47 protein-coding genes and 2 tRNA genes (1 of these 49 running past the window's edge) are annotated in these 57,671 nt (G+C 64.4%); 27 read left to right on the top strand and 22 right to left on the bottom strand.

All coding sequences use genetic code 11. The features are described 5' to 3' along the window. The 4 genes in view from AC2TC0_RS01850 to AC2TC0_RS01835 are tightly spaced (at most 11 nt apart) and all read right to left on the bottom strand, a layout consistent with a single transcriptional unit that may run on beyond the window. Window positions 1-821, bottom strand: partial view of a GNAT family N-acetyltransferase gene (locus AC2TC0_RS01850; protein WP_484715786.1) — the 5' portion only. It extends 319 nt beyond the left edge of the window; the window shows 821 of its 1,140 coding nt (coding positions 1-821); its start codon is at window positions 819-821; its stop codon lies beyond the left edge, outside the window. A 6-nt stretch (window positions 822-827) separates the two neighbouring features. After that, a complete protein-coding gene (locus tag AC2TC0_RS01845; protein ID WP_484715785.1) occupies window positions 828-1,298 on the bottom strand; it encodes a RidA family protein in 471 nt (156 codons plus the stop codon). 11 nt (window positions 1,299-1,309) lie between these two features. Continuing rightward, window positions 1,310-1,951, bottom strand: a complete 642-nt coding sequence (locus tag AC2TC0_RS01840; protein ID WP_484715784.1) for an HAD family hydrolase — start codon at window positions 1,949-1,951, stop codon at window positions 1,310-1,312. Continuing rightward, window positions 1,951-2,232, bottom strand: a complete 282-nt coding sequence (locus AC2TC0_RS01835) for a DUF3572 family protein (protein WP_484715783.1) — start codon at window positions 2,230-2,232, stop codon at window positions 1,951-1,953. The genes AC2TC0_RS01840 and AC2TC0_RS01835 overlap by 1 nt, the downstream gene beginning before the upstream one ends. Window positions 2,233-2,288: 56 nt before the next feature. On the opposite strand from AC2TC0_RS01835, the gene AC2TC0_RS01830 reads away from it, so the two are divergent. After that, complete coding sequence (locus tag AC2TC0_RS01830) at window positions 2,289-2,651, top strand: response regulator (RefSeq protein ID WP_484715782.1); 363 nt, start codon at window positions 2,289-2,291, stop codon at window positions 2,649-2,651. Window positions 2,652-2,866: 215 nt separating this feature from the next. Here the strand turns inward: AC2TC0_RS01830 and rpmG are convergent, their stop codons facing one another. The 3 genes from rpmG to gltX form a co-directional block, all read right to left on the bottom strand. After that, a complete protein-coding gene (rpmG, locus tag AC2TC0_RS01825) occupies window positions 2,867-3,034 on the bottom strand; it encodes a 50S ribosomal protein L33 (RefSeq protein WP_484715781.1) in 168 nt (55 codons plus the stop codon). A gap of 178 nt (window positions 3,035-3,212) precedes the next feature. Next, window positions 3,213-3,926, bottom strand: coding sequence for an energy transducer TonB (locus AC2TC0_RS01820; RefSeq protein WP_484715780.1), 714 nt, complete (start codon window positions 3,924-3,926; stop codon window positions 3,213-3,215). Window positions 3,927-4,085: 159 nt separating this feature from the next. Next, the gene (gene gltX / locus AC2TC0_RS01815) at window positions 4,086-5,402 is read right to left on the bottom strand and encodes a glutamate--tRNA ligase (protein ID WP_484715779.1); all 1,317 of its coding nucleotides are present in this window, start codon (window positions 5,400-5,402) and stop codon (window positions 4,086-4,088) included. 130 nt (window positions 5,403-5,532) lie between these two features. On the opposite strand from gltX, the gene AC2TC0_RS01810 reads away from it, so the two are divergent. Then, a complete protein-coding gene (locus tag AC2TC0_RS01810) occupies window positions 5,533-6,672 on the top strand; it encodes a diguanylate cyclase domain-containing protein (protein WP_484715778.1) in 1,140 nt (379 codons plus the stop codon). 69 nt (window positions 6,673-6,741) lie between these two features. Here AC2TC0_RS01810 and AC2TC0_RS01805 read toward each other — a convergent pair whose 3' ends face one another. Beyond that, a complete protein-coding gene (locus AC2TC0_RS01805; protein ID WP_484715777.1) occupies window positions 6,742-8,418 on the bottom strand; it encodes an NAD+ synthase in 1,677 nt (558 codons plus the stop codon). Between the two features lie 541 nt (window positions 8,419-8,959). Here AC2TC0_RS01805 and AC2TC0_RS01800 point away from each other — a divergent pair. The 7 genes from AC2TC0_RS01800 (at window position 8,960) to amaB (ending at window position 16,866) form a co-directional block, all read left to right on the top strand. After that, window positions 8,960-9,502 carry a hypothetical protein gene (locus AC2TC0_RS01800; RefSeq protein WP_484715776.1) on the top strand — a complete coding sequence of 181 codons (543 nt, stop codon included), beginning with the start codon at window positions 8,960-8,962 and terminating at the stop codon, window positions 9,500-9,502. 2 nt (window positions 9,503-9,504) lie between these two features. After that, window positions 9,505-10,221 (top strand): sterol desaturase family protein, encoded by a 717-nt coding sequence (locus AC2TC0_RS01795; protein ID WP_484715775.1) that lies wholly within the window; start codon window positions 9,505-9,507, stop codon window positions 10,219-10,221. A gap of 40 nt (window positions 10,222-10,261) precedes the next feature. Continuing rightward, on the top strand, window positions 10,262-11,197 hold the full coding sequence (locus tag AC2TC0_RS01790; RefSeq protein WP_484715774.1) for a ribose-phosphate pyrophosphokinase: 936 nt from the start codon (window positions 10,262-10,264) through the stop codon (window positions 11,195-11,197). Window positions 11,198-11,327: 130 nt separating this feature from the next. After that, on the top strand, window positions 11,328-12,119 hold the full coding sequence (locus AC2TC0_RS01785) for an inositol monophosphatase family protein (RefSeq protein WP_484715773.1): 792 nt from the start codon (window positions 11,328-11,330) through the stop codon (window positions 12,117-12,119). A gap of 3 nt (window positions 12,120-12,122) precedes the next feature. Further along, window positions 12,123-14,321: a thiamine pyrophosphate-dependent enzyme gene (locus AC2TC0_RS01780; RefSeq protein ID WP_484715772.1), complete on the top strand. Its 2,199-nt coding sequence runs from the start codon at window positions 12,123-12,125 to the stop codon at window positions 14,319-14,321. Beyond that, window positions 14,318-15,358: an ACP S-malonyltransferase gene (locus AC2TC0_RS01775; RefSeq protein ID WP_484715771.1), complete on the top strand. Its 1,041-nt coding sequence runs from the start codon at window positions 14,318-14,320 to the stop codon at window positions 15,356-15,358. Before AC2TC0_RS01780 ends, AC2TC0_RS01775 begins: the two co-directional genes overlap by 4 nt. Next, complete coding sequence (gene amaB / locus AC2TC0_RS01770; protein WP_484715770.1) at window positions 15,355-16,866, top strand: L-piperidine-6-carboxylate dehydrogenase; 1,512 nt, start codon at window positions 15,355-15,357, stop codon at window positions 16,864-16,866. The genes AC2TC0_RS01775 and amaB overlap by 4 nt, the downstream gene beginning before the upstream one ends. Before the next feature lie 68 nt (window positions 16,867-16,934). Here the strand turns inward: amaB and AC2TC0_RS01765 are convergent, their stop codons facing one another. The 3 genes from AC2TC0_RS01765 to AC2TC0_RS01755 form a co-directional block, all read right to left on the bottom strand. Next, a complete protein-coding gene (locus AC2TC0_RS01765; protein WP_484715769.1) occupies window positions 16,935-17,579 on the bottom strand; it encodes a LuxR C-terminal-related transcriptional regulator in 645 nt (214 codons plus the stop codon). A gap of 86 nt (window positions 17,580-17,665) precedes the next feature. Continuing rightward, a tRNA-Gly gene (locus AC2TC0_RS01760) sits at window positions 17,666-17,739 on the bottom strand. A 38-nt stretch (window positions 17,740-17,777) separates the two neighbouring features. Beyond that, entirely contained in the window at window positions 17,778-18,734 is a 957-nt protein-coding gene (locus tag AC2TC0_RS01755; RefSeq protein WP_484715768.1) for a hypothetical protein, read from the bottom strand. 154 nt (window positions 18,735-18,888) lie between these two features. Between AC2TC0_RS01755 and AC2TC0_RS01750 the strand changes: the two genes are divergently transcribed. Both AC2TC0_RS01750 and putA read left to right on the top strand, forming a co-directional pair. Continuing rightward, entirely contained in the window at window positions 18,889-19,353 is a 465-nt protein-coding gene (locus AC2TC0_RS01750; RefSeq protein WP_484715767.1) for a DUF1203 domain-containing protein, read from the top strand. Between the two features lie 76 nt (window positions 19,354-19,429). Next, on the top strand, window positions 19,430-22,531 hold the full coding sequence (putA, locus tag AC2TC0_RS01745) for a bifunctional proline dehydrogenase/L-glutamate gamma-semialdehyde dehydrogenase PutA (protein ID WP_484715766.1): 3,102 nt from the start codon (window positions 19,430-19,432) through the stop codon (window positions 22,529-22,531). A gap of 81 nt (window positions 22,532-22,612) precedes the next feature. Here putA and AC2TC0_RS01740 read toward each other — a convergent pair whose 3' ends face one another. After that, a complete protein-coding gene (locus tag AC2TC0_RS01740; protein ID WP_484715765.1) occupies window positions 22,613-23,539 on the bottom strand; it encodes a tetratricopeptide repeat protein in 927 nt (308 codons plus the stop codon). A 167-nt stretch (window positions 23,540-23,706) separates the two neighbouring features. Between AC2TC0_RS01740 and gdhA the strand changes: the two genes are divergently transcribed. The 5 genes from gdhA (at window position 23,707) to AC2TC0_RS01715 (ending at window position 34,877) form a co-directional block, all read left to right on the top strand. After that, a complete protein-coding gene (gdhA, locus tag AC2TC0_RS01735; RefSeq protein ID WP_484715764.1) occupies window positions 23,707-25,062 on the top strand; it encodes an NADP-specific glutamate dehydrogenase in 1,356 nt (451 codons plus the stop codon). A gap of 51 nt (window positions 25,063-25,113) precedes the next feature. Continuing rightward, window positions 25,114-26,529: a multiheme c-type cytochrome gene (locus tag AC2TC0_RS01730; RefSeq protein WP_484716455.1), complete on the top strand. Its 1,416-nt coding sequence runs from the start codon at window positions 25,114-25,116 to the stop codon at window positions 26,527-26,529. A 28-nt stretch (window positions 26,530-26,557) separates the two neighbouring features. Further along, a complete protein-coding gene (locus AC2TC0_RS01725; protein WP_484715763.1) occupies window positions 26,558-28,501 on the top strand; it encodes a heme-binding protein in 1,944 nt (647 codons plus the stop codon). A 167-nt stretch (window positions 28,502-28,668) separates the two neighbouring features. After that, window positions 28,669-30,630 carry a hypothetical protein gene (locus tag AC2TC0_RS01720; RefSeq protein WP_484716454.1) on the top strand — a complete coding sequence of 654 codons (1,962 nt, stop codon included), beginning with the start codon at window positions 28,669-28,671 and terminating at the stop codon, window positions 30,628-30,630. A gap of 2 nt (window positions 30,631-30,632) precedes the next feature. Continuing rightward, window positions 30,633-34,877: a hypothetical protein gene (locus AC2TC0_RS01715; RefSeq protein ID WP_484715762.1), complete on the top strand. Its 4,245-nt coding sequence runs from the start codon at window positions 30,633-30,635 to the stop codon at window positions 34,875-34,877. Here AC2TC0_RS01715 and AC2TC0_RS01710 read toward each other — a convergent pair. Next, on the bottom strand, window positions 34,874-36,967 hold the full coding sequence (locus AC2TC0_RS01710) for a RelA/SpoT family protein (protein WP_484715761.1): 2,094 nt from the start codon (window positions 36,965-36,967) through the stop codon (window positions 34,874-34,876). The genes AC2TC0_RS01715 and AC2TC0_RS01710 overlap by 4 nt on opposite strands. Window positions 36,968-37,071: 104 nt before the next feature. Here AC2TC0_RS01710 and AC2TC0_RS01705 point away from each other — a divergent pair, with 104 nt between their 5' ends. From AC2TC0_RS01705 to AC2TC0_RS01690, 4 genes are read left to right on the top strand one after another with little or no spacing between them, the layout of a single operon-like run. Continuing rightward, window positions 37,072-37,947, top strand: a complete 876-nt coding sequence (locus AC2TC0_RS01705; RefSeq protein ID WP_484715760.1) for a glycosyltransferase family 2 protein — start codon at window positions 37,072-37,074, stop codon at window positions 37,945-37,947. Window positions 37,948-37,979: 32 nt separating this feature from the next. Next, the gene (locus AC2TC0_RS01700; protein WP_484715759.1) at window positions 37,980-38,483 is read left to right on the top strand and encodes a winged helix-turn-helix transcriptional regulator; all 504 of its coding nucleotides are present in this window, start codon (window positions 37,980-37,982) and stop codon (window positions 38,481-38,483) included. Window positions 38,484-38,529: 46 nt separating this feature from the next. After that, window positions 38,530-39,633 carry a sensor histidine kinase gene (locus AC2TC0_RS01695; RefSeq protein ID WP_484715758.1) on the top strand — a complete coding sequence of 368 codons (1,104 nt, stop codon included), beginning with the start codon at window positions 38,530-38,532 and terminating at the stop codon, window positions 39,631-39,633. A 32-nt stretch (window positions 39,634-39,665) separates the two neighbouring features. Then, entirely contained in the window at window positions 39,666-40,469 is an 804-nt protein-coding gene (locus AC2TC0_RS01690; RefSeq protein WP_484715757.1) for a LytR/AlgR family response regulator transcription factor, read from the top strand. Here AC2TC0_RS01690 and ribA read toward each other — a convergent pair. The 4 genes from ribA to AC2TC0_RS01670 all read right to left on the bottom strand — a co-directional run bounded on the left by ribA (window position 40,466) and on the right by AC2TC0_RS01670 (window position 45,582). Continuing rightward, window positions 40,466-41,509 carry a GTP cyclohydrolase II gene (ribA, locus tag AC2TC0_RS01685; RefSeq protein WP_484715756.1) on the bottom strand — a complete coding sequence of 348 codons (1,044 nt, stop codon included), beginning with the start codon at window positions 41,507-41,509 and terminating at the stop codon, window positions 40,466-40,468. The genes AC2TC0_RS01690 and ribA overlap by 4 nt on opposite strands. After that, complete coding sequence (locus AC2TC0_RS01680; RefSeq protein WP_484715755.1) at window positions 41,506-42,294, bottom strand: exodeoxyribonuclease III; 789 nt, start codon at window positions 42,292-42,294, stop codon at window positions 41,506-41,508. Before AC2TC0_RS01680 ends, ribA begins: the two co-directional genes overlap by 4 nt. A 290-nt stretch (window positions 42,295-42,584) precedes the next feature. After that, on the bottom strand, window positions 42,585-43,220 hold the full coding sequence (locus AC2TC0_RS01675) for a LolA family protein (protein WP_484715754.1): 636 nt from the start codon (window positions 43,218-43,220) through the stop codon (window positions 42,585-42,587). A gap of 49 nt (window positions 43,221-43,269) precedes the next feature. Beyond that, window positions 43,270-45,582, bottom strand: a complete 2,313-nt coding sequence (locus tag AC2TC0_RS01670) for an FtsK/SpoIIIE family DNA translocase (RefSeq protein WP_484715753.1) — start codon at window positions 45,580-45,582, stop codon at window positions 43,270-43,272. A gap of 128 nt (window positions 45,583-45,710) precedes the next feature. Between AC2TC0_RS01670 and AC2TC0_RS01665 the strand changes: the two genes are divergently transcribed. After that, window positions 45,711-46,940, top strand: coding sequence for an FAD-dependent monooxygenase (locus tag AC2TC0_RS01665; protein WP_484715752.1), 1,230 nt, complete (start codon window positions 45,711-45,713; stop codon window positions 46,938-46,940). A 5-nt stretch (window positions 46,941-46,945) separates the two neighbouring features. Here the strand turns inward: AC2TC0_RS01665 and AC2TC0_RS01660 are convergent, their stop codons facing one another. Further along, complete coding sequence (locus AC2TC0_RS01660; RefSeq protein ID WP_484715751.1) at window positions 46,946-47,575, bottom strand: LON peptidase substrate-binding domain-containing protein; 630 nt, start codon at window positions 47,573-47,575, stop codon at window positions 46,946-46,948. Further along, the gene (locus tag AC2TC0_RS01655; protein WP_484715750.1) at window positions 47,572-48,483 is read right to left on the bottom strand and encodes a tetratricopeptide repeat protein; all 912 of its coding nucleotides are present in this window, start codon (window positions 48,481-48,483) and stop codon (window positions 47,572-47,574) included. Before AC2TC0_RS01655 ends, AC2TC0_RS01660 begins: the two co-directional genes overlap by 4 nt. Before the next feature lie 207 nt (window positions 48,484-48,690). On the opposite strand from AC2TC0_RS01655, the gene AC2TC0_RS01650 reads away from it, so the two are divergent. The 6 genes from AC2TC0_RS01650 to AC2TC0_RS01625 all read left to right on the top strand — a co-directional run bounded on the left by AC2TC0_RS01650 (window position 48,691) and on the right by AC2TC0_RS01625 (window position 54,220). Beyond that, window positions 48,691-48,765: transfer RNA gene (locus AC2TC0_RS01650), tRNA-Gly, on the top strand. Window positions 48,766-48,938: 173 nt separating this feature from the next. Then, window positions 48,939-50,009 (top strand): retroviral-like aspartic protease family protein, encoded by a 1,071-nt coding sequence (locus AC2TC0_RS01645; RefSeq protein WP_484715749.1) that lies wholly within the window; start codon window positions 48,939-48,941, stop codon window positions 50,007-50,009. A 52-nt stretch (window positions 50,010-50,061) separates the two neighbouring features. Continuing rightward, window positions 50,062-51,558, top strand: coding sequence for a carotenoid oxygenase family protein (locus AC2TC0_RS01640; RefSeq protein ID WP_484715748.1), 1,497 nt, complete (start codon window positions 50,062-50,064; stop codon window positions 51,556-51,558). Next, entirely contained in the window at window positions 51,558-52,394 is an 837-nt protein-coding gene (locus AC2TC0_RS01635; protein ID WP_484715747.1) for a peptidyl-prolyl cis-trans isomerase, read from the top strand. The genes AC2TC0_RS01640 and AC2TC0_RS01635 overlap by 1 nt, the downstream gene beginning before the upstream one ends. After that, window positions 52,391-53,371, top strand: coding sequence for a HupE/UreJ family protein (locus tag AC2TC0_RS01630; protein ID WP_484715746.1), 981 nt, complete (start codon window positions 52,391-52,393; stop codon window positions 53,369-53,371). Before AC2TC0_RS01635 ends, AC2TC0_RS01630 begins: the two co-directional genes overlap by 4 nt. A gap of 60 nt (window positions 53,372-53,431) precedes the next feature. After that, a complete protein-coding gene (locus tag AC2TC0_RS01625) occupies window positions 53,432-54,220 on the top strand; it encodes an undecaprenyl-diphosphate phosphatase (protein ID WP_484715745.1) in 789 nt (262 codons plus the stop codon). Here the strand turns inward: AC2TC0_RS01625 and AC2TC0_RS01620 are convergent. The 3 genes from AC2TC0_RS01620 to AC2TC0_RS01610 form a co-directional block, all read right to left on the bottom strand. Continuing rightward, on the bottom strand, window positions 54,217-55,665 hold the full coding sequence (locus AC2TC0_RS01620; protein WP_484715744.1) for a S41 family peptidase: 1,449 nt from the start codon (window positions 55,663-55,665) through the stop codon (window positions 54,217-54,219). The genes AC2TC0_RS01625 and AC2TC0_RS01620 overlap by 4 nt on opposite strands. Before the next feature lie 83 nt (window positions 55,666-55,748). Continuing rightward, on the bottom strand, window positions 55,749-56,480 hold the full coding sequence (locus AC2TC0_RS01615) for an RlmE family RNA methyltransferase (RefSeq protein WP_484715743.1): 732 nt from the start codon (window positions 56,478-56,480) through the stop codon (window positions 55,749-55,751). Continuing rightward, complete coding sequence (locus tag AC2TC0_RS01610; RefSeq protein ID WP_484715742.1) at window positions 56,477-57,571, bottom strand: Ppx/GppA phosphatase family protein; 1,095 nt, start codon at window positions 57,569-57,571, stop codon at window positions 56,477-56,479. Before AC2TC0_RS01610 ends, AC2TC0_RS01615 begins: the two co-directional genes overlap by 4 nt. Window positions 57,572-57,671 lie beyond the last annotated feature (100 nt).

Below are 57,671 nucleotides of genomic sequence, written 5' to 3'. Positions count from 1 at the left end.
GCGCCTGCCACTGCCGCGGTGCCATCATAGGCCAACGACATAATGATGCGGTCCATCATCCGCTCGGCTAACAGGTCGAAGGCGGCGCGCGTCAGATAGGGCTGGCCCCATTTCCGCGCACCGGTATCCTGGTAAAAATACCACATGGCGTCCCAATCGGCGGGTGTCAGCTCCGCGCCACTGCGATTCTCCAGCGTCAATCCTGAGCTGGCCCGCGCACGCTCCTTCTTCAGTTGCTTGCGCCGCGCAGAGGTTAGCGTTTCGAGAAAATCATCAAAATCGCGGTAGCCGGGGTTGGTGAAATGAAATTGGATGTCGCGCCGCGGCAGCCAGCCGGCGCGTTCGAACAGCGGCATCTGGTCAGGCGCGACAAAGGTTGCGTGCGCCGATGACAGGCTGTTGCCCCGCACTACCGCTTCCGCCCCATGCACCAGTAGCGCAAGTGCATCGGCATCGCGCCCCAGCAAGCGTGGTCCGGGGACAGGGGTGAAGGGCACGGCAAGCTGCAGCTTGGGGTAATAATCACCGCCCGCGCGGTGCCAAGCGTCGGCCCAGCTGTGGTCGAACACATATTCGCCTTGGCTGTGCCCCTTCACATAGGCGGGCGCGGCGGCGAGCAACCTGCCCCCCGCATCCTCAACCATCAGCGGCGCGGCCTGCCACCCGGTGCCAGGGCCAACGCTGCCCGATTCTTCGAGCAAGGCTAGGAAAGCGTGGCTGACGAACGGATTGCTTCCATCGTGCAACGCGTCCCACGCGGCGGCCGGAACGTCGGCGACGCCGCTGCCGATTTTCAGGGTGAGGCGATCGGCCTCAGCCATGCTGCCTTACGCCGGGCGCACCGCAACGATGGCGTCAATCTCCACCGCTGCACCGCGCGGCAGCACAGCGACACCGACCGCGCTGCGGGCGTGCTTGCCGCTTGCGCCGAACACCGCCTCCATCAGCTCGGACGCTCCATTGGCGACCTGCGGCTGGTCCGTGAAATCGGGAGTGGAATTGACGAACACGCCCAGCTTGACAATGCGTTCAACCCTCGAAAAGTCGCCCCCCAGCGCCGCGCCAATCTGTGCAATCAGCATCACCCCGCAGCGCTTGGCTGCATGCTGCCCACCCGCCAGATCGACATCATCGCCAAGCCGCCCGGTGACGAAGCTGCCATCGTCCAGAAAGGGTAGCTGGCCCGAAATATGCAGCAGGCCGCCATACTCGACCGCCGGCACATAGGCAGCCACCGGCGCGGCAGGGGCGGGCAGGGTCAAGCCAAGCTCGGCAAAGCGGGCAGGAACATCGGTCATATGCGGTCCTTTCAGACGGTTTCGATGAGGGGGGCGGGCTGACCCGCGAGCAAAGTCGTGGCGATCCAGTCTCGCGCCTCTGCCCAATTGTCGATCCGCGCATGCGCATGGCGCGCGGGCTTGATCTTGTCGGCAATGGCGGGTTCGCCCACCATGTGCAGCCGCCACACGTCGGGGGCATGTTCGGCGACCGAACCATGATGCTGCGCCAGATCGTCGATGAATAGCGCGACCGTGGGCGCGCGCTCGGCAACTAGCGCCGCGACCGGTTCGCCCTTGCCGCCGCGACTGCCAATTACCGGAACACGCACGCCGTACCCGGCAAGCTGTTCCACCCGGCGCGCTTGATGCTCCGGCCCCACATTGGTCAAAATGACGATATCGGCAATCTCGGACAGCGCGGCCAAGGCCTCCAACGCCCCGGCAATCGGGGTCTGCGTCGGCATCTGGTGCGTGAAAAAGGCGTCGAGCAAGGGCCACACCTCGAGCGCCTCAAGCGGCGTGCCGCACTCCTTGCGCTTCAGCGCGCCCGCAAAACTCGCGTCCTCGATGCGAAATTCAATGCCATGTTCGGCGTCGACCCACTGCGCGAAAGGCACGACCATGTGCATCAGCACTTCGTCGCAATCGGTGATGATCAGCGGGCGGGTCATTAAAATCCGGTTCCATCGAGTCGGGCCGCCGCGGCAGCGAGTAAGGCGGGGTCGCTATCGATGGCCGCCGCGCAAGACACAAGGTCATTTTCGTGACCTGTCAGAAAGGTTAAGATTGCCGCCTGCGTCGCGCGGTCTTCCAATGCACCGCGCAAGGCATCGGGCGTCAGTCCCGTAAGCGCCAAAAACCGCTCCGCGCGCGCCTCGTCGCCCAAAATCCATGCCAAGGCGGTCAGCGCCAGCGCCGCATCGTCGGCATTGGGCGGGGGTGATTGTTTCATGCCCCCGCTTCGCCTAAACCCGCGCGCGACACAAGCCGCGAAAGTAGCGTGATATCATGGGCAAGACCGTATTGGTGGTCGAAGACAATGAGCTGAACCTGCGGCTGTTCTGCGACCTCTTGAACGCACACGGCTATACCGCCCACGCGGTGCGCGACGGCCGCGACTGTCTGGCGCGCGCGCGCGAGGTGCAGCCCGACCTCATCATCATGGACATTCAATTGCCGCACGTCAGTGGCATGGACCTGATCGTCCAACTGAAGGCCGATGCCCAGTTATCGTCGGTGCCCATCATGGCGGTGACCGCCTATGCCGGAAAAGGCGACGAAGACCGTATCCGCGCGGCCGGCGCCGAGGCCTATGTGTCGAAGCCGATCTCGGTAATCAAATTCATCGAGAGCGTGGGGGCGTTTGCGTGAGGGTTGTGATATTCCGCGTCACCCCGCACTTGATACGGGGTTAGACTTTCTGAGCCACAGCACAGGAAGCAGCCAAGCCGCGCATCAAGTGCGGGACGACGAACATGAACGAAAAAGGGCGGCACCATGGCCGCCCCGTTGGGTGCTGGACCCCGGATCAGGTCCGGGGTGACACATTTCCAAGGCCGCGCGCTTTCAGCGCACGGGGAAATGCGTCACTTAATCTTCGCTTCCTTGAACTCGACATGCTTGCGCACGACGGGATCGTACTTTTTCTGCACCATCTTGTCGGTCATGGTGCGCGGGTTCTTCTTGGTGACATAGAAGAAGCCCGTGTCGGCGGTGCTTACCAGCCGGATTTTGACGGTGGTCGGCTTGGCCATGACCCTTAATCCCTAAACAGTGCTGCGGGGCGGGACATTGCCCCGCGCCGCCGATGGTTGAAACGAAAAAGGGCGGCGCGCTGGCGCGCTGCCGCTCCGGTAGCGCGCGCCATTGGTCGATTCCCTCGGCAATGTCAAGGGGGCGGGGCGGTTCCGGGCTGGCCCCGCCCGCCGCAGATCAACCGCGATTCAGCTCGAAACGCACCGTCATGGTGACCCAGCTTTCCTCCGCAGTGCCGCCGCGCGTCGCGGGTTTGAACCGCCATTTGGCGAGCGCGCGGCGTTTGGTTTCGGTGAAGAAGCCAGGGCTGCTGCTCGACAGCTCGACGACCTCCTTCACCCGGCCATCGGCCCCGACCAACACGCGCACGCGGACGCTGCCTTCAATCTCGCTGCGCTGTTCATAGGCAGGATAATCGGGCTGGAAAGTGGATTTGTAACGCGGATCGAGCTTGGCCTCGATGAACTGGGGAACTGGCACCGGAATTGGCGGGTCAGCAACCGGCGGATCGGTGCCAATAGGGGGCAAGGGCGGTGGCAGCGGCCCGTCCATCGGCGGCTGCGCGACTGGAGGATCATAGACCGGCGGCAGCGGCGAGGGCGGTGCTGTTATCGGCGGCAGCGGCTGGTTGGGCGGCGGATCCTTCGCCTCGGGTGGCGGGGGCGGCGGCGGAGCCGGGAAATCAATGACAATCGGCCCACCGGGTTTGAACTTAATCGGCATTTCAAACGGCGACAGCGCCACCGCAACCACCAGCGCGACGGGCAATCCGACCGCGACCGCGCCGACAACCGGACGGTGGCCGCCGCCGGGATTGTAGCGTGCCGGACCGGCGGTTTCGGGGATCGCATGGGTCGCCGCGCGGCCCAGCAACAGGGGTATCAGGCTCATGGCATCTCTCCTTGCCAAAGGTCCGGTGCGCCGCCGCCAGCATGTCTTGTGCGCGGGTCGGCGAGGCACCGAAGCCAATCCCAAAACGGATTGACAGAGTGATAATATATCATCTTGGTCGTTACGGAAAGTTGACGCTCGCGGAAAGCAACGCGCGGCTTAGTTGGCCGCCACGCGCAGCCGCCGCACAGCTTCCTCCTGCCCGATCAGTGGCAGCAGCGCCGCCATATCCGGCCCATGGTCGCGCCCGGTCAGCGCGAGGCGCAGCGGCATGAACAGCGCGCGGCCCTTGCGCCCCGTCGCGTCCTTGAGCGCGCCGGTCAGCGTGTGCCAGGGGTCGGCGGCCCAGTTAAGGCCGGGCAACAGGTCAGCGGCAGCGCGCAGCAGGTCGGCATCGTCGGGAGCAGCGGCGGGCGGAGGGAATCCGGTCGCCAGCACGTCGGCCCACGCACCGGATTCCGCAACGGTCGCCAGATTGGGCCGGATTGCGTCCCATGCTGCCGCCGAAATCGCGCGTGGCAGCCGTTCGACGACAGTCGCATAGGGCAGCTGGTGGATGATTTTGGAGTTGAGCAACGCCAGTTCTTCCTCGTCAAAGCGCGCCGGGGCGCGTCCGAAGCGAGCAAAATCGATGCTGGCAATGAGCGGCGCTACTTCGGTCACCGGCTCGACCGGGTCGCTCGTCCCGAGCCGCGCCAGCAGCGCGAGCAGCGCGATGGGCTCGATACCGGTCTCGCGAAAATGGTCCATTCCCAGCGCGCCGAGGCGCTTGGACAGCTTGCCCTCGGTCCCCACCAGCAGCGCCTCGTGCGCAAATACCGGCGGCGCGGCGCCGAGCGCCGTGAACATCTGCACCTGCGCCGCGGTGTTCGACACATGGTCCTCGCCGCGCACGACATGGGTAATGCCCATATCGATATCGTCGATCACGCTGGGGAGGAGATAGAGCCAGCTGCCGTCGGCGCGGCGCACGACGGGGTCGGACAGCAATTTGGGGTCGAAATGCTGGGGGCCGCGCACCAGATCGTCCCAAACAATCGGCGCATCATGGTCGAGGTGGAAGCGCCAGTGCGGCGCGATGCCTGTTGGCACCGGCGCATCGGCGGGCTTGCGCTCGTAAACCGGGGGCAGACCGCGCGACAGCAATATCTTGCGGCGGATGTCGAGTTCTTCGGGTGTTTCGTAGCAGGCATAGACGCGTCCCGCCGCCTTTAGCCGTTCAAACGATTGCTCATAGAGGCTAAAACGGGCCGACTGCCGTTCCTCGCCGTCGGTGGTCAGGCCCAGCCAGGCCAGATCGGCGCGGATGCCTTCGACAAATTCCTCGCGCGACCGTTCGCCGTCGGTGTCGTCGATGCGCAGCAGAAAGCGGCCGCCGTGCTTCCTGGCCCACATCCAGTTGTGAATCGCGGTGCGGACGTTGCCGACATGCAAATGGCCGGTGGGTGAAGGAGCAAAACGGGTCACGACAGTCATGGGCAGCGCCTATAGCGGGTTTTTGGGGCAGCGCGAGGGCGACTGCCAATGTTTCATTCCAATGCGAATCCGTTAGCAAACGGGTCTTCGGTTTTACGCTTTGTTTTCCTTAACGGCCTATGCGAGCAGCATGGCTGGGCTGCAAACACTCCGGAACCAGATTTGGCCGCCGATTCCGGCGGAAATCCGCGATGAAGTGGCGTTGCTTCGCTATGAGCAACTGCAGCAGCGGCTGCCGACCGTCTACCTCACGATCATATTGGTCGTCTTTACAGCAATGCTGGCGGCCGATGCTTCCGCGCCCTGGCTGGTGCGGATCGGCATCCCCTGCTTTGTCATTGTCGGCGCGGGGCTGCGGCTGCTGTGGTGGCTGACGCAGCGCGGCAAGTGCATCGCTGCCGATGCAGCGCGGCGGCAGATTGTGCGCACGGCGCTGCTGTCCTGCGCCATCTGTGCGCTGTGTTCGTTTTGGTGCATCGCCAGCTGGCACTATGCCGCGCCGGAGCAGCAAAGCTATTTCCCCATGTTCATCGCCATGGGTTCGCTGACGACGGCGTTCAGTGTCGCCGCCATCCGCATGGTGTCCTATGCCAATCTTGCCGGCGGTATTACGCCGATCGCGACTGCGCTGATGCTGTTCGGCAGCGAGCTCGACCGCGTGGCCGGGGCCTTTGTTGCCATCGCCACGCTCTTTCTGGTGCGGATGATTGCAGACCAGCACCGCCAGCTGCTCGACCTGATGCTGCTCAAACACCGGCTGCGTGAACAGGCAAACACCGATCCGCTGACCGGGCTGTTCAACCGCCGCGCGCTGGTTGAACTCGCCGAAGATGCCTTTGCCGCGCCCGACGCGATGGTCGGCCTTGCGCTCATTGATCTCGACGGTTTCAAAGCCGTCAACGACCGTCACGGCCATGCGGCGGGCGATTCGCTGCTGGTGCAGATTGCCGCGCGGATGCAGCGCGCGGTGGGCGCGGACGCGATGCTCGCCCGGCTGGGCGGCGACGAATTTGCGCTTCTCGTGGCCGGACCCGAAGCCGCGTCGCTCGCCGCGCGCGTCCATCGCATGCTGACCGCGTTGGTCCCCACCTTTCATGTCGGCAGCGCGCAGATCACGCTGGGTGCCAGCGCCGGGATGGCGGTATCACCCAAGGACGGTCGCAACCTGACCGAGCTGTTCGCCGCCGCCGATGCGACACTCTATGCCGCAAAAGACAGCCGTGACCGCAAGGCGGGCACGACGCGTCGGGCCAACCGCGCGGCCGCCTGATTCCTGCTTCAGCGGCGGTGAAACGCCCGGCCGCGCGCGCGCGCCGCTTCCACGCCAGCGCAGCAAACATTAACCCGTGCGGAATCCATGGGTGATGGGATAGCGCCGGTCGCGGCCGAAATTGCGCGTGCCCAGCTTTACTCCTGGCGGGGCCTGCCGCCGTTTATATTCGGCAATCGCCAGCAGCCGTTCGATCCGCACCACCGCTGCCCGGTCAAAACCGTAGCGCGCCACGACGTCATCGACGCTCGCCTCTTCCTCCACCAGCATGTGCAGCATGCGGTCGAGGTCCGCGTATGGCGGCAGGCTGTCTTCGTCTTTCTGGTCGGGGCGCAATTCCGCACTGGGTGGCTTGGTGATGATGGTGTCGGGCATCACCGGCGCGACAGGATTGAGCGACAGGCGCGGCACATTGGCGTTGCGCCATTTCGCCAGCGCGAACACCGTGGTTTTATACGCATCCTTCAGCGGGTTATAACCGCCCGCCATATCGCCATAGATGGTCGCATAGCCGACGCTCATCTCGCTCTTGTTGCCGGTCGTCAGCAGCATGGGTCCAAATTTGTTGCTGAGCGCCATCAGCGTCACGCCGCGAATGCGCGACTGCACATTTTCTTCGGTGGTGTCATTGTCGCGGTCGGCAAAGCTGCCCTCGAGCATGGCGTCAAACGCCTCGACCGCCGGGACGATGGGGATGACGTCGTGGCGGGCACAGATCATCTGGGCGCAGGCGGCGGCGTCGTCGAGGCTCGACTGACTGGTAAAGCGGCTGGGCAGCATCACGCACCACACCCGCTCGGGTCCCAGCGCGTCGGCGGCGATGGCAGCGCAGATTGCGCTGTCGATCCCGCCCGACAGGCCCAAGACGATGCCCGGAAAGCGGTTGCGATCAACATAGTCGCGCAACGAGATGAGCATGGCGTGATAGATGTCGGCGGGGTGATCGTCCCATGGCGCGATGACGCCATCATCGCAGTGCCAACCATCATCGCCGCGCGTCCAGTGGGTGACGGCTTCGGCCTCTTCCCAATCGGGCAGGCGGTGGCGCATCGTCCCGTCGGCCCCCAGCACGAACGAGCAGCCGTCGAACACCAGCTCGTCCTGCCCGCCAACGCGGTTCAAAAAGATGAGCGGCAGCCCGGTTTCGGCAACGCGCCCCGCGAACACCTCGCTCAGGCGGCGTTCGTCCTTGTCGATTTCATAGGGGCTGCCGTTGACCGAGATAAGCAGTTCTGCCCCCTGCGCGGCGAGGTGCGCGCAGACGGGCGGATACCAGCCATCCTCGCAAATCGGCAGGCCAAGCTTGACGCCGCGCCATTCGACCACATCGGGCATCGGCCCGGCAGCGAAGACGCGCTTTTCGTCGAACGTGCCGTAATTGGGCAGGTCATGCTTGCGCCGCACCGCGTGCACGCGCCCATCATCGAGCAGCGCCACGATGTTATAGAGCTTGCCATCCGCATCGCGCTCGACGCTGCCGACGAGCATCGCGGGGCCGCCATCGCCGGTGGCGGCGGCGAGTTTGGCGAGCTCCTCGGCGGCGCGGGTCGCCAGTGCGGGTTTGAGCACCAGATCCTCGGGCGGATAGCCGATCAGCTGGAGCTCGGGATAAAGGATCAGGTCGGCGGACGGATGCCGCGCGCGGACGGCGATCATCGCGGCAGCATTGGCGGTGAGGTCGCCGACGGCCTGCGTCAGCTGGGCAATGACGATGGTCAGTTTACCGGGGGTGAGGGCGTCGGTCATACCCCTGTTCCGGCGCTCGATGGGCGCGCTGAAACCCCAGCATTTCTCAGAAAGTAGAAGCTATCCCCCCCCCTGGACACCGGGTGCATCAGGGCAGGCAGGACGGCGCGGAGACCGGGGGTTAAGGATACAAAAGACACGGCCATGCGTCCCTTAGGTGTTGCTTTTGTAGCTTTAGCGCCGGGAACGGGGGAAGCATTGGCGAGGGCGGGCGCGTGGACGAACATTCCCGAAGCTAAGACATAAGCGGAGGATGTAGGAAAGCGGAAAATGGGGGTGCGCGGCCTGAGCTTGGATCTTGGGCGGTTTGGAACTAGCAGCAGGTATCGAAGGCAGGGCGACGGGCTTTTCATTGGGGGTACAGGAAACGGCGGCAATGGCGGGGTCGGCTGCTGTTGCATGCACCGGGCCAACAGGCCATGTTTGTCGATAGGACAATATAGGGAGATATGGGGTGGCGGCCGCTGATGTGGCGTCAGGGCGAGCTTCGGGTCGACAGGATCTCATGCGCTTGGCGGGCTGGGGTGCCCTGTTGGCGCCTATGGGGATCGTCCTGCATGAGTTAGGCCATCTTTTCGTCGGTATTGTCCTTGGGTATCCGGTTCGGCTGAACGTGGGCAGCGTGTCGGGTGGGCCCAAACTCGGGTCCGCGACCGATGTGGACGTGGCACTTCAGGCATCTGCGGGGCCGCTTGTGACCATCATCCTGATGGCGATCGCTGCATGGGGGCTGACAAAATTTCCCGGATCGCGCTGGGCCTTTGCCCTGGCGATAACGGCGCCGCTGCGCTTCATCGTTGGCGGCGTCTTCCTGTTCTGGGTGGCGAAGGCCTGGTTCGAAAATGCGGCATTTCAGGGCACGCCCAATTTCGATGAATATAATGCGGCCCTGGCGTTAGGGCTGTCGCCGGTCTGGCTGGTGGCTATCCAGATTTGCGGCCTGCTTGCCTTTTGGATCTGGGCGATAACGCGGCCAATGTCGCGGGGGATGATTGTCAGCATAGCATCCGTGCTGGTTGGCGGCATCATCGGGATTGCTATGTGGATGGCGTTGGTTGGACCAGCGATCCTTGGGCGGGCATGACAATGGCGGCGCTCTGGCCGGCGGTGATGATCGCAGCGGCGCTGGTCATCGTCGCGTTGGCCGAGGTGGCGCGGCCCGACCGTCCGGCGGCGCGGCGGCGTTGGCCGGTGAATTTCGCGATTGGGCTGGTCAATGCCGTGCTCGTCCGGCTGGGCAGTGTCGCCGCGCCGGCGGGCGTTGCGGTGCTGGCCGAGAGCGCGAACTATGGCCTGCTGCGCCAGGTCGATCTGCCGCTTTGGGCGGTGATTGTCATCGCCATCATCGTCATGGATTTTGCCATTTACTGGCAGCACCGCCTGTTTCACGCGACGCGCTGGGGGTGGGCTTTGCACCGGCTGCACCATGCCGACACGGGACTCGATGTGTCGACGGCGGTGCGCTTCAACCCGGCCGAGGCCATCGTGTCGATGCTCTACAAGAGCGCGCTGACTTTGTTTCTGGGTCTGCCATTGGTCGCGGTGCTGGCGTTCGAGGCGTGGCTGGCGATTGGGAGTGTTATCGAGCATGCCAATCTGCGCTTGGGCGCACGCGCCGATGCCGTGCTGCGCCGCATCTGGGTGACGCCCGCGATGCACCGCGTCCATCATAGCGCGCATGGGACAGACCATAATCACAATTACGGCTTTGCGCTGAGCATCTGGGACCATTTGTTCGGCACCCACCGCCGCCATGCGTCGGGCGAGCAGATTGGCCTTCCCCTTGCCAGCCGTGGTGGCTAAGGCGCGGCCAACATTTGGCGCGCGTGGGGACTCAGCAGCAATGAAACTCATCTCGGGCAACAGCAATCTGCCGCTGGCGCGCGCGGTTGCCGATTATCTCGACGCGCCGCTGACCGATGCCAGCGTGCGCCGCTTTGCCGACGAGGAAGTGTTCGTCGAAATCCACGAAAATGTGCGCGGCGAGGATGTGTTCATCATCCAGCCGACCAACTTCCCTGCCAACGATAACCTGATGGAATTGCTGATCATTTGCGACGCGCTGCGCCGCGCGTCGGCGAAGCGAATCACGGCGGTGGTCCCTTACTTTGGTTATGCGCGGCAGGACCGCAAACCAGGGCCGCGCACGCCGATTTCGGCCAAGCTGGTGGCGAATATCATCACTACCGCCGGGGCCGACCGGGTGCTGGCGATCGATTTGCACGCGGGGCAGATCCAGGGCTTTTTCGATATCCCGACCGATAACCTCTATGCCGCGCCGGTGATGAGCGCCGATATTCAGGCGCGCTTTGGTGACCGCAATTTGATGGTGGTGTCGCCCGACGTCGGCGGCGTGGTGCGCGCGCGCGCGCTCGCCAAGCGGCTCGACAACGCGCCGCTCGCGATCGTTGACAAGCGCCGCGAGCGCGCGGGCGAGAGCGAGGTGATGAACATCATCGGCGATGTCGCCGGGCGCTTTTGCATATTGATCGACGATATCGTCGATTCGGCAGGCACGCTCTGCAATGCGGCGGGCGCGTTGAAAGCCGCCGGGGCCGAGGGCGTCGTCGCCTATTGCAGCCACGGCGTGCTGTCGGGCGGCGCGGTGGCGCGGGTCGAGGCGAGCGAGCTGACCGAGCTGGTCATCACCGATTCGATCCAGCCGACCGATGCGGTGAACGACAGCGCGCGCGTCCGCGTGCTGACCGTCGCGCCGCTGCTGGGCGAGGCAATCAAGCGCATTGCCGATGAGAGCAGCGTTTCGTCGCTGTTTGATTGAGGCTGGGCAAGCCGCCAATCCCCCTACTCCGTTTGTCCTAAGCTTGTCGAAGGACTGTCCTTTTTCTTCGCCGTCCAAAAGAAAGAACGGCCCTTCGACAAGCTCAGGGCAGACGGGTAAGGGATAAGTGATGACCCTCCAGACCGACCTTGCCCTTGCGCAGCGCCTGGCCGACGCCGCCGGGGCGGCAATCCGGCCCTTTTTCCGCGCCGCATTCACCCACGAGACCAAATCCGACGCTTCGCCCGTCACCGAGGCGGACCGCGCGGCGGAGGAAGCGATCCGGCGGATATTGAATGCCGAGGTGCCGCGTGACGGCATTATCGGCGAGGAATTTGGCGCCGAACGGCCGGGCGCCTCGCGGCAGTGGGTGCTCGATCCCATCGATGGCACGACCAGCTTCATGGCGGGCAAGCCAACCTTTGGCACGCTGATCGCGCTGCTCGTCGATGGCTGGCCGGTGCTGGGGGTGATCGATCAGCCGATTGCACGCGAGCGCTGGGTCGGCGCGATCGATGCGGTCGATGGCGGGGCGTGGTTCAACGGCACGCCCATCCGCACGCGCGCCTGCCCGGTGCTGCACGGAGCGGTGCTGGGGACGACCAGCCCGCACGCCTTTGACGATCATGCCGCGGGGCATTTCCTGGCGCTCGCCAGCCAGCTCGTGTCGCGGCGCATCCTTTATGGCGGCGATTGCTATAACTACGGTCTGCTCGCGTCGGGGCACATCGATCTGGTGTGCGAGGCGGGGCTGAAACTGCACGATTTCGCCGCGCTGGTGCCGGTGGTCGAGGGCGCCGGCGGGATGATGTGCGACTGGAACGGCGAGCCATTGTCGGCGACCAGCGAGGGCCATGTGCTGGCGCTGGGCGATCCGGCGCGGCTGGAAGATGTGCTCGAGGCCATCGGGCAGGGGGAATAGACAATGGACGCCGCGCAGGCCGTACATGAGAAATTTCTGGCGCGGTTGAAGGACGGGCGTTTGCCCGACCGGCGCGGTTTGCCTGATCCGGCCAGCGTCGGTCTCGATGCCGCGACGCTCGCCGACATATACGAAACGCAGCTGACGACGCGCCAAATGGACCGGCTGTCGCGCAGCCTGCAAGCACGCGGCGAAGGGTTCTATACTATCGGGTCGTCGGGGCATGAGGGCAATGCCGCGCTCGCCGCCGCGCTGCGGCTGACCGACATGGCGTTTTTGCACTACCGGTCGAACGCATTCCAGTTGCAGCGCGCGCGGCAATTGCCGGGGACGACTCCGACCTGGGACCTGCTGCTGTCGTTCGCGGCGTCGGCCGAAGACCCGATATCGGGCGGGCGGCACAAGGTGATCGGGTCCAAACCCCTGTTCATCCCGCCGCAGACGAGCACGATTGCCAGCCATTTGCCCAAGGCGGTGGGCGCGGCTTTCTCCATTCCGCTCGCCAAGCGGTTGAAGCTGGATGGCACGGCGATGCCCGACGACGCCATTGTCGTTGCAACCTTTGGCGATGCGTCGGCCAATCATTCGACCGCGCAGGGCGCGTTCAACACCGCCGGGTGGAGCGCGTTTCAGGGATCGCCGTTGCCGCTGGTCTTTTGCTGCGAGGATAATGGCATCGGCATTTCGACGCGCACGCCCCAGGGGTGGATCGAAGCGCAGTTCCGTCACCGCGCCGGGCTGCATTATGTCCGCGCTTCGGGCCTCGACATCGCCGACGCGTGGCGCGGGGCGTGCGAAGCGGCGGACTACGCGCGGACCAGGAAGAAGCCGGTGTTCCTGCATATGGAAACGGTGCGGCTCTATGGCCATGCCGGGTCTGACGTGCAGCTCACCTATTTGCCCAAGGCGGTGATCGAGGCCGATGAGGAGCGCGATCCGCTGGCCTTTGGCGCGGCGCTGATGGTCGAAGCCGGGCTGATGACGCCGGTGCAGATTGCCGAGCTGTATGAAGATATCGGCAGCACGCTGGCGCGGGCTGCCGAGGATGCGATCCGCCGCCCCAAGCTGACCAGCCGCGCTGCCGTGCGCGCCAGCCTGATTCCGCCGAAGCGCGATGTGCCCGCCACCAACCAGCCGCCCGCCGACGCGCGCACGGCGATGTTCGCGAGCGATGCCGCGCAGATGGACAAGCCGCAGCATATGGCGCGCCTCATCTCGTGGGCGCTGGCCGACCTGATGCTCGCCTACCCCGAAATCGCGGTGATGGGTGAGGATGTGGGGCCGAAGGGCGGGGTCTATAACTGCACGGCGAAACTGCACGCGCGCTTCGGCTCGGGGCGGGTCATTAACACGCTGCTCGACGAGCAGGCGATTCTGGGGCTCGCCATCGGCATGGCGCACAATGGGTTCGTGCCGATGCCCGAAATCCAGTTCCTCGCCTATGTTCACAATGCCGAGGACCAGATCAGGGGCGAGGCGGCGACGCTGAGCTTCTTTTCCGACGGACAGTATAGCAACCCGATGGTCATCCGCATCGCGGGACTCGGTTACCAAAAGGGGTTCGGCGGGCATTTCCACAATGACAACAGCCTGGCGGTCTTCCGCGACATTCCGGGCGTGATTTTGGCGGTGCCGTCGAACGGGCGCGATGCGGTGCTGATGCTGCGCGAATGCGTGCGGCTGGCGCGCGAGGAGCAGCGCGTCGTGGTGTTTGTCGAACCCATCGCGCTCTATATGACGCGCGATTTGCATGCCGAGGGCGACGGGCTGTGGACCAGCACCTATGCTGCACCCGGCGCGGACGAAATCCGGCTGGGGCAGCTGGGCGTGCATGGCGATGGCAAGGACCTTGCCATCATCAGTTACGGCAACGGATATTATCTCTCGCGGCAGGCCGAAGCCTTGCTGGCTCAGGATGGAATCAAGGCGCGCGTCATCGACCTGCGCTGGCTGGCGCCGCTCGACCCGGCCGCGATTGTCGCGGCGGTGGGTGATGCAGCGCGCGTGCTGATCGTCGACGAATGTCGGGTGACGGGATCGCAGAGCGAGGCGCTGATGGCGCTGGTGATGGAGCAGATGCCGGACAAGCGGGTGGCGCGGCTGGCGGCGGATGATTGCTTCATTCCGCTGGGGAAGGCAGCGACCATCCCGCTGCCATCACGGGATGATATTGTTGCGGCGGCGAAGGCGCTGCTGGCATGAGTGCCAAGCAAACAGCGTTGGTGATCGCTCCCGGGCGCGGCACCTATGCCAAGGCCGAGCTGGGCTATCTGGCGCGGCATCATGGTTCACGGGCCAACATCATCGCGCGTTTCGATGCGGTGCGCGCGGGGCGCGGGCAACCAACACTGACCGAACTCGACAGCGCGGAACGCTTTTCGAACAGCCTACACCTGCGCGGCGATGTCGCGGCGCCGCTCATCTATGCGGCGAGCTATCTTGATTTCCTCGCCATCGACCGTGCGCGCTTCGACATTGTCGCGGTGACCGGCAATTCGATGGGCTGGTATTCGGCGCTGGCATGCGGCGGGGTGGTCAGCGGGGATGATGGTTTTGCCATCGCCGACGCGATGGGGATGAACAGCCAGGCGCACGGGCCGGGCGGGCAGATTGTCGTGACGGTGGTGGACGAGGAATGGCGCGAAGTTCCAGGGCTGCGCGATGCAGTGCTCGGGCTGTGCGACCGTATCTCGGCGCGCGCCGACCATTTTGCCGCGCTGTCGATTGACCTCGGCGGGATGCTGGTGCTGGCGGGCAATGAAGCGGGGATGAAAGCGCTCGCCGCCGAGCTGCCCGAAACGCCGGGGCGCGCGCCGCTGCCGCTTGCCGGCCACGGGCCGTTTCATACGGCATTGATGCACGAAAGTTCGGCGCGCGCGAAGGCGCAGCTCGCCGCCGCCATGTTCGCGGGCCCTGCCGTCCCGCTGATCGACGGGCGTGGGCAAATCTGGCGCCGCTTCGCCAGCGCGCCGATGGGACTGTGGGAGTACACCTTCGGTCACCAGATCCTCGCCGCCTATGATTTCACGAAGGCGGTGCAGGTTGCCGTCAAGGAATATGCGCCTGACCGCATCATCCTGCTCGGCCCCGGCGAGACGCTGGGCGGCGCGATTGCCCAGGCGCTGATCGCGATTGGCTGGCGCGGGCTATCGTCCAAGTCGGATTTTGTGGCGCGCCAGGCGGACGACCCGTTGCTCATCAGTATGGGCCGTGCAGGCCAGAGGGAAATCGTCACATGACCATTGCTGCTGAAACCGCCGCGCTTCTCCGCCAGCTGGGAGTGGCCGACGCCGCCTTCACCGGCGGCGATCTGTTCGCCCATTCGCCCATCGACGGCAGCGTGATTGGCGCGGCGCACAGCAGCGGTGAAATTGACGCAGTGCTGGCGCGCGCCGCCGCCGCTTTCCTGCAATGGCGCAGTGTCCCCGCCCCCAAGCGCGGCGAACTCGTTCGCCTGTTGGGTGAGGAACTGCGCGCGCACAAAGATGCGCTCGCACGGCTGGTGACCATCGAGGCCGGCAAGGTGGTGAGCGAAGGGCAGGGCGAGGTGCAGGAGATGATCGACATCGCCGATTTCGCCGTCGGCATGTCGCGCCAGCTCCACGGCCTCACCATCGCGACCGAACGACCCGACCACCGGATGATGGAGCAATGGCACCCACTGGGCGTCGTCGGCATCATCACCGCGTTCAATTTTCCCGTCGCGGTTTGGGCCTGGAACGCCGCGCTGGCGCTGGTCTGCGGCGACCCGGTGGTGTGGAAACCGTCAGAGAAGACCCCGCTGACGGCGCTCGCGGTGCAGGCGATCATGGACCGCGCGCTCGATCGCTACCGTGCGGCGGGGCACGACGCGCCTGATGGGCTGGCGCAGCTCGTCATCGGCGGGCGCGATGTCGGTGCGGCGTTGGTCGACGACCCGCGCGTTGCGCTGGTGTCGGCGACCGGATCGACTGCGATGGGCCGCGTCGTCGGCCCGCGTGTTGCGGCGCGTTTTGGTCGCAGTTTGCTGGAACTCGGTGGCAACAATGCCGCCATCATCGCGCCCTCGGCTGACCTGGACCTGGCCCTGCGCGGCGTCGCCTTTGCCGCCATGGGGACCGCAGGACAGCGCTGCACGACGCTGCGCCGTCTGTTCGTCCATGACGCCATTTACCCTGACTTCACCGCGCGGCTGCGCGCCGCCTATGCCAGTGTCGCGGTCGGTGATCCGCGCGCACCAGGCGTGCTGGTGGGCCCGTTGATCGACGCGCCCGCGGGGGCGGCAATGGACCGGGCGCTGGCCGCGGCGCGTGCGCTGGGTGGCACGATCCACGGCGGCGAGCGCGTGATGGTGGGCGGTGGCGGCGTCTATGTCCGTCCGGCGCTGGTGGAAATGGGAGCGCAGACCGGGCCGGTGTGCGAAGAAGCCTTCGCGCCGATCCTGTATATCATGCGCTACCAGAATCTGGATGACGCCATTTTGGCGCAAAATGCTGTCGCGCAGGGGCTTTCGTCGGCCATTTTTACCACGGACATGCGCGAGGCCGAGCGCTTCTTGTCGGCGGCGGGCAGCGATTGCGGCATCGCCAACGTCAACCTAGGCACTTCGGGCGCCGAAATTGGCGGTGCGTTCGGCGGCGAAAAAGAAACCGGCGGGGGCCGCGAAAGCGGTTCGGATGCTTGGCGCGCCTATATGCGCCGCGCCACCAACAGCATCAATTACGGCCGCGACCTGCCGCTGGCGCAGGGGGTGACGTTTGCGCTTTAGGGGTTGGTCCACAAGGGCAGGAGCGGCACGGGTCCGCGCGTTTCAGCCTAGCTGGAGCAGGACAGGCTCTAGGCCGCGCGCGCCAGCAGCGGTGCGACGGGCAATTCAGCCAGGAAATAGAGCCGCAGCAGCGCGGCCAACGTATCCGAACCGGTGCGGCGCATGATGCTGGCGCGGTGGACTTCGATGGTGCGCGGGCTGACGCCCAGCACGCGCGCAATATCCTTGCTGGTTTGCCCGCCCGCCAGCCCCGCCAGCACCGTGGCTTCGCGCGGGCTGAGCCGCGCCAGCGCCAGCCGCGCCGCCTGTTCCGCGCGCCAGCGTTCGCCAACCGCGGCAATGGCCGGCAACAACGCCTCAGCGCGGTCCGCCGCCGCCGTGACGTCATCGCAGCGCACAATCTCGCAGCGCGGACAGGCCAGCAGCGTCATGGCGTCATCGGCATCAAGCCCGGGGACGAGCGCGAGAGAAAAAATGGCCGGGCGATGCTCTAGCGAAGCGGTCAGCCTGCGAAAGCCCGACTGACGGATTGCCGCTTTGTCGATCACCAAGCAGGCCTGTTCAATCCCGCCAATGACTTCGGTAACATCATCGCTTTCGCCAAAGGCGCGGACAATGCGTTGGGGGCGGTCGGCCAATGCGGCGAAGCAGGCCGCGCGGCGGCCGGCGTCGGGCATCAGCAACAAGATGGTTTCGCTGGGCTGCATGAACATGGTTATGACGCGGCTGCGGCAAATACCTAAGCGCAACTGTCACCAAAGCAGCACCATTTTGGCGAGAACTATACGACGATGGGGAATGGAGCGGGTGAAGGGAATCGAACCCTCGTCGTAAGCTTGGGAAGCTTCTGCTCTACCATTGAGCTACACCCGCGCTCCGGCGGCGGCCTCTGGCACAGCGGCGCGGCAGCGTCAATTGGGAGCGCTTCGGTTCGGGCCACCATCTTCTCCGGGCGACCGTGCGGCCAGCAGCGCTGCGGCAATAGCCACAGCAGAATAGAGAACCGTAACGCCGAACATCGCGAGCGACAGGTCGATGTCCGCAACCAAAGATTGCAGCGCCAACGTCGCCACAGGGCCGACCGACAATATTACGCCGGACAAGAGCGGAGCTGTAAGCGCGAGGCCGGCCTGCGCCAGATAAATCGGCCCGATCAGTATCAGGAGAAAGACGAACGCTTGCTGCGACACGTCGGCTTCCGACATGCCTGCATAGGGTGTCGGCATCGCCGCCACCATCGCCGCCGCCAGCCCGGTGACCAGCAAGAAACGCACGCCGACGATGGCAAGCGCGCTAATGCCCTGCTGGTTCATCTGCTTGGCAAAGATTGTCTCGGCCGTGATGGCGATCCCGGCAAAAGCAGCGAGTGCCACACCAGCAAACCCGGCGTGCGATTCAAGGCGCGCGAATCCTGAAAGGCCGCTGCTGACAATGATGGCTAACAGAATGACGGTCGCCAGCAGGCCGCGATGCAACCAGCGCTCCCCTGCGCTTCGCGCCTGCCGCGCCCCGCTGGCCAGACCTGCCGCACCCAGCCATGCGACCGCCATCGGCGCGACGCCCGAAAAAGCGAGATTGGCCGCTGCCGGTTCGACCAGCCGCAGCGCCCCGAAATAGCTGGTCCAGGCCGCCATGGTGGTCACGTTGACTGCCAGCACCAGCCGCCAGTGGATGGCCAGCAAACGCAGCTGGGCGCGGTCAAACAGCAGCAGCAAAGCCCCAAAGAGCAGCGCCGCTGATCCGAATGCCAGCAAGGCCACCTCGAACAGCCCCAGTTGGCCGAACAAATGGCCCAGATGGACGTCACGAAACGCCTGTGCACCCACGAATGCCAGCAGCAACAGGATTCCGGCACGCGCTTGTGACATGATGGCCCCCTTCGGTTGGTCAGCAGGCGCAATTCGCACGCGCGGTGCCCTGGCTCCGTTCCGTTTCTTGCGGCCAAAGCTTTTTCTTTTGTCCGCAAGAAACGGAACGGCATGGGCGCGCCGCAATGGCACAGCAGAAGGGCAGGAGATTGCCATGACCTATGTAATTGAAGGACTTGACCCGGCCCCGTTCGCAGCGTTGTTCGCGTGTGACGATGCCGCGCTCGCGCAGCGCAACATCGTTGCTGTGACGGCCGCGGATGCGGGCTATCCGTGCCGCATTAGTTTGGCCGAGGCGATGCCCGGCGACCGGCTGTTGCTCATCAATCATGTGCACCAGCCGGCCGCTTCGCCCTATCGCGCCGCACACGCAATTTATATTGCGGCAGGATCGCGGACCAAGGCGGTCTATCGGGACGCGATCCCGCCGATCATGCAGACGCGCACGCTTTCGATCCGCGCCTTTGACCGCAGCGATATGATCATTGATGCCGAACTGGGTGAAGGTGCAGACGCTGAGGCGCTGATCGAACGGCTGCTCGCCATTCCCGAAACAGCCTATCTTCATGTGCATTTTGCCAAGCGCGGCTGCTTTGCTGCGGCAGTGCGGCGCGGATAAGGTCAACGGCACGCAGTGGCGGCGGCGAACCACGTCGGCTAAAGGCGGGGGTAATCCCTTATCGCCGGAGCACGCCATGACCCCTCCCCCCCTTGATCGCACTGCCATTCGCGCGCTGGCGGACACCGGCGAGGCCGACTGTGTGGCGAAACTGCGTGCGGCGCTGGCCGTTGGCGGGCCCGATGTAGCTAGCGTCAAAGCGCATGGCCTCGCGCTCATCCGCCGCGCCAAGGATGAGGGTGAGCGCGAGACGCTCGTCGCGCAACTGATGAACCGCTATCGCCTGTCAACCGAGGAAGGCGTCGTGCTGATGTGCCTCGCCGAGGCGTTGCTGCGCATCCCCGATTCGGCGACCGCCAATGCGCTGATTCGCGACAAAATTGCCGGGCGCCACTGGACCGGCGGCGAGGATGCCGATGCCAGCCCGCTGATCGTCGAATTGTCGGCGCGCGGGCTATCGCTGGGGTCGGCGACGCTGCTGCTCGACCAGATCGGCAGTCAGGCCAACCCTTTCACCATTTTGAAGCGGATGATCCGCCGTTCGGGCGAGCCGGTGATCCGCCAGGCCGCGCTCGCGGCGATGAAGCTGCTCGGTCAGCAATTTGTGATGGGCGAGTCCATCGACGCTGCGGTCCGGCGCGCCGACAAGGAGAGCCGCGAACTGGCGAGCTTTGACATGCTGGGCGAGGCGGCGCGTACTGCGGGCGATGCCGCGCGCTACTGGCAAAGCTATGCCGACGCGATTGCGCGCATCGGGCGCGATGCGAGGCCGGGCGATCCGCACGCCAACCATGGTATCTCGATCAAGCTCAGCGCGCTGCACCCGCGCTACGAATATCTGCAAGGTGCGCGCGTGCGGGCCGAGTTGCTGCCGCGCGTGATCGAACTCGCGCGCGCGGCCCGCGCCGTCAACATTCCCCTGATGATCGATGCCGAGGAAAGCGACCGGTTGGAGCCGCATCTCGATATCTTTGCCGGGCTGGTCGAAGCGGGCGTAGCCGACGGCTGGCCGGGCCTCGGGATTGTCGTGCAGGCCTATCAGAAGCGCGCGCCCGCGGTGATCGACTGGGTCGCGGCGCTCGCCCGCGCGCGCGGGGCGAAATTGGCGCTGCGGCTGGTCAAGGGGGCCTATTGGGATACCGAGATCAAGCGCGCGCAGCTGATGGGCCTTGCGGATTTTCCGGTGTTCACGGCAAAAGAGCATACCGACCTCAATTACCTCGCCTGTGCGCTGCGGCTGCGGGGGATGCAGGATGCGATCTATCCTGCCTTTGCCAGCCACAATGCGATGACGCTCGCTTATGTCGCGCGCGCCTTTGCTGGCGCGGATTATGAGCTGCAGCGGTTGCACGGTATGGGCGAGGGCGCGCACGACGCGCTGGTGGCGCTGGACCCGCCGCCCCGCCCGGTGCGGGTGTATGCGCCGGTGGGCACCCACCGCGACCTGCTCGCCTATCTGGTGCGGCGCTTGCTGGAAAATGGCGCAAACTCGAGTTTTGTGCACCAATTCTCCGACCCCGATGTCACCGCCGAGGAATTGGCGGTCGACCCGCGCGAGCTGGCATCAGGGCCAATCCCGGCGCAGGTGACCGGCGCGGCGCTGTTCGATCCCGTGCGGCGCAATTCGCGCGGGCATGATCTGGGACAACCCGGCGTGCCCGAAGCGCTGCTGGCGTGCATGGCGGCGGCGCGGGACGAGGGGGCGCTCGCGCTGCCCATGGTCGACGGCGACCGGCGCGACGGCCCGCGTATGGCCGTGCGCAACCCGGCGACGGGCGCGGTGGTCGGCCATGTCGTCGAGGCGGAGGCTGCTACCATCGATCAGGCCTTTGCTGCTGCGCGCGCGGCGCAAGATGATTGGAGCCTTGCGGGCGGGGCCTTTCGCGCGGCACGGCTGGAACGCGCCGCCGATTTGTTCGAGGAGGCCGAGCCACGGCTGCTGTCGCTGGCGACAGACGAGGCAGGCAAGACGCTGGCCGATGCCGTCGCCGAACTGCGCGAAGCGGTCGATTTCCTGCGCTATTATGCGGCCGAAGCGCGCGCGCATTTTGAACGTCCGGTGATGCTGCCCGGCCCAACGGGGGAACGCAACGAATTGCTGCTCGAAGGACGCGGGGTGTTCGTCTGTATCAGCCCGTGGAACTTCCCGCTGGCGATCTTCACCGGACAGGTCGCGGCGGCGCTGGCGGCGGGCAATGCGGTGCTCGCCAAGCCCGCCGAACAGACACCGCTGATCGCGGCGGTGGCGGTGGAGCTGCTCCATGCGGCGGGCATTCCCACCGACGTGCTGCACCTGCTGCCCGGGCGCGGCGAGACGGTCGGCGCGGTGCTGACGAGCCATCCTGGGATTGCCGGCGTGGCCTTCACCGGATCGACCGAGGTGGCGCGTGCGATCAACCGCACATTGGCCGCGCGTGATGGGCCGATTGCAACGCTGATTGCCGAAACCGGCGGGGCCAACGCCATGATCGTCGATTCGTCGGCGCTGCCCGAACAGGTGGCGCGCGATGCCGTCGCATCGGCCTTCCAGTCGGCGGGGCAACGCTGTTCGGCGCTGCGCCTGCTGTGCGTGCAAGAAGATGTCGCCGGCACGATGATCGAAATGATCGCGGGCGCGATGGCCGAGCTGAATGTCGGCGACCCCGCTGACCCCGCGACCGACGTCGGCCCGATCATCGATGCCGAGGCGCAGGCGAATATTGCCGCCTATGTCGCGGCGGCGCGCGCCGAGGGGCGGGTGCTCGCCGAGGCCGACCGGCTGCTATTGCCCGGCGGTGGCCATTTCGTCCCGCCGGTGATGGTGCGCCTGGACAAGGTGACTGACCTTAGCCGCGAGATTTTCGGACCCGTGCTGCATGTCGCCACCTGGAAAGCGGGGGAACTCGACCAGCTGATCGATGCCATCAACGCCTCGGGCTATGGCCTGACTTTGGGCGTGCATACGCGCATCGACAGCGTCGCCGCGCACATCGCCGCGCGCGCGCAGGTCGGCAATGTTTACGTCAACCGCAACCAGATTGGCGCGATCGTCGGCTCACAGCCGTTCGGCGGGCGCGGGCTGTCGGGGACGGGACCCAAAGCGGGCGGTCCGCACTATCTGTTCCGCTTTGCCGAGGAAAAGGTGATTTCGACCGATGTGACGGCAGCGGGGGGCAACGCGGCGTTGATGGCGGGTTAGTAGGGTTCCGAACGCCCCACCCGCATCGTCATCCCGGGCTTGATCCGGGATGACGACTCTGAGGATTTTGGGCACGCGACTTCAAACCCCCGGCACACCCAACAGCTCGGCCTGTGCGCGCAGACGGCGTTCGGCGGCGGGGTTTGCGGCGATGGCGTTTTTCAGCGCCGCGCTGGCCTTGGCGGTCTCGCCCAATGTCATGCGGCTGCGCATCAGCATGATCCAGCCGTCGACATTGGTGGGGTTGGTTTTGAGTTTGGCCTCCAGCCCCTCGACCATCGAATTGATCATCGCGTCCTGCTGACCCTTGGGCAGCTGGCTCGCGGCCTCCATGTCGGCGCGGCTGGGGCCGGGAATGGCGCGCGCGGCGACGGGCAGCACTTCTGCCGTCAGCGCGCGCGGCTTGGTGGCGGCGAGACGGCTTGCGACTTCGATTTTGTGGATTTGCCCGACCTGTTCGATGGTGCGCCGAAGGTCGGCTTCCCATGGCGCGCCTGCAGGCGTGTCGGCGAGCAGCGCCAGCCAGTCGTTGATCGCGCCCTGGTGGTCGCCGTCAATGTCGCGTTTGACAGCAAGGAAATAGCGCGTGCGCGGGTCCTTGGGATCGATCGCGGCGGCCTTGCGGAAAGCCTCCAGCGCTGGCGGCGGCATCGGGTCGCGCTCGCTCGCCATCACCCTGGCTTCGCCGAGTGCCGACCACAGCACTGCGGTTTGCGGAGCTATCGCGACGGCCTTTTCAAACGCCTGCGCCGCATCGGCAAAGCGCCCTGTATCGAACAGCGCCGCGCCCAGCGTCTGCCAGGCATCGACGCTTTGCGGGTTGGCGCGCGCGGCAGCCTCGAGCGCGGCGAGCGAGTCGGCCGGATTCGCGGCGGCGCCCGTTGGTGCAGGATTCGACGTGTCGCCGCCCTTGTCCCACTGGCTATAGGCGATGGCCCCGGCCAGCGCGGCAGCAGCAATTGCCAGCGTTGCCAGATTTATCCGCGAAATTCCGCCACTTTCTGCCATTAACCATCGATCCTACTGGACAGCAGCCACATTCTTGCGCCGCTGTGCTCCCGCGCACTTGCCTTTGAATTGCAATTGTGTAGCGTTCCTGCCCGAAGGTCGGTCAAGAAAAAACACGATCTCAAGGGTCGCACGGACTTACCAGCTATGACGCGGGGAGGGGTGCAATGGCAGTTTCGGATCATGTCGATTTTCCAACCTTCATGGAGGGCGTGAAGAAGCGCAATCCGGGCCAAACCGAATTTATCCAGGCGGTGCAGGAAGTCGCCGAGGACATTTTCGACTTCATGGCCGACAAGGAAGAATATCACGCCCAGCAAATCCTGCGCCGCATCGCCGAACCCGACCGGGTCGTGTCTTTCCGCGTCTGCTGGGAGGATGACAATGGCAATATCCGCGTCCAGCGCGGCTGGCGGGTGCAGAACAATAATGCCATCGGCCCCTATAAGGGCGGGATCCGTTTCCATCCGTCGGTCAACGAATCGGTCCTCAAGTTCCTCGCCTTTGAACAGACGTTCAAAAATGCACTGACCGGCCTGCCAATGGGCGGCGGCAAGGGCGGGTCGAACTTCAACCCCAAGGGCAAAAGCGTGCGCGAGATCATGCGCTTCTGCCAATCGTTCATGACCGAGCTGTATCGCCACATCGGCGCGGACGTTGACGTGCCGGCCGGCGACATTGGCGTCGGCGGGCGCGAGATCGGCTTTATGTTCGGCCAGTATAAACGCATCACCAACGAATTTACCGGTGTGCTGACCGGTAAAGGCCTCGAATGGGGTGGCAGCCTGATCCGCACCGAGGCAACCGGTTATGGCGCGGTCTATTTCCTCGCCAATATGCTCAGCGCCAAGGGACAGGATCTGACCGGCAAGACCGCCGTCATCTCGGGATCGGGCAATGTCGCAACGCATGCGGCGGAAAAAATCGTCCAGCTGGGCGGCAAGGTGCTGACCCTGTCCGATTCGGGCGGCTTTATCCACGATCCCGACGGCATCACGCAGGAGAAGATCGACTGGGTGAAGGCACACAAGACGCACCGGCGCGGGCGCATCGAGGATTATTGTGCCGAGTTTCCGTCGGCGAGCTTCCATGCGGGCAAAACACCGTGGGGCGTGCCGTGCGACGTTGCGTTGCCCTGCGCGACGCAGAATGAATTGCTCGGCGAAGATGCGAAAATGCTGGTCGCCAATGGCTGTATCGCGGTCAGCGAAGGCGCGAACATGCCCACCAATCTGGACGGCGTGCATGTGTTCAAGGATGCGAAAATCATGTTCGCGCCGGGCAAGGCCGCCAATGCCGGCGGCGTCGCGGTGTCGGGCCTCGAAATGAGCCAGAACAGCGAACGGCGCAGCTGGAAAGAAGCCGAGTTGCAACAGATGCTGAAGGATATCATGGACGGCATCCACGAACGTTGTCTGGCCTATGGTGATCAGGGCGGCGGCTATATCGACTATGTGAAGGGCGCAAATATCGCCGGATTCAAGAAAGTTGCCGATGCCATGCTGGCCTTTGGCGTGGTATAGGGGCGGGGATTAGACCGGGGGGTCAAAGGGGGGGTGACGGCCATGCAGGGGATGGAACTGCGCAGCTGGATCACGGGGCGGAGCGGACGCTTCGGGCTCGTTGCCATGTTGCTCGCCTGCGCCCTGCTGGCGTTTGGCATCATCCGCGCACCCGCGACGCAGGCGCAGGCCGATGGGGGGCCTCGCTTTACCGGGGTCGCCTCGTGCGCCGGATCGACCTGCCATGGCCGGATGGAGGGCGATGGCACCGTGGTGCGCCAGGACGAGCTGATGCGCTGGCAGGAACCATCAACCCCCGGCGGCGCGCACAGCCGTGCCTTTGCCGTGTTGTCGAACGGCCGCAGCCAATTCATCGCGCGCAATCTGGGGATTGGCGACGCGAGCAGCGCGCCGATGTGCCTGGGCTGCCACAGCAGCGACGCGGTCGGCGGCCGCGCCTATCGCAGCGACGGGGTTGGCTGCGAATCGTGCCACGGCCCGTCGGGGGGCTGGCTGGCGAGCCATTATGCCGGGGTGGGCACCAGCGCCGACCCTGACGCTGAGATGCGCGCCAAACATTTGGCCAATTTGGGTGCAGGCCTGGTCAAACTGGAAGACCCCAAAGTGCGCGCGCGCGTCTGCCTCGATTGCCACTATGGCGCGGCGGGCGATGGCCAGTTCGTCACCCACCGCATCATGGCGGCGGGGCATCCGCGCATCGCCTTTGAAATAGACCTCTTCTCGACGCTTCAGCAACATCATGCCGAAGACCGCGACTACACGGTGCGCAAGGGCGCGCCCGATCATATGCAGATGTGGGCGGTGGGCCAAGCGGCGGCGCTGTCGCGCAGCCTTGCGCTGTTCCAGTCGCGCCGCGGGACCGAAGGGGTGTTTCCTGAATTCTACTTCTATGATTGCCACAGCTGCCATCGCCGCATTTTCGATCAGGCAAAAGCGGTGCGCACCGGCGTGGACAATCCAGGCCGCACCGGGCTGCCCGAAGGGATGCCGCCGTTCAACGATGAAAATATGATCATGCTGGCGGCGGCCGCGCGGCTGGCCGACCCGCGCCTTGCTGCCGAGCTTGATACGCGCGGCAAGGCATTCCATGCGGCGATGGCCGAGGGGCGTGCCAGTGCCGTCAAGGCCGCCGCCGCGCTCGCCGAAACCAGCGCGAAGCTGGAAAACGCCTTCGCCGCGCGCAATTTTTCGACCGAGGACGGCTTCCGGCTGGTCGATGCCATCGCGGGCAGCGCAATTGCGCCGCGTTTTACCGATTATTCCGGATCGGTGCAGGCAGTGATGGGGATCGACACGCTGCTCAATGCCATGGTCGCCTCGGGCCGCGTCACCATCGGCGCGGCGGCGGGCATCCGGAGCGACATCGACCGCGCCTATGGGGCGGTCAAAGATCCCAACACCTATCGCCCCGCCGATTTTCAAGCCTCGCTCGGCAGCGCGGTGCGCGCCATCCGTGCGCTGCGCTGAGGCTGGGGTAGTGCAGCAGCGGCGACCTTTGACCAGCAGTGCCGCGATTGCGGCGCTGTTGCTGGCGTCGTGCGGCGGCGGTGGCGGCAGCGCGCCGCCGGTGGTGCCCACGCCGACGCCCACCCCGCCGCCCGCAGGCAATCTCTTTTCGGTTCCCGCGGCCGAATCGCTGAGCGTTGCCGATGTCGAGCGGGTGCTGGCGCAGAGCATTGCCGAGGCGCAGGCGCGCAGCATGCCAGCCGTCATCGCCGTCACCGACCGCGTCGGCAATGTGCTCGCCGTGTTCCGAATGACCGGCGCGCGCGCCAACGCCACCACATCGCCAGCGGCCAATGGCGCGAACATTGACGCGCAGAATGTCACCTTCCCGGCCGAGGCGGGAGCCATCGCCAAGGCGATTACCGGGGCCTATCTGTCGAGCGGCGGCAACGCCTTTTCCACGCGCACGGCGAGCCAGATTGTCCAGGAGCATTTCCCGCCCGCGCCGACGACCGTTGGCCTTGAAAGTGGGCCGCTGTTTGGGGTGCAGTTCAGCCAGCTGCCCTGTTCGGACCTGAACCAGCGTTTTGGCGCTGCGGGCGCAGCGGCGCTGACAGGCCCCAAGCGTTCGCCGCTGGGGCTGGCGGCGGACCCCGGCGGGTTGCCGCTCTATAAAAATGGCGTACTCGTCGGCGGCGTCGGCGTGATGGCGGATGGCGTCTATGGCTCGGACCCCAATATCCTTGACGTCGACAATGACGCGGAAGAATTTATCGCGCTCGCCGGTACACGCGGCTTCGACGCACCCACGGATATCCGCGCTGACCGGATTACCGTCGATGGTACCAGCTTGCGCTTTTCCGACGCCACCGTGGCTGGGCTCAGCACCACCAGCGCGCCTGCCTTTGCGACGCTGAACGGACCCGCCGGAACGCTGGTTGCGGTGACCGGCTATGCTGCGGCGACAACCATTGCTGGCACTGCCTATGGCAGCGAAGCCTCGGGCATCCGGGCCTCCACCGCGGCCGAATTTTCGAACCGCGACGCCTTCCTGCTCACCAACGGCAGTGGCGCGGCGCGCTTTCCGCTGCGCGCCGGGACCGACGCCGCGAGCAATCCGACGCCGCTGACGCTCGCCGAATCGCGCGCCATCCTGGAAGAAGCCTTCACCGTAATGAGCCGCGCGCGCGCGCAAATCCGCCGCCCGCTCGACAGCCGCGCGCAGGTGACCATCAGCCTGGTCGACACGCACGGCGCGGTGCTGGGGCAGGTGCGGTCACCCGATGCGCCGATTTTCGGGATCGATGTGAGCCTGCAAAAGGCCCGCACCGCGAATTTCTTTGCGCACCCCAATGCCGGGGCCGAACTGGCCGCGAGCGGCAGCGCCGATGTCGCCGCGATGGTGCCCGCAACGCGCGCCTTCCTGAATGACCAGTCGGCGCTAACCGGCACCTTCGCCTATGGCAATCGCTCGGTCGGCAATATCGCGCGGCCCTATTTCCCCGATGGTGAAGTGGGCCGCCCCAATGGTCCGCTGTCGCGCCCCATCGCGCAGTTCAATCCCTTCTCGACCGGCCTGCAATCGGCGCTGGTGATCAGCAATATCGGCCAGCATCTGGGCTTTGTGCTGGGGCTGGGCCCCGATACGCCGCAGCGCTGCACCACGCTGCCCGATGTCGCACCCGCGCAGAACCGGCTGCACAACGGCATCCAGATTTTCCCCGGATCGGTCCCCGTCTATCGCGGCAGCCGGCTGGTCGGCGCGATTGGCGTGTCGGGCGACGGCATCGATCAGGATGACATGATCAGCTTTCTGGGGCTCCACAATGCCGGCGCGCGGGTGGGCGGCATCGGCAACGCCCCGCTCGCGATTCGCGCCGACCGCATTGTCGTGACGCTGGCTGATAATCGCACCGTCCGGCTGCGCTATGTCAGCTGCCCCTTTGCGCCCTTCCTCGATACCGCGGCGCAGAATGTCTGTGACGGGCTGTGAGCGTCGTGGTTGCCATCGTGCCGCTGACGGCTTCGCTGCTCAACGGGGCCAGCGTCTTTCCGCTCGCCGAAGATGTGCAGGCGATGGAAGATTTTCTGGCAAAGCCGGACCGCACGCACGCCGCCTTGCCGCAGCGTCGCGCCGAACTGCCCCCCGTCCAGTTGGAAATGCCGCGCTTGGCCGAAGCTTTCCTGACGGCCGGTGCCGCGCAGCAAGCCGAACCCGGCGACGCCGCTCCTGCGCACATCGCGCCCGACGATGCGGAGAAAGTGGCACAGACGGAAACAGAAGAGCTCACCCCGCCGCCGCCGCCGATCAACTGGCAGGACCAATTGTCGGGCGATCTGGTGACCCAGATTATCGAAGGCCGCCGCCGCCCCGGCTATCGCCCCGATCTGCCGCCCCAAGTGACGCAGGATAACCCTGGCGCGCTGCGCCCGCCGCCGCCCTCGGCCTTTCCGCTGATGGAAAACCAGCTGCCGGTTCCCGACCGCTGGCGGCTGATTGAATCGCTGGGGGTGGTCAAGGAACGCTGGTTCGACCCCTATAACCAGAATCTGTTGAAGGGCGACCGCCCCATCTGCATTCCCACCGACGAGGAACAGGCGCGGCGGAAGGCCGCCAGCATCCCCAAATGCGCGACGCCCAAGTTCCTCGGCCTTGAAAGCCCCGACTGGTTTTTCGTGCTGAGCGGTGTGTCCGACACGGTGGTGGAGCCGCGCACCTTTCCCATTCCCGTTGGCGTGCAGACGACCGAGCGGCCCGGCAGCCTGGATGTGTTCGGGCGCAACCCCAGCCTGGTGCTGTCGCAAACCTTTATCGGCGGCATCGCGCTCATCAAAGGTATGACCGCGTTCAAGCCGCCCGATGTCGAATATCGCCTGACGCTCGCCTATAACATCAACTATGTCGATGTGCCCGAACGGCGCGTGCTGTTTGTCGAACCATCAAAGAAATCCGACCGCCTTGACCATTTCTTGGGGGTGCAAGAGCTGTTTATCGACAAGCATTTGCGCGATGACAGCGATCGTTATGACTTCCACTCGATCCGGCTGGGCATCCAGCCATTCCAGTCGGATTTTCGCGGCTTTTTGTTCAACGACAGCCAATTGGGCGTGCGCCTGTTCGGCAACCGCGACAACAACCGTTTCCAATATAATCTTGCGGCCTTCTGGCGGCTGGAAAAGGACACTAATTCGGGACTCAACTCGGTGGTGCAGACGCCGCGTGAGGATTATGTCTTTATCGCCAATGTCTATCGGCAGGATTTCCCCTTCGTCGGGCTGACCAGCCAAATCACCGCCGTCGCCAACTTCAACCGCGAAGCCGGCGACGTCGAGATTGACACCAACGGCTTTCCAGTGCGCCCCGCGCTGCTCGGCGATCTGCGCGGGCGCAGCTATGATGCCTATTATATCGGTTATAATGCCGACGGCCGCATCGGCCGGATCAATGTGACCGCCAGCCTTTATGGCGTGCTGGGCGAGGACCGGAACAGCTTCTTCACCAGCCGCGCCGCCAAAATCCGAGCGGGCTTTGCCGCTGCCGAACTCAGCTATGACACCGACTGGCTGCGTTTCCGCCTGTCAGGGCTTTATGCGACTGGCGACAGCGACCCCTATAACAATACCGAGGGCGGGTTCGACGCCATTTTCGAAAACCCCATCTTTGGCGGGGCCGACACCAGCTACTGGATCCGCCAGACCATTCCCTTCGCCGGCGGCGGGCGCGTCATTGGCGTCAATGGCCGCAACGGCATATTGAACAGCCTGCGCTCGTCTAAAGAGCAGGGCCAGTCCAATTTCAACAACCCGGGCACGATGTTCGTCGGCGCGGGCGCGGACCTTGATTTCTCGCCGCAGACGCGGGTCAGCTTCAACCTCAATCATCTGTGGTTCGAAGATACGGCGGTGCTGCAGGCGCTGCGCACCGAAGGCTCGATCCCCAAGGATCTGGGCTGGGATGTGTCGGTCGCCGCGATCTGGCGGCCCAAGGCGATGCAGAATATCGTCGGGCGGTTGTCGGCGGCGGCCTTCGTGCCGAGGCGCGGTTTTAAGGATCTGTTCGATTCCAAGCCCAAAACCGACGCCTATTATTCCATCCTCGCCAATGTCATCCTGAGTTATTGACGATGCGCCTGCTGACCCGCCTCATCCTTGCCCTGCTCGCGCTGATTGCCGCACCCGTGGCGGTGCAGGCAGCGGAGAAGGAAAAACCGGTCAAGGTCGTCTATCGCTTCACCCCGCCTGCGCCGCGCGAGCAGACATTGGCGCAAATGGCTGAAAAATCGGACGGCTGTTACAGCTGTCACGTCCAGACAGACCAGCCGACGATGCATAAGACGCCCGCGGTACGGCTGGGCTGCACCGATTGCCACGGCGGCGATGCCAGCGTGCGCGGCAACCCCGCGCTCGGCTACGACCATGCCGACAACAAGGCCGCCGAACGCCAAGCCCATGTCCAGCCGACCTATCCCACCAGCTGGCACGGCACTTCGGCCAACCCGCAGCGCAGTTACACCCTGCTCAACCGCGAGGCGCCCGAGTTCATCCGCTTCGTCAACCCCAGCGATTACCGCGTCGCGCGCGAGGCGTGCGGGTCGTGCCATCTGGAGGTGATCGAGGCCGCCGAACGCTCGATCATGGCGACGGGCGCGATGCTGTGGGGCGGCGCGGCCTATAACAACGGCATCCTCAAACAGAAAAACTATATCATGGGCGAGGCCTATACGCGCGATGGCAAGCCTGCCTGTCTCTTGTCGCCGACGACGACGCTGACCAAGGAGGAATATGCTAGGGCGTGCGACCCATCCTTCCCCTTTGACAAGATTCTGACCGACAAGGAACGCGCGCGCGGCGCGCTTGGCAAAATGTATCCGCTGCCCAACTGGACCGTCATCCCGCCCGGCGACGTGTTCCGCGTGTTCGAGCGCGGCGGGCGCAACATCATCACGCAGTTCCCCGAAATCGGCCTGCCCAACCCCACGGGCAGCATCCAGCGGCTCGAGGAACCGGGGCGGCCCGACCTTAAACAGTCGAACCGCGGCCCCGGCACCGGCATCCGCGTCGCCATCCCTGTGCTCAACATCCACAAGACGCGGCTCAACGACCCCTTCATGTGGTTCATGGGTACCAACGACCAGCCAGGCGACTATCGCTCGTCGGGCTGCGCGAGCTGCCATGTTGTTTATGCCAACGACCGGGAACCGCGCCACAGCCTGACCTGGGCGCAATATGGCCGCGACGGCCAGACCGCGACGGTCGACCCGACCATTGGGGACAAGATGGTCGCGCCCGGGGCCAAGCCCGGCCATGGCGATGCGCATGACGAAAAGGGCGGGCATGGCGGTGATCATGGCGATGGCGGCAAGGCCGGCGACGGGTGGGACGGCAGCGGCCATGGCGCGCTGATCGATCCGAAAAGTGGCAAGCGCAAAGAATCGGGTCACCCCGTCCAGCACGCCTTCACCCGCGCCATCCCGACTGCGCAGTGCATGAATTGCCACATGCACCAGCCCAATATCTTCCTGAACAGCTATTTGGGCTACACCATGTGGGACTATGAATCCGACGCCCCGCAGCTGTGGCCGGGGCCCGAAAACACGCTGCCCAAACCTGCCGGGATGAGCGACGCCGAGTTCGCAAAGAAATATCGCGAGCAGCGCTATCCCACCGCAAAGGAAACGCTGGCGATCCTGCAGCGCAATCCCGAGGCGGCCGCGCCCAAGGGGTTGTGGGGTGACGTCGAATTCCTGCGTGACGTCTATGACGTCAACCCGACCAACAAGGACACGCAGTTCGCCGATTATCATGGTCATGGTTGGAATTTCCGCGGCATCTTCAAACGCGACCGCAACGGCAATTTGCTGAACGCCGACGGCAATATGGCGACCTATGGCACCGACACCGCCAACATCATTCGCCCCGATGACCCCGAACGCTGGCGCAAACGCTGCGCGCTGCTGCCGACGCCGGAGCAGGTAAAATTGTGCGAAGACAACGCCGATCCGGGCAAGCCGGGGGTCGAGGGCAAATTCGTCCCCGCAGGCCTCAATCCCGGCAAGACCGTGCACATGATGGACATCCACGCCGAAAAGGGGATGCAGTGCGCCGATTGCCATTTCGCGCAGGACAGCCATGGCAATGGTTATATTCAGGGCGAGGTCGCGAACGCCGTCGAAATTGGTTGCAAAGATTGCCACGGTACCGCCGACGCGCTGCCGAACTTGCTCACCTCCAACGTTGCAGCGCGGCCACAGGGGACCAATTTGGCGCTGTTGCGTAACCCCGACGGGCGGCGGCGTTTTGAGTGGCAGTATGATGATGACGGCAACGCGGTGGGCCTGATCCAACGCTCGATTGTCGACCCCAAACTCGAATGGCAGGTCAGCCTGGTCAAGCAAACGGTGACCAAGGGCGCCCCGCAATTCAATGCCAAGGCGGCGCGCGCCAAGCTCATGTCCCGCCTGAACAGCGGCAGTGGCGAATTCGCGTGGGACGCGAGCATCCCCGCCGCCGAGCGCGCGCATGGCGACGACAAGCTGACCTGTTTCACCTGCCATTTGTCGTGGACGACAAGCTGCGGCGGATGCCATCTGCCCATCGAGGCCAACTGGAAAACCAAGGGGCATCATTTCGAAGGCGACCAGTCGCGCAACTTCGCGACCTATAATCCGCAGGTCGCGCGCGACGAAATGTTCCAGCTGGGGCGGCACCAGACGACCAAGGGCAATATCATCGCGCCGGTGCGCTCCACCTCGGCGCTGGTGCTGTCGTCGACCAACATCAACCGCGAGCGCATCTATATCCAGCAGCCGCCAATTTCCTCGGCGGGCTATTCGTCCCAGGCTTTCGCGCCGCACTTCCCGCACACCGTACGCTTGCAGGAAACCAAGCAGTGCAGCGACTGCCACCTGTCGGCGGCGGACGACAACAATGCCATTATGTCGCAGCTGCTGTTGCTCGGCACCAACTTCGTCAACTTCGTCGGGCTGAACGTGTGGTCAGGTATGGAGGACGGGTTTCAAGCGACCCGCGTCACCGAATGGGATGAACCGCAGGCGGTGATCGGCAGCTACCTCCACCGCTATGCCTATCCCGATTATTACCGGCTGCACGTCGACCAGAATGGCCGCGAGCTCAAGAACTGGGTGCGCGGCAAGACATTCGACAAGAAATTTTCGGGCGAAACACAGGCGCTCGAGGAGTTCGCCAATATCGTCCAGGGCACCAGCGGGCGGGTGAACTGTCTGCAACAGCGCGGCGAATATATGTTCGTGGCCGAAGGACGCGGGGGTTTTCGCGTCTATGATATCGCGAGCATCGGCAACAAGGGCTTTTCCGAACGCATCGTCCGCGCACCGTTCAGCGCGCTGGGGCATGACACGCATGTGAAAACCAGCAACGCCACCTGTATGGCGATTGGCACGACGCAGCCGATCTCGGTGAAGCGCAACCGCGACATCATCGCCAACTTCCCCGAAAATCAGGAACAGGCGATGCACGAGCTTTATCGCTATGCCGTGATCACCGACGCCGCCGAAGGGTTGATCTTGGTCGACATCGATACCTTGGCTGACGGCGAATTTCGCAACAACCGGCTGACCCGCGCGCTGACGTGGAATCCCGACAATGTCCTTGCCGGGGCGCGGCACATCACATTGGCGGGGACGGTTGCCTATATCACCACCGATGCGGGGTTGGTTGTGGTTGATCTGAACACCCCGCTCGCCCCGCAAGTGAAGGCGCAAATCCCGCTGACCGACGCGCGCGCCAGTGCGATCCAGTTCCGCTATCTGTGGGTCACCGATGCCGACGGGGTGAAATTGTTCGACGTGACCAACCTGCGCCAGCCGGTGCCGGTGCCCGAAGGCACCATTCGCCTTGCCAACGCCCGCAAGCTCTATCTCGCGCGTACCTATCTTTATGTGGCGGCCAAGCAGGATGGTCTCGTCATCGTCGATGTCACCCGCCCTGCCGCGCCGCAGGTCTGGCCCTCGCTCACCTTTGGCGGGACAATGAACGATGCCGAGGATGTAATGGTCGCCACCACCAACGCCTCGCTGTTCGCCTATGTCGCCGATGGACGGAACGGGGTGAAAATCCTCCAGCTCACCAGCCCGTCGAGCCAGCCCAATTTCTATGGCTTCTCGCCGCGCCCCGTGCCCGAACTGATCGCCTGGGCCAAAACGCCCAGCGCCGCGCTCGCCCTGTCCAAAGGTCTCGACCGCGACCGCGCGGTGGATGAAACCGGCGGCCAGATCGCGGTGTTCGGGCGGCTGGGATCACGGCCATTCACGCGGTCAGAGATGGAGGCGCTGTTCCTGTACCAAAAGGATGGCCAGTCGCTGCTGTATAAGGTTAGCGATACACCCTAGCCCCGTTCGGCCTGAACCACCGTGTCGGAGGCGCGCAGCGCGGACAGGATGCGCATCAGGTGCTGGACATCCTGCACTTCGACCATCGCTTCATAGGTGTGGAAATCGCCATCGCGCGCGCTGATGCGCAGATTCATGATATTGGCATCGTGCGCCGCCAAAATGCTGGCCATTTCAGCGAGCGTGCCGGGCTCGTTGGGTACCACCACCTGCAGCCGCGCGCTGCCGCCTTCGCTGTCTTCCTGCCATTTGAGGTCAATCCAGTCGGCATCGCCGCGCTCGGCGAGCATCGGGCAATCGATGGTATGCACCTCGATCCCCACATTTTCGCGCGTTAACCCGATAATGCGGTCTCCGGGCACCGGATGGCAGCATTCGGCCAGCTTATAGGCGACCCCAGGGGTTAGTCCCGCTATCGACACCGCCGCTCCCTGGCGCAGCTTGCCGGGCTTAAGCTTTTTGTCGCTGGTAACGCCGGGGACCAGCGCTTCGAGCACATCATTGTCGCGCAGCCGCTGGCGCGCGATCGCGACGTAGAGGGCGTTGTCGTCCTCCAGTTTTAACCGCTTGACGGCTTCCGCGCGCGCCTTGACGCCGACTTTACCGGGTAACCGCGCGACCAGCTCGTCATACAGCTGTTTGCCGAGCGCAATCAGCTGGGCGCGCTCTTGCCCCCGCGCATGGCGGCGGATCGCCGCGCGCGCTTTCGCCGTGACGGTAAAGCCCAGCCAGGCGGGCTGCGGCGTTTGCTTGTCCGACACCAAAATTTCGACCGTGTCGCCATTGCTCAGCTGGGTGCGCATCGGCACCAGCCGCCCGTTGACCTTGGCCCCCACGGTGCGGTCGCCCAATTTGGTATGGACGGCATAGGCAAAGTCAATCGGCGTCGCGCCCTTTGGCAGCTGGTGCAGCGCGCCTTTGGGCGTGAAGGCAAAGATGCGATCCTGATACATGGCGATGCGCGTGTTTTCGAGCAGCTCGTCGGCATCGTGCGTCTGGTCGAGAATTTCGATAAGGTCGCGGATCCAGCCCGCCTGCCCGTCAGGCGACCCGCCCTTTTGCTTATAGGCCCAGTGCGCGGCGAGCCCGAATTCGCTCTGCTGGTGCATCGTGCGGCTGCGAATCTGAATCTCGATGCGCATGTTGAGCTGGTGCATGATCGTGGTGTGCAGCGAGCGATAGCCGTTGCGCTTGGGCGTTGAGATATAGTCTTTGAACCGCCCGGGCACCATTTTCCATTTGCGGTGGATCAGCCCCAGTGCCTTGTAGCAATCATCGTCGCTGGGCGTGATGATGCGAAAGGCGATGATGTCGGTGACCTGCTCGAAACTGACATGACGTTCCTGCATTTTGCGCCAGATTGAATAAGGATGCTTTTCGCGCCCCGACACATCGGCATCGATCAGCGAGGCTTTGAGCAGTTCACTAAATTCACGCTGGATGCGCGCGACCTGGTCCTTGCCGCCTGCCGACAGCTTGGAGAGCCGCCCGGTAATGGTTTCATACGCCTCGGGCTCAAGCTCGCGAAAGGCGAGCAGCTGCATCTCGCGCATATATTCATACATGCCGATCCGCTCGGCGAGCGGGGCGTAGATATCCATCGTCTCCTTGGCGATGCGCCGCCGTTTGGCCGGGTCCTTGATATGGTGCAGCGTGCGCATATTGTGTAGCCGGTCAGCAAGCTTGACCAGCAGCACGCGGATGTCGTCGGACATGGCGAGCAGGAATTTGCGCAAATTTTCGGCGGCGCGCTCATTTTCGGTCTGCGCTTCTATTTTGCTGAGCTTGGTCACACCGTCGACTAGCCGCGCCACATTGCCGCCGAACAGCCGTTCGATCTCCTCGGGCGTGGTCAGCGTGTCTTCGAGTGTGTCGTGGAGCAGTGCGGTGATGATCGACTCGGTGTCGAGCCGCAGCTCGGTGAGGATGCCCGCGACTTCGACCGGATGGCTGAAATAGGGGTCGCCCGACGCGCGCAGCTGGCTGCCGTGCTTCTGCACGGTGAACACATAGGCGCGGTTGATCAGCGCCTCATCGGCGTCGGGATCATAGTCGCGAATGCGCTCCACCAGTTCATATTGCCGTAGCATAAGGGCAATGTGGCGACGCCAAGCGGCCTTGCAAGCGAAACTTGTGCGGAGGCATTGTGGTTAAACCGGTTCGCCCGCGCCGTTTTCGGGATTATGGGGGCACGGTGACGACCGCCAAAGCCCCTGTCCCCCGCGTTTCGCTGGTGCTGCCAGTGCACAATGGCGAAGCCTATCTGGCTGAGGCGCTGGCTTCAATCGCGGCGCAAAGTTTCACCGACTATGAGCTCATATGTGTCGATGATGCCTCTTCGGATGGTTCGCCCGCACTGCTGACCGCTGCCGCGGCAACGGATTCGCGCATCCAATATGTTCGGATCGACCCCAATGGCGGGCTGCCCGCGGCGCTCAACGCTGGCTTTGCCCGTGCGCGCGGTGCCTATTTCGGCTGGACATCGGACGACAATATCCTGCGTCCAGCAATGCTGGCACGGCTGGTTGCAGCGCTCGATGCGCACCCCGAATGCGGCGTGGCGCACAGCGACTATAGCGTGATCGACGGCAGCGGTATCGTGCAGGAAATGGTCCGCGTCGGTCCGGCCGAAAATCTGCTGCTGGGCAACAATGTCGGGGCCAGCTTCCTTTACCGGCGCGAGGTTGATTTTGCGCTAGGGGGTTATGATCCCGACCTGTTCGGGGCCGAGGATTATGATTTCTGGCTGCGCGCCGCCGCGCATTATCGATTTCACCATGTGCCCGAGGATCTTTATCTATACCGCAAACACCCGCGCAGCCTGACCAACAGCCGCGCAGCAGCCATCCAGGCGCTGACAACCGCGGTGGTGGTGGAAGCGTTGACCGGCCACGTCCCAAAGGCACGCCGTGCTGCTGTCCTGCGCGATCAGGTGCGGCGCAACCATTTCCATTTGCGCGCCGATCTGATCTTGCGGGCGCTGCGGCTGGCACCGATCGACACGCTACGCAGCGCGCCCGGGCTGGCGTGGCACGCCTTGCGCGTACTGCGGCATCAGACTTTTGTGTGACAAGCCTGGATTTTGCGTTAGAACCCTTGGTCATGGGAAAGTTACGCGAGCCATTGAGCGAAGTCGAAGGGCTGAACTGCGCGCTGCCGGTTGCGCTCGAGGCAATGGGCGAGCGCTGGTCGTTCATGATTTTGCGCGCCGCTTTCAACGGCGTGCATCATTTCGAGGAATTTCAGCAAGTGCTGGGCATTGCCCGCAACATCCTGTCCAACCGGCTGGCGCGGCTGGTCGAACATGGCGTGCTGGAGCGCCAGGTGATGGTCTGCGATCGGCGCAAGGTCCATTATGCCCTCACGGAAAAGGGCATGGACCTGCTGCCGGCGATGATCGCGCTGCGCCAATGGGGGGAAAAATGGGGTGATGGCGTGCCCTCGACCCCAGTGCTCGTCGATATTCATGACGAACAGCCGATACGGCCGCTGACGCTGCAAGCGCACGACGGCCGTGCGCTCGCCTATCAGGAGCTGTGCTGGAAGCACCGCGCCGAACTGCAACCGCTGGGCAGCGCCCGTCCACTGATAATCGCGGCCGAATGACCGTCCGCGCCCGCACCCGCAGCTGATCATCGCGCCGACTTCATCAATGTCGCTGCTTGCGCTTTCCGATCAGGGCCCTTTCTTCGATGACAAAGTGCGTGCCTTCTGGCGGCTGCAAACGCTTGGCTGGCTGGCGTGGCTGGGTTTGCGCGGCGTATCGGGGCTCGCCACCGGCCAACCCATCGGCTTTCTGATTCCGCAGACGATATCGGCGGTCACCGGTTTTTCGCTGACTTTGATCCTGTCGGTCTTTTACGGCCAGCTGATCGACCGGCGCCCGCTGTGGATGTGGAGCGTGTCGTTCCTTTTGGCGGGGCTGGCAACCGGGCTTTGGGCCTTTATCGACGCCTGGATTGCGCAAATCCAGAATCCGGCCAGCGAGGTCGGCTTTACTAGCCTGTTTCTGGCGGCCTTTTACATAGATGCGACGTCGGTCGCGGCGTGGTCGGCGCTCTATTACGCCATCAATTATTTCCTGAAGCTGGAGGAGCAACAGGATCGCATGCTGCGGCTTGAGGCGCAGGCCGCATCGGCGCAGCTCGCTATGCTGCGCTATCAGCTCAACCCCCATTTCCTGTTCAATACGCTGAATAGCATTTCGACGCTGGTGCTGCTCAAGCAGACGGGCCCCGCCAATGCCATGCTGTCGCGGCTGTCCTCTTTCCTGCGCTATACGCTGGCGAACGAACCAACCGCGCAGGTAACGCTGGCGCAGGAAATCGAAACGCTCAAATTGTATCTCGAGATCGAGAAAATGCGCTTCGAGGAGCGGCTGCGGCCGCATTTCAGCATCGATCCGGCGGCCGAGCAGGCGCGGCTGCCATCGCTGCTGCTGCAGCCGCTCATCGAAAATGCCATCAAATATGCGGTGTCACCGCAGGAGGAAGGGGCCGACATCACGGTGACGGCACAGCTCGCCGGTCAAAATGTGCGGATCAGCGTGTCGGATACGGGCCCGGGATTGTCAGCCGTGCCAACAGCGCCCACTTTGCCGGTGACGACAGACTCCACCGGAGTTGGCCTCGCTAATATTCGCGACCGGCTGGCGCAGGCTTTTGGGGAACGCAGCCGGTTTGATGTGCGTTCAGGACCTGAAGGTGGTTTTCTGGTCGTTATCGAATTTCCGTATCAAGCGGCCGCACCAGACTAGATTGGCCAAGAAATGATTGGATTAACCCGCGCATGACCATACGCACCATTTTGGTGGATGATGAAAAACTGGCGGTGCAGGGGTTGCAGTTGCGGCTCGAACCGCACGCCGACATCGAGATCGTCGACACGGCCCAGAATGGGCGCGAGGCCATTCGCAAAATCAAAACCCACAAGCCTGACCTTGTCTTTCTGGACGTCCAGATGCCGGGTTTTGACGGCTTTTCGGTGTTGCAGGGGCTGATGGACGTCGAGCCGCCGCTGGTGGTGTTCGTCACCGCCTATAGCGAGCATGCGATCCGCGCGTTCGAGGCGCAGGCGGTCGATTATCTGGTCAAGCCGGTCGAACCCGAGCGGCTGGCCGACGCGCTCGACCGGGTACGCCAGCGTCTTATGGAAAAGCGCGGCGCTGCCGAGGTCGAGCGGCTCAAAGAGGTGATCGCCGAAATCGCCCCCGACGTGGCCGATACATTGTCCGAACCTTCAGCCGACGCGCCGTCGGCGGACCGCTATGAAAAGCTGATTAACATCAAGGATCGCGGACAGATTTTCCGCGTCGATGTTGACAGCATCGAGCGGATTGATGCCGCCGGCGATTATATGTGCATCTATACCGCGGACAACAGCCTGATCCTGCGCGAGACGATGAAAGATCTGGAAAAGCGGCTTGATCCCAGAAACTTCCAGCGCGTCCACCGCTCCACCATCGTCAACCTGGGCCAGGTCAAACAGGTCAAGCCGCACACCAACGGCGAATGTTTTCTGGTGTTGGGGTCCGGTGCGCAGGTCAAAGTGTCGCGCAGTTACCGCGACGTCGTGGCAAGGTTCGTCCACTAAAGTTGATGCCCCGTCCGATCGCGCTTGGTCGCCAGATAATGTTCGTTGTGCGGATTGGGTGGCAACGCCAGCGGTAACCGTTCGGTCACGTCGATGCCTTCGCCGACCAACCTCGCCACCTTGTCAGGGTTGTTGGTCATCAGCCGGATGCGGGTGCGTCCGAGCAGTTTGAGCATCTGTGCGGCGATAGCAAAATCGCGGGCCTCGACCGGAAAGCCCAGCCGGATATTGGCATCGACCGTGTCAAACCCCTGATCCTGCAAGGCATAGGCGCGCAGTTTGTTGACGAGGCCGATGCCGCGCCCTTCCTGCCGCAGATAGAGGAGGATGCCCCAGTCGTTCGCTGCCATGGCGGCGAGGGCAGCGTGCAGTTGCGGCCCGCAATCGCATTTCAGGCTGCCCAGTACATCGCCGGTCAGGCACTCGCTGTGCAAGCGGACCACGGGCGGCGCGGCGGTGGGTTGGCCGATAATCAGCGCGACATGGTCCGACGCTTCCTCAGGCGAGCGGAAGGCGACGATTTCACTGGTCTCGGCAGCGGCGACCGGCAATCGCGCGCGCGCCGCGATGCGCAGCCGGGCCGGGTCGAGCAGGGCCGAAACATCCTCTGCTGCCAACTCGGCTTCTACCACCCCTCCGGCGGCGCGGACAAAGGCGGCGGGCAAAATGCCAATGTGGCGCGCCAGCGTGATAGCGGCAGTGGCGGCGGCTTCGTCGGCAACCGGCACGGTGGAAAAGGGCCCCTTGAACGGATGCGCCAAATCAAGCGCCGGGTCGGCAATGGCTAGCGCCGCCGCAATGCTGGTGCCCGCGCCGGCCAGCCGTACTGGTCCCGGCGCAGCTGCCGCGCGCTGGTTGGTGACTTTCAGCGTTCCAGCGCGTTCGCCCGAGATGATGAGGTCAGCGCTGGCAAAATCCGCGAGCGCCCGGTCATCGGCGCTTTCCACGGCGAGCAGGTCGAGTCCGCCGATCCGCACCGGCCAGCCGCGCCGCAGCGCGTCGGCCCCGCGCGCGGCGCGACGCGCCGGTGTCGTTGTCAAAGCGCAAACTCCGTCACCAATGGGATATGGTCCGACGGCTTGTCCCAGCTGCGGCAAGGCTCGTGAATGCGGTGCGCGATCGCCTTGGGCGCGACATCGGGCGTCGCCCACATATGGTCGAGGCGGCGGCCACGGTCGCTTTCGGCCCAATCCTTGGCGCGGTAGCTCCACCAGGTGTAAAGCCGTGCGGGGGCGGGCGTAAAATGGCGGCCCAGATCGACCCAATTTGCGGCCGTCTGCAATCGGGCCAGCGTGTCCACCTCAACCGGCGTATGGCTGACCACATCCAGCAACGCCTTGTGGTTCCAAACGTCCGATTCGAGCGGCGCAATGTTGAAATCGCCAACAAGGATCGTCGGGGTGTTCAGCGTCGCCGACCAGCCGATCATCCGTTCGAGAAAGTCCAGCTTCTGGCCGAATTTGGGGTTGAGGTTGCGGTCGGCGATATCGCCGCCGGCGGGCACATAGACATTGTCGAGCCGCACCCCGCCGGGCAGCAGCGCGCCGATATGCCGCGCCTCGCCATTCGCCTGCCAGTCATGCTTGCTGATGTCGGTCAGCGGAATACGGCTGATGATGGCGACGCCGTGGTGCATGCGCTGGCCGTGGGTGATGATATGGTCATAGCCCAGTGCCTTGAAGGCGGCATGCGGGAACAGGCCGCATTCAACCTTAATCTCTTGCAGGCAGAGAATGTCAGGCCCAGCCTCGCGCAGGAAGCGCTCGACAATGCCGATGCGCGCGCGGACGCTGTTGATGTTCCATGATGCGATGGAGATAGGCATAGCAGGTCGCCATATCGGCGGCACAGTCGGGGTGCAACCGCACTTCCCCAGAATCATAAACCCCCGTTCCAGGGGCGGTGGAACGGGGGTTCAAGGCTAGCGTTCGTCACGCTCTTGAAAGAAGAGTGCTGGCGGGGCTGTCGGGGCAACAGGGGGGAAACCCGAACAAGTGCCGCGCCGTTGATGCGCTCTTCGGTAGCGGGATTAGCGTGCCAAGCCTGTCGCCTTGATGAACGGAATACGGTCTTTTGCGGGCAAATGAGCCAGTGCGACGATGAAGCGTTGCCTCGTCAGGTGCCGGGGCGACGTCGCGGGCGGGGATCGGTCCATTTGAACGCCGAATCAGCGACCGCCACATTGAAGCGCTGGTTGGACAGATCGATCCGCGTGCGATTATTCTTGGCATCGAGCGCGACCCAGCCGCGCAGACGAAGGCCAGCAGGTGCGGCGGCGTCACGGGTGAACACCATGGTGATGGTGCCAAATTCGGGGCGCTTGGGATCGCGCACTGCAACGCTGGTGACATCGGGATCGCCGGTCGGCACCAATGTGGCAAAAGGCGTCAGGTCGCGCTCGGGATCGAGCAGCACGGTCAACGGCGAATTTTTGACCGGCCAGCGCTGCACCTGGCGCACCTCATAGTCGATCATGGTCAGCGAATTGCCATCGCCTACGATCAGCAGCGGCACATCCTTTTGATACTGAAAACGGATCTTGCCGGGGCGCTTCAAGGTCAGCTTGCCGGTCAGCCGCTGGCCATTGCGGTCGGTCTGGACGAAATCGGCGGTCATCGAACTGGTTGCGCGCAAATGCGCCTGCACGGCGGACAGAGCAGGTGCAGGGGTGGTTTGCGCGACGAGCGGGATGGCGGCGACGCCGGCGATGGCTGCGACTGCAACCGCTACAGCGGAAAGGGCATTTTTCATGGGCTGCTTCTTTGCCAGCGGGCGTTGAACAGGATGTGAATTTGCGCGCTTACCGCTCAAACCCGTTACGGTCGACCAGCACGTCGCGCCGGCCGACATGATTGGGGGGACCGATAATGCCGTCCTCCTCCAGCCGGTCGATCAGCCGCGCCGCGCTGTTATAGCCGATGCGCAGCTGGCGCTGCAGCCAGCTGGTCGACGCTTTCTGGCTTTCGATCACGATCTGCTTGGCCTTGCTGTAGATGCGGTCCTCGGCGCTGTCTTCGCCCACCGGTGCGCCGTCGAGGGCAAAGCCGCCGTCCTCGGGCTCTTCGGTCACCGATTCGATATAGTCGGGCTGGCCCTGCGTGCGCCAATGGTCGGCAACCGCGCGCACCTCGTCGTCCGACACGAACGGCCCGTGGATGCGCGAGATCTGCTTGCCGCCGGGGACATAGAGCATATCGCCCTTGCCCAGCAGCTGTTCGGCCCCCGCCTCGCCCAAAATGGTGCGGCTGTCGATTTTCGAGGTGACGTTGAACGAAATACGCGTCGGCAAATTCGCCTTGATCACGCCAGTGATGACATCCACCGAGGGGCGCTGCGTCGCGAGGATCAGGTGGATGCCCGCTGCACGCGCCTTTTGCGCCAGCCGCTGGATCAGGAATTCCACTTCTTTCCCCGCGGTCATCATCAGGTCGGCGAGCTCGTCGACCACCACGACAATCTGCGGCAGCGGCTGGTAATCGAGCGTCTCTTCCTCATAGACCGGCTGGCCGGTGTCAGGGTCATAGCCCGTTTGCACGCGCCGCCCGAGCGATTTGCCCTTGGCAAGCGCGCCGCGCACTTTCTCATTGTAGCTGGCCAGGTTACGCACCGACAGCGACGACATCATGCGGTAGCGGTCCTCCATCTGCTCGACCGCCCATTTCAATGCGCGGATCGCTTTCTTGGGCTCGGTAACGACCGGCGAGAGCAGATGCGGGATGCCGTCATAGACGCTGAGCTCCAGCATCTTGGGGTCGATCAGGATCATCCGGCAATTGTCGGGTCCAAGCCGATAGAGCAGCGACAAAATCATCGCATTCAGCCCCACCGACTTACCCGACCCGGTGGTCCCGGCAATCAGCAAGTGCGGCATTGGCGCGAGGTCAGCAATCACCGGATCGCCGCTGATATTCTTGCCCAGAATGATGGGCAGCTGGCCGGTCTGTTCGGCGAACAGGCCGCTGCCGATCATTTCGTGGAGTACGACAGCCTCCCGCCTGGCATTGGGCAGCTCGATACCGATCACCGTGCGCCCCGGAATGGGCGCGATGCGCGCCGACAGCGCCGACATGTTGCGCGCGATATCGTCCGCCAGGTTTGACACGCGGCTGGCCTTGGTGCCCGGCGCGGGTTCAAGTTCGTACATGGTCACGACCGGGCCGGGGCGCACGGCGGTGACGACACCTTTGACCTGGAAATCTTCCAGCACCGATTCGAGCAGGCGCGCGTTGCGCTCCAGTGCGGCCTTGTCGATCGTGCCGCCCTGGCGCGGCGGTGGCGGGGCTAGCAGGTCAAGCGATGGGAGCTGATATTGGGTGAACAGCTCGGTCTGGCGCGCGGGTTTGGGACGCGACGCAGGCGCACTGCGCGGCACCGGATCGCTGATCTCGACCGGTGCGCGCGGTTCGGTAGCAGCGCGCGGACGCGGGCGGATGACCTTGGCGACCAGCGAAACGGGCTTTTCGCTGGATAGCGCGGGCGCGCGGTCGGCGATGAAGGGCGCGTCGCTACTGCCCCACGACCAGCCGCTCGCCCAATCCTTCGGCAGCGCCAGCGCGCGCCACGCGAGCCACAGCCCCAGCGCGGCGAGCAGCAGGATCACCCCAAAGCGCAGCAGTGCGGCCCATGGCGCGGCGATAAGGTCGAACAGCGGTGCCGCCTCGCGCCCGGCCAATAATGCAACAATCCCGCCCCATCCGGCCGGGAGCGCGGCATTGCTGGCGGGTGACCACAGTTCAGCCCCCAGCCCGACCAGCAGCACGCCGCCGAGCAGCAAAATAAGCTGGCGTTTCCATCTCGGCTGGGTGTCGCCGCGCCACATCCGCGCGGCAAAAACGGCCGTTAATGGGACCAGCAGCACCGCCCCGATCCCGCCGGTGAACAACAGCGCGTCGGCAACCATTGCCCCGGCTCTGCCCATCCAGTTGGCGCTGGCACCGCCTGCCGCTGTGTGGATGGCATCGTCGCGCGGGTCATAGGTTACGAGCGCCAAGAGCAGAAACAGGGTAAAGGCAAACATCAGCACGGAGCCCGCCAGCCAGCTGATGCGCGCGATGCTCTGGCGGAAGGTCGTCCGCCAATCGACGCGTGTCATTCCGGCCCGCTGGCTTGCCATAGACGCTTCATTCCCCCGCGCGCCAACGGTTAACGGCGCGCTGCGGTGCTATGCACGCCGCGCGGACTCGCCGTCAAGCGAAGCGGGCGGCATTGCGCAGCGCGTGCGCAGGCATTAGTGGAAAAGCCATGGCCGAAACCCTTTCCAGCGATGTCATCATTTCGGGCGGCGGTCTGATCGGCCAGACGCTCGCGATTGCGCTGGCGCATCACGGGCTTTCATCAACTATCGTCGATCCGGCCGATCCCATCGCCAGCATTGCCCCCGATTTTGATGGACGCGCCACGGCGATTGCCAGCGCCAGCTGGCGCATGTTCGAGGTACTGGGGCTGACGCAGCGGCTTGCCCCGCTCGCCTGCCCGATTCGGCAAATCTGGGTTAGCGACGCGCTGCGCCCCGGCGAGCTGGATTTCGTGCCGAATGAGGACGATGGCGCGCTGGGCCATATGGTCGAAAATCGCGCGCTAAGGCTGGCCCTAGCCGAGCTGCTGTCGGCTTCGCCGCTGATCCGGCTGATGGCGCCGGCGCAGGTGATATCGCAAGAGCGCGGGGCGCACGGTGCCGTCCTGACGCTTGCCGATGGCACCCGGCTGGCCGCACCATTGCTCGCGGTGTGCGAGGGCCGGCGCTCGCCGACGCGTGATGCAGCGGGCTTTACGATTGCGCAGTGGTCCTATCATCATCACGCGCTGATCGGCGGCTTTGCCCATGAAAAGCCACACAACAATATCGCCTATGAGATATTCTACAGCGAAGGGCCATTCGCGATCCTGCCGCTGAACGACCTCGCCGATGGCCGCCATCGCTCGGCGTTTGTGTGGAGCGTCGCCGAGGCGCGCGGGCCGGGGTTGATGAAACTGGGGGAGCGCGGCTTCACCGCCGAGCTCGAAAAATGCATGGGCGGGGTCCTGGGCAAGATCGAAATGATCGCACCCCGTCAGTCCTGGCCGTTGGGTTTCCATCGCACTGCTGGCCTGGTCGCCGAACGGCTGGTGCTGGTGGGCGATGCGGCGCACGGCATCCATCCGATCGCTGGGCAGGGGTTCAACCTTGGCTTGCGCGACGTTGCCGCGCTGGCCGAAGTGCTGGTGGAAGGCACCCGGCTGGGGCTCGACCTTGGCGATGCGGCGTTGCTGGCGCGCTACCAGCGCTGGCGCGGGCTTGACAATATGCTGGTGGCGCTGGCGACCGACGGGCTCAACCGGCTGTTCGGCGTGCCGGGCGGTGCGGCCTCGGCGATCCGGCGCGCCGGATTGGGCGCGGTGCAGCGCACCCCAATGCTCAAGCGTTTCTTCATGGACCAAGCGCGCGGCGAGGCAGGCGATTTGCCGCGGCTGCTGGCGGGGGTTGAGGTTTAGCGCCGCTATTGCAGCGTCACATACCCCTCATCGCCATCGGCGCGCCCGAAAAACTGCATCAGCTGTACCGCCAGTTCAGCGCGCTCGCCGATCGTCTCGGCTTCTAGCAGTGCCTGCTTCGCCGCCGCGTCGAAGGGAGCGACTTGCGCGATGCCGTTGACCAGCGTCGCATCGTCAAGCTGGCCTACCGCATTCCAGTCAACCAGATAGCCCTGCCGCTCGGCAAAGCGCTTGGCTTCGCGCTCCACTCCAGCGCGCTCGATGCTCGACAGGCTGTCGTCGGCGGCGCTGTCCTCGATCTCGGCCTCGACCTGGCGGAACGGCGTGACGACCTCGAGCTCGCGCAGCACGCGAAAGCGCGTCAGGCCCGCCAGCACCAGATTGAAGCGCCCATCGTCCAGCGCCTCAACATCGGCGATATGGCCCACACAACCAATGTCGAACAGCGCGGGAGGCTCGCGCATTTCTGTACCGGCAACCACGCGCGGTTGAATCATGCCGATGCGTCGGTCGCGCACCAGAACCTCCTGAACCATAGCGCGATAGCGCGGCTCGAAAATATGCAGCGGCAGTTGCAGGCCGGGAAACAGCACTGCGCCCGTCAGCGGGAATATGGCAAGGCGGCGAACGGTCATCCGAACAGGATCAGCGACAAACGGCGGCGCTGGGCGGCGACCCACGGGTCTTCCAGCCCGACCGCTTCAAACAAGGCGAGCAGCTTGGTCCGCGCTGCGCCCTCGTTCCAGTCGCGCTCGGCGGCGATGATGTGCAGCAGATGATCGGCCCCCGCGTCGCGCTCACCCGCCGCAATCTGCGCGGCGGCAAGGTCAAGGCGCGCCTGATGGTCGGCGGGATTGGCGGCAACGGCCGCCTCCAGCGCGGCGCGCTCGCCGGCGTCGGGCGCGTCGGCGGCAAGCGCCAGCGCCGACCGCGCTTGTGCCAGTGCAGGGTCGGCGGCAATTGCCTCGGGTACTGCCGCCAGCGCGGCTTCCGCCGCCGCAATATCGCCTGCTGCGACCAGCGCGCGCACCAGCCCGGCGTGCGCGGCGGCATGGTCAGGCGCCATCTCAATAATCTGGGCAAAAATATTGGCGGCGCGCGGGCCGTCGCCTTCGCCCAGCACAGTTTCGCCCATGTCGATCAGCGGCGCAATCTGCGCCGCCAAATCGCCCGCCGCGCTTTCGACCGGTAACTGCGTCAACAGCTGGTCAAGCATGGCTTTAAGTTGTCCCTCGGTCCGCGCGTTGGTCAGGTTCGCGACCGGTTGCCCTTGAAAAATCGCATAGACGGTGGGGATGGACTGCACCTGAAACTGCGCGGCGATGAAGCGATTGGCATCGACGTCGATTTTGGCCAGCACGATCCCGCGATCGGCATAATCGGCGGCAACCTTTTCCAGAACGGGGGTCAGCTGCTTGCACGGCCCGCACCATTCGGCCCAAAAATCCAGAATCACCAATTTGGTCATCGACGGATCTACGACCGTGCGCCGAAATTCCTCGACCGCACGCTGTTCGTCAGGACTCAATCCCAGAGTTGCCACCGTAATTTTCGCTTTCGCTTTGGCGCGGACTCGGCCCGCGTGTTTTTTGTCTGCGACCCTATGTGGGGCGACAGAGGGCAATTGCCAAGGGATTCGCGCGGTGGCGCTGCACCACAAAAATGCCCTTGCCCCGCCCCGCCCACCATGCTAGCGGCCCGCTCCTGCCCAGACGGGTCCGGCCTTCGGCCCCCGTCAATCAGCGCCAGAGCGGGCGTAGCTCAGGGGTAGAGCACAACCTTGCCAAGGTTGGGGTCGAGGGTTCGAATCCCTTCGCCCGCTCCAGTTTTTCGTACAGCATCCCATTTTTTGGTAGGCATGACTGGCTTTGCCATGACGCGGATCGGTGCGGCTGGCGCGCTCTGGCATCTCCATGCTATATATACAGCCTTGCTGCGGTCCGAACCGTAACCACCGGCGGACCGGGGCGCGGCTTGCCATTGGGGGCGGGAATGCGGATGGCGCATCGCATTTGGCACATCGGTGCTTCTTTCCTGGCGCTGGCTGCCATGGGCCCTGTAGCGCAGGGTGCCCCGGATCCCACTCCGATTCCCAAACCGGTGCACGTCGCACCCGCGCCGATGGCGCCGCTGCCGCCCGCCATCATCGACGATACGCTGACCATTGGCGGCGAGGATATTGATGCGCGGCGGCAGCGCACGCGGATGACGGTGGCGGTCAAGGTCGACGGCACCGGTCCCTATCGCTTTGTCGTCGACAGCGGCGCCGACAGTAGCGTCATTGGCACGCGGATAGCGCGCGCGCTAAACCTGCCTGCGGGCAGCGCCATCACCCTCAACGCGATGACGGGCAGCAGTATCGTTCCGCGCGTGCTGGTTGGCGAACTGGGGCTGGGGACCACCAGTGTGTCCGATCTGGAACTGCCCGTGCTGTCGGAAAATGATCTGGGGGGCGACGGCATGCTGGGCATCGACGCGCTCACGGAACAGCGGCTGATGCTCGATTTTGAAAAGCGCACTATCAATGTCGAGGATGCGCGGCGTCCTGCGCCTCGGTTTGACGGCGAAATCGTTGTCACCGCACGTCGGCGTAATGGCCAACTGATATTGACGCAGGTCAAGGCCAACGACCGTCCGATCGAAGCGGTCATCGACACCGGGTCCGAAATCACCATCGGCAATATGGCGCTGCGCGACCAGATCATCCGACGGCGCAGCGCGACCATTGAGACGATCGAAGTGACCGGCGTGACCGGGGTTACCGTGCCGCTGGAAATCGCCACAGTGCGCGAAATCCGGCTGGGCAGCATCATCCTCCATAATGTGCCAATAGCCTTTGCCGACGTGCCGCCATTTGCCGTCTTTGGCATGGCGGACCAGCCCGCGCTGCTGCTCGGTACCGACCTGATGGCAACCTTTCGCCGCGTCTCGCTCGATTTCCGCGCGCGCAAGGTACGCTTTCAGTTGCGGCGCTGCGAAGCCACCGGCATCCGCATCAACACGACGTCAACCAGCCTGACCTCGCGGTTGCAGGTCGAGAAAGGTCGCGGCGAAGCTTGCAAGCGTTAGAGTTTGTGCGCCATAGTCCGGCGGCGGCGGTGCCGCGCCTGGAGAGCTTGTCATGCCAGCGGTGAAGGCCGGAACCATTCATTCGACGCTTGGGCCCAGCGACAACCCCTATCTGGGCGGCGCATGGCGGCCGACTTTCAACGAATGGAATGCGGTGTTCGGCCCGGGCGATGCCGAAGTGATCGGGGCCATCCCCACCGACATCGACGGCGTTTATGTGCGCACCGGCGAAAACCAGATACACGAACCCATCGGGCGCTATCATCCCTTTGACGGCGACGGTTTTCTGCACTGCATGTCTTTCAAAGGCGGGCGTGCGGCCTATCGCAGCCGTTTCGTGCGCACCAAGGGCATGGCAGCCGAGGCCGAGGCGGGGCGGTCATTATGGGCGGGGCTGATGGAGCCGCCGCACAAATCGACGCGGCCCGGCTGGGGCGCGCAGGAATGGCTAAAGGATGCATCCTCGACCGACGTCATAATCCACGCCGGGCGCGTGCTATCGACCTTTTACCAGTGCGGCGAGGGCTATCGACTCAACCCCTTCACGCTCGAGACCGAAGGAACCGAGGGATGGGTCCCGCTCGACGGCATTTCCGCGCACCCGAAGCTCGACCCTGTTACCGGCGAGCTAATGTTCTTCAATTATTCGAAGCATGCGCCCTACATGCATTATGGCGTGGTCGGGGCAGACAACCGGTTGAAACATTATGTGCCCATCCCGCTGCCCGGCCCGCGCCTGCCGCACGACATGGCCTTCACCGAAAATTTCACTATCCTCAATGATATGCCGCTCTATTGGGACCCGGAGCTGCTCGAAAAGCGTATTCATGCGGTGGGCTTTCACCCTGATCAGCCGACACGCTTTGCGATCATTCCGCGTTATGGCAGCGCCTCCGACATCCGCTGGTTCGAGGCTACGTCGACCTACACACTGCACTGGTTGAACGCGTGGGAGGAGGGCGAAGAGATCATCCTCGACGGCTATTTTCAGGAAGAGCCGATGCCCAAATCCTTCCCGGAGGCACCGCCGGGGCTGGAGCGGATGATGGCCTATCTGGACCAGCAATTGTTAAAGCCGCATCTGCACCGCTGGCGTTTCGACCTCAGGACAGGCCAGACGCGTGAGGAGCGGCTCGACGAGCGCATTTTGGAATTCGGCACGATCAACCAGCGCTATGCCGGCCGCAAATATCGTTTTGGTTACAGCACAATCCCCGAACCTGGCTGGTTCCTGTTCCGCGGGCTGGTTAAGCATGATCTGGCCGCCGGAACCAGCGACAGCGTGGAGTTCGGCCCCGGCCGCTTTGGCAGCGAAGCCCCCTTCATCCCGCGGATGGGCGCCACGGAAGAAGACGACGGATATCTCGTCACCTTCGTTTCCGATGTCCCCAATGACCGCAGCGAATGCGTGCTTTACGACGCGCGGAATCTCGCGGCGGGTCCGGTGTGCCGCATCATCCTGCCCGAGCGCATCTGTTCGGGCACGCACGCCTGCTGGGCCAATGGCGACGACATTGGCATGGGCCCAAATCCGATCCTCGCCGACTGATGCCCGGCAATAGGGTGCGGCAATGGTTGCGCGAGCCGCTGGTGCATTTCCTGCTCGCCGGGCTGGCGGTGTTTGGGCTGGCATCGCTGCGCGATCAGCCGGTCGATCCGGCGAGCCGCACCATCACCATCAGCGAGGAACAGGTGGGCCGCCTGGTGGCGCGGTGGCAGGCGGCATGGCAACGCAGCCCGACCCCGGGCGAGGTCGACGCACTGATCCGCGATCACATTAAGGAAGAGGTTTATTACCGCGAAGCGCTGCGGCTGGGGCTCGATCAGGACGACCCTATCATCCGTCGGCGCCTCCGCTCAAAGATGGAGTTTCTGGGCGGCGCGGCGACCGAAAATGCCGTTCCCGATGATGCGACATTGCAGGCGTGGCTTGACCGCAATCCGGCGCGCTACGCTACTGCGCCGCGTTTCAGCTTTGACCAGATTTATCTGGGACAGGGGGACGCCGACGCGTTGGCGGTCCGGGCGTGGAACGTCCGCCAGCAAATGCGCGGCGGAGCGGCATGGTCAACGCTGGGCGAGCGGCTGTCGCTGCCGCCCAGCACTGAGGGCGCTGACCGTGCGGCCATCGATCGGCAGTTTGGCGATGGCTTTGCTGCCGGGCTAACCGCATTGCCGATCGGACAATGGCGGGGACCGATCGCCTCGGGCTTTGGCGCACATTTGGTGCGGGTACGGGCCGTAACGGCAACCGCGGCGCCGCGCCTGATCGATGTCAGGCAGGCAGCCGAAAATGACTGGCGCGCCGCGACGAAGGCGGAGCGCGAGGCCAAGGCCTATCAAGCATTGCTCGACGGCTATACGATCAAGATCGAACGGCCATGATGCGCGCGCTATTGGCGCTGCTGCTGGCATTTGCGGCTGCTTGGCCTGCTGCCGCCGATACGCTGCGTCCCGCTTATGTCGAGTTTACCGAGCGTGACAACGGTAGCTGGACATTGCTGTGGAAATTGCCGGTGCAGGCCGATCTGACACCCGATGTTCGGCCCGTACTGCCGCCGGGCTGCGCTATGGCGAGGCCCAGTCAACACAGCCTGTCGGCGACCGCGCTGGTCAGCCGTGCGGTGGTGCGCTGTTCGGGTGATGTCGCGGGCCAGCGTATCGGCATGGCCGGGCTCGACCGCGCGGTAACCGACGTTATCGTCCGCGTCGCGCCGCTGGATCGCCCTGTGCAAACGCTCCGGCTGACCCCCGACGAACCAACGGCGACAATCATCGCGCGTGCGGGACGCTGGCAGGTGGCGGGCAGCTATTTCATCATCGGCGTCGAGCACATCGTCTTGGGCTATGACCATTTGCTGTTCGTGCTTGCCTTTGTGTTGCTGCTCGATGGGGTGCGGCGGATTGCGGCGGCGGTGACGGCCTTTACGATTGCCCACTCGGTAACGCTGGTGGGGACGACGCTGGGCTATCTGGGCCTGCCCTCGGCGCCGGTCGAAAGCGTGATTGCCTTGTCGATCATGTTTCTGGCGGTCGAGATTTTGAAGAAGCAGCCGGGCAATCCCCGCTTGTCCGAACGCGCACCATGGATTGTCGCCTTTGGCTTTGGCCTGCTGCACGGCTTTGGCTTTGCTGGTGCGCTTAGCGAAATCGGGCTACCCGAAGGTGAAGTGCCGATGGCGCTGTTCGCCTTCAACCTGGGGGTCGAGGCGGGGCAAATTGCGATTGTATTGGCGGGCGCGGCAGCGCTGGCGCTGCTGCGGCAGTGGGCGCAGCGGTCGGAGCCAGCCATTGTCCGCGCGGCGGCCTATGCCATCGGCATTGTCGCGGGTGTGTGGTTCGTCGAGCGCACGCTGGGCTGATGCTGGACAGGCACCGGCAGCGCGGCTAGGCGCGCGTCACAACTGGTGCAGGAAAACCGCATGTCCTTCATTCAAATGCTTCTCATTGCCGTCATTCAGGGCGTCACCGAATTTCTGCCCATTTCCTCTTCGGGCCACCTCATCCTGCTACCCAAGCTGGCCGAACTGCCCGATCAGGGGCCGTTGATCGATGTGGCGGTGCATATCGGTTCGCTGCTGGCCATCATCATCTATTTCTGGCGCGACGTCCGCGGGCTGGCGCAGGGCGGTTTTGCCACCATCGGTATCGGCAAGGCGCCCGACCAGCGCAACCTGTTCCTGTGGATTGTGCTCGGCACCATCCCGGCGGTCGCGGTCGGCTTTCTGCTTAAAGACATGCTTGAGGAGTTTCGCTCGACCCACCTCGTCGCGGTGAACCTGATTGTCTATGGCATACTGCTCGGCATCGCCGACCGTTTCGGCAAGGAAGAGCGCAGCTATGAAAATCTCACGCTGCGCGATGCCATCATCGTCGGCTGCGCACAGGCGCTGGCGCTGGTGCCGGGCACCAGCCGATCAGGCGTAACGATGACCGCGGCGCGCTTCCTTGGCTATAAACGCGTCGAGGCGGCGCGTTTCTCCTTCCTGCTGTCCATTCCAGCGGTGGCCGGAGCGGGCACGCTCGTGGCGCTTGAGCTCGCAGATGCGACGGCGCAGATGCAGATGGACGCGCTGATCACCGGCGCGCTGACCTTCGTCGCGGCCTTTGCCACCATGGCGTTCCTGATGAACTTCCTGCGCAAGGCAACGATGATGGTGTTTGTTGTGTACCGCGTCGCGCTGGGCGTAGCGCTGTTGGCCTTTTTCTAGAACAGCCCGGGAATCTCGCGCTGCGCCGCCGATGGCTGCGCGGCCGTTACCGGCACCATCTGCTCGTCGACGACCTGTTGGCGCGCTGACTGCGCTTGAACCCCGGCCTCCGCAATCGCGCTGCACGGACGTCCGGCCAGAAAATCAATCGCCCGCGCGATCGACGTTTCGCGCGCATCGCCAAGCGGGAAGGAAACATTGTCAGCGGCCGCGCAAGTGCGCTGCACCTTGGGCGCGAGGCCGTTGAAATAATCCCCCGTCCCCGCCGCATTGCCGGTGGAAAACGCGACCACCCGCATCCGGTCATCGCACGCCGCGCGGTCGAGCGCGATCTGGCCTACCGGCTTGCCGAAGGTGTTGGCGCCGACCAGCGCCATATTGCTGCCGAGATAGGGGAGCATGCCGTTAATAACAAACTCGCTTGCCGAGGCGGTCGAGCCTGTACCGATAAAGGCGATGCGCGTCGGGGCGATTGATTGTGGTTGCGGCGCAAAGAAATCCAGCTCGTTATTCGCCGCCTTTTCGGGGCGGAAATCGGTGCGGCTGAAAATTTCGCTGGTGAAGCGGTTCCGGCCCATCAAATCGCCCATTAGCTCGGCGGTCGAAACCAGCCCGCCGCCATTATAGCGGAAATCGATGATCAGTTCGGTCACGCCTTCGTTGCGGAAATTCAAAAAGGCGGCGCGCAGCTGCGCATCAGCCGAAGAGATGAAGGTGCGCAGGTTGAGGTAGCCATAGCGGCGCCCGCCCTCCTCGATAATCTTCGCACCATAGCGGTCCGAGATGGGGTCGATGGAAAAATCAGCCTTGGTCACGGTGACATCGACATTGCCCGCGCCATTGTTGATGCGCAGCACGCGCGACAGGCCCGCCGTATTCGGCCCAAGCGCGGTGTTGATGCCCGCTGTGCCCTCGGCGGTGACAATTTCATTGATCGTGCGCAAATTGTTGGCCGTCGTCCCGATGGCAACAATTTCGGTGCCGCGGTCAATTCCGGCGGCAAGCGCTGGCGCGCCTTCATAGGCCTCGGCGATGAACAAGCGCCGCGCGCCGCTGTTATAGGAAAGGCGCACGCCGAACCCGGCGCTTGCGCCGCTGGAGAAAAACGCATTCTCCTCGGCAATTGAGGTGATGTAGGTGAAAAACCGGTCCTTGCCCGCCGCGCGTGCCGGGGCAACCAGCGCGTCGATATAGGCATCGACAGTCGAAAAACTCGACGGGTTGACGCCGGAGGCGACGTCGGACGGGAACAGATACCATTCGTTGATGACGTCGCGGGCAAAGGTCTGACGCTCGGTCAGCGAGCAGCCCGCCGTCTGCGTGGGCGTTGGCGCCGGGGTGGGCGTTGGGGCCACACCAACCGGCGGGGCGGATCCGCCACCACCACCGCCACAACCGGACAGCAGCAATGCTGCTATGGTGATGGAAGCAACGCCTGCGCGCATAACTATTTTCCCCGGAAGCTGAGTGACCCGGCGATGCTGCCACCGAGCCGGTTAATCGGGGATGAAACAAGCCTGTAACAGCGTCAAGCTTCGCTTGCGGCCCGTCCACGAAAGCCCTGTGCGACCACGAACAATTCGGGTGATCCCTTTCGGCTTGCAGGGGGCTTGGCATGTTTGACGCTGGCGAAATTCTGTTTGAGTAGCGTCAGCAGTTCGCGGTCGGCCCCACCGGCAAACACTTTGGTCACGAAACTGCCGCCGGGCTTTAAGGTGCGGATGGCGAAATCGGCCGCGGTTTCAGCCAGCGCCATGGTGCGCAGATGGTCGGTCTGCGGATGGCCGACGGTATTTGCGGCCATGTCCGACAGTACCAGATCGGGCATGGAGCCAAGCGCGGCCAGCAGCGCGGCGGGCGCATCATCGTCCATGAAATCTTGTTGCAGGATCGTCACGCCTGCAATCGGTGCGCATTCGAGCAGGTCGATGCCCGCCACCGCCGCGCGCGGGTTGAGCTTGCGTACCACTTGCGACCAGCCGCCGGGCGCGATGCCTAGATCGGCGACCGCGCGTGCCCTGCCCAGGAAAGCGAATTTTTCATCCAGCTCGATAAGCTTGTAGGCGGCGCGCGAGCGATATCCCTCGGCCTGTGCGCGTCGCACATAAGGATCGTTGAGCTGGCGCTCGAGCCAGCGATTGGACGACACCGTGCGCCGCCGCGCGGTCTTAACGCGCTGGTGCAGCCCGCGCGCTCCGCTGCCTGCTTTGCCTCCTCCTGCCTTGCTGCCGCCGCCAGCTTTACCGCCGCCGCGGGTCATTGCGGCTGGCCGCGGCGGATGACCGGACTGTCACCATCAAATCCGGCGAGGCGGCGCAAAATGCCCTCACGAATACCGCGATCGGCCACGCCGACCCGGGTTGCGGGCCACAGATCCATAATGCCTTCCAAAATGGCGCAGCCCGCCACCACCAAGTCGGCGCGCTCGCGCCCGATGCAGCCAAAGGCCGCGCGTTCGTCAAGCGAGGCGGCGGCGAGCTTGGCGCTGATATCGCGCATCGCTTCGGCGGGAACAATCAGGCCGTCCACCGCGCGCCGGTCATAACGCGGCAGTTCCAGAAATACGCTGGCCAGCGTCGTTACCGTGCCGCTGGTGCCCAGCAGGCGCAACGCTGCGCTGCTGGAGCCCGTAGCCACCCGTGCTGCAAAGCTGGCCAACGCATCGCGCGTGACGCTGCGCATGCGTTCATAAGCGGCGACCCGCGCGGCGACATCATCGCCAATAACGGGGGCATATTCGGTTAGCGACACCACGCCCCAGGGAATGCTGATCCAGTCGTCAATGCGGACCCGGCTGTCGGCTTCACCCACCAACATCAGTTCGGTCGATCCGCCGCCAATGTCGAAAATCAGTGCGGGTCCGTCGCCAGGCTCGAGCAGGCTGTGGCAACCCAGCACGGCCAGGCGGGCTTCCTCAGCAGCGTCGATGACATCAAGTGCGATCCCCGTTTCCTGCCGCACCCGCTCGACCAGTTCGGCGCCATTGACAGCGCGGCGGCAGGCTTCGGTTGCCACCGCGCGTGACAAGGTTACGTGGCGGCGGCGCAGCTTGTCAGCACACACCGCCAGCGCGCCCACCGCGCGGTCCATCGCGGCTGCGCTGATGCGGCCGGTGGCTTGCAATCCTTCACCCAGCCGGACGATGCGTGAAAAGGCATCGACGACAATCAGCTTGCTGTCTTCGGGGCGCGCAATCAGAAGACGGCAATTGTTGGTGCCAAGATCGATGGCGGCATAGCCAGGGGTGCGATGGTGTGCGGGGTTGGCCGCTGCCGCAGGCCGGTCATTTGCGTTCGGCGGGCGCGGTCCCCGTCGGGACGGCTGCCCTTGTGGCACTGCCGCATGGCGCATGGCCCGGTCACTCTTCCCAATCACCCGGCGGCGGATTGTCCGTCATCGGGCACTTGGGTCCAGATTAGGGGCAGGGCGCGGCCATGGCAACCCCATGGCC

It is taken from the genome of Sphingopyxis sp. sgz302558 (assembly GCF_057220455.1).
Note: the sequence above shows the minus strand (reverse complement) of the source record. Positions and strands in the feature narration are given on the sequence as shown.

Bases quoted from the DNA above. Each gene is read 5' to 3' on its own strand.
- AC2TC0_RS01845 (WP_484715785.1), bottom strand. From the start codon at position 1,298: ATGACCGATGTTCCTGCCCGCTTTGCCGAGCTTGGCTTGACCCTGCCC.
- AC2TC0_RS01840 (WP_484715784.1), bottom strand. From the start codon at position 1,951: ATGACCCGCCCGCTGATCATCACCGATTGCGACGAAGTGCTGATGCAC.
- AC2TC0_RS01835 (WP_484715783.1), bottom strand. From the start codon at position 2,232: ATGAAACAATCACCCCCGCCCAATGCCGACGATGCGGCGCTGGCGCTG.
- AC2TC0_RS01830 (WP_484715782.1), top strand. From the start codon at position 2,289: ATGGGCAAGACCGTATTGGTGGTCGAAGACAATGAGCTGAACCTGCGG.
- rpmG (WP_484715781.1), bottom strand. From the start codon at position 3,034: ATGGCCAAGCCGACCACCGTCAAAATCCGGCTGGTAAGCACCGCCGAC.
- AC2TC0_RS01820 (WP_484715780.1), bottom strand. From the start codon at position 3,926: ATGAGCCTGATACCCCTGTTGCTGGGCCGCGCGGCGACCCATGCGATC.
- gltX (WP_484715779.1), bottom strand. From the start codon at position 5,402: ATGACTGTCGTGACCCGTTTTGCTCCTTCACCCACCGGCCATTTGCAT.
- AC2TC0_RS01810 (WP_484715778.1), top strand. From the start codon at position 5,533: ATGGCTGGGCTGCAAACACTCCGGAACCAGATTTGGCCGCCGATTCCG.
- AC2TC0_RS01805 (WP_484715777.1), bottom strand. From the start codon at position 8,418: ATGACCGACGCCCTCACCCCCGGTAAACTGACCATCGTCATTGCCCAG.
- AC2TC0_RS01800 (WP_484715776.1), top strand. From the start codon at position 8,960: ATGGGGATCGTCCTGCATGAGTTAGGCCATCTTTTCGTCGGTATTGTC.
- AC2TC0_RS01795 (WP_484715775.1), top strand. From the start codon at position 9,505: ATGGCGGCGCTCTGGCCGGCGGTGATGATCGCAGCGGCGCTGGTCATC.
- AC2TC0_RS01790 (WP_484715774.1), top strand. From the start codon at position 10,262: ATGAAACTCATCTCGGGCAACAGCAATCTGCCGCTGGCGCGCGCGGTT.
- AC2TC0_RS01785 (WP_484715773.1), top strand. From the start codon at position 11,328: ATGACCCTCCAGACCGACCTTGCCCTTGCGCAGCGCCTGGCCGACGCC.
- AC2TC0_RS01780 (WP_484715772.1), top strand. From the start codon at position 12,123: ATGGACGCCGCGCAGGCCGTACATGAGAAATTTCTGGCGCGGTTGAAG.
- AC2TC0_RS01775 (WP_484715771.1), top strand. From the start codon at position 14,318: ATGAGTGCCAAGCAAACAGCGTTGGTGATCGCTCCCGGGCGCGGCACC.
- amaB (WP_484715770.1), top strand. From the start codon at position 15,355: ATGACCATTGCTGCTGAAACCGCCGCGCTTCTCCGCCAGCTGGGAGTG.
- AC2TC0_RS01765 (WP_484715769.1), bottom strand. From the start codon at position 17,579: ATGTTCATGCAGCCCAGCGAAACCATCTTGTTGCTGATGCCCGACGCC.
- AC2TC0_RS01755 (WP_484715768.1), bottom strand. From the start codon at position 18,734: ATGTCACAAGCGCGTGCCGGAATCCTGTTGCTGCTGGCATTCGTGGGT.
- AC2TC0_RS01750 (WP_484715767.1), top strand. From the start codon at position 18,889: ATGACCTATGTAATTGAAGGACTTGACCCGGCCCCGTTCGCAGCGTTG.
- putA (WP_484715766.1), top strand. From the start codon at position 19,430: ATGACCCCTCCCCCCCTTGATCGCACTGCCATTCGCGCGCTGGCGGAC.
- AC2TC0_RS01740 (WP_484715765.1), bottom strand. From the start codon at position 23,539: ATGGCAGAAAGTGGCGGAATTTCGCGGATAAATCTGGCAACGCTGGCA.
- gdhA (WP_484715764.1), top strand. From the start codon at position 23,707: ATGGCAGTTTCGGATCATGTCGATTTTCCAACCTTCATGGAGGGCGTG.
- AC2TC0_RS01730 (WP_484716455.1), top strand. From the start codon at position 25,114: ATGGAACTGCGCAGCTGGATCACGGGGCGGAGCGGACGCTTCGGGCTC.
- AC2TC0_RS01720 (WP_484716454.1), top strand. From the start codon at position 28,669: ATGCCGCGCTTGGCCGAAGCTTTCCTGACGGCCGGTGCCGCGCAGCAA.
- AC2TC0_RS01715 (WP_484715762.1), top strand. From the start codon at position 30,633: ATGCGCCTGCTGACCCGCCTCATCCTTGCCCTGCTCGCGCTGATTGCC.
- AC2TC0_RS01710 (WP_484715761.1), bottom strand. From the start codon at position 36,967: ATGCTACGGCAATATGAACTGGTGGAGCGCATTCGCGACTATGATCCC.
- AC2TC0_RS01700 (WP_484715759.1), top strand. From the start codon at position 37,980: ATGGGAAAGTTACGCGAGCCATTGAGCGAAGTCGAAGGGCTGAACTGC.
- AC2TC0_RS01695 (WP_484715758.1), top strand. From the start codon at position 38,530: ATGTCGCTGCTTGCGCTTTCCGATCAGGGCCCTTTCTTCGATGACAAA.
- AC2TC0_RS01690 (WP_484715757.1), top strand. From the start codon at position 39,666: ATGACCATACGCACCATTTTGGTGGATGATGAAAAACTGGCGGTGCAG.
- AC2TC0_RS01680 (WP_484715755.1), bottom strand. From the start codon at position 42,294: ATGCCTATCTCCATCGCATCATGGAACATCAACAGCGTCCGCGCGCGC.
- AC2TC0_RS01675 (WP_484715754.1), bottom strand. From the start codon at position 43,220: ATGAAAAATGCCCTTTCCGCTGTAGCGGTTGCAGTCGCAGCCATCGCC.
- AC2TC0_RS01670 (WP_484715753.1), bottom strand. From the start codon at position 45,582: ATGGCAAGCCAGCGGGCCGGAATGACACGCGTCGATTGGCGGACGACC.
- AC2TC0_RS01665 (WP_484715752.1), top strand. From the start codon at position 45,711: ATGGCCGAAACCCTTTCCAGCGATGTCATCATTTCGGGCGGCGGTCTG.
- AC2TC0_RS01660 (WP_484715751.1), bottom strand. From the start codon at position 47,575: ATGACCGTTCGCCGCCTTGCCATATTCCCGCTGACGGGCGCAGTGCTG.
- AC2TC0_RS01645 (WP_484715749.1), top strand. From the start codon at position 48,939: ATGGCGCATCGCATTTGGCACATCGGTGCTTCTTTCCTGGCGCTGGCT.
- AC2TC0_RS01640 (WP_484715748.1), top strand. From the start codon at position 50,062: ATGCCAGCGGTGAAGGCCGGAACCATTCATTCGACGCTTGGGCCCAGC.
- AC2TC0_RS01635 (WP_484715747.1), top strand. From the start codon at position 51,558: ATGCCCGGCAATAGGGTGCGGCAATGGTTGCGCGAGCCGCTGGTGCAT.
- AC2TC0_RS01630 (WP_484715746.1), top strand. From the start codon at position 52,391: ATGATGCGCGCGCTATTGGCGCTGCTGCTGGCATTTGCGGCTGCTTGG.
- AC2TC0_RS01625 (WP_484715745.1), top strand. From the start codon at position 53,432: ATGTCCTTCATTCAAATGCTTCTCATTGCCGTCATTCAGGGCGTCACC.
- AC2TC0_RS01620 (WP_484715744.1), bottom strand. From the start codon at position 55,665: ATGCGCGCAGGCGTTGCTTCCATCACCATAGCAGCATTGCTGCTGTCC.
- AC2TC0_RS01615 (WP_484715743.1), bottom strand. From the start codon at position 56,480: ATGACCCGCGGCGGCGGTAAAGCTGGCGGCGGCAGCAAGGCAGGAGGA.
- AC2TC0_RS01610 (WP_484715742.1), bottom strand. From the start codon at position 57,571: ATGCGCCATGCGGCAGTGCCACAAGGGCAGCCGTCCCGACGGGGACCG.